The sequence below is a fragment of the Allobosea sp. GW822-FHT03F07 genome, from assembly GCF_058801345.1.
Genome location: NZ_JBXAND010000017.1, coordinates 1 through 52,259, shown reverse-complemented (window position 1 = coordinate 52,259; position 52,259 = coordinate 1). Strand labels below are relative to the sequence as shown.

The following is a 52,259-nucleotide window of genomic DNA, read 5'->3' as shown; positions in this document are numbered from 1 at the left end:
CTGCCGTCGTCCCCGCTGGCACAACCGGCGGTCGATCGGTGCCGCCTCTTGACTTAAACCGCGATAGAGAAGCGGACTTTCATCGCGACGCGATCCGGCAGGTGCGTCACCTCCGATCGGCATTCAAAGCCGAGGTGAACTCGCGCGCGAGGCTGATGAATTCCTTGAACGCGGCAGACGGGTTCTTCCGACCAGGATAGTAGAGGCACAGCGGCGCGACCGGCTTCATCCAGTCGTCGAGGACTTTGACCAGGCGACCCGTCTCGATCTCCTCACGAACATCCGACTCCATGAAGAGCCCCAAGCCGGTCCCTCGGAGGACGGCCGTCCGCGAGAGGCTTGCCTCATCGAGGGTGATTGGCCCTTTGACATCAACCTGGACCGGTTGGCCGTCTTTCTCGAAGTGCCATTTGTAGATTCCGCCATCGGGCAGCCGGATGCGAATGCAGGCATGATTGAGCAGGTCGAGCGGAACTCGCGGTCGACCATGCTTCTCAAGATAGATTGGCGACGCGACCACGACATAGGTTCGGGCGTGGCCGAGCGGAACAGCGATCATGTCGCTGGGCACGAAGTCGGCGCTCCGGACGCCGAGATCGAAGCCATCGGCAACGATATCGAGCAGACGACCTTCCGTCACGAGGTCGATATGAACCTGCGGATAGCGACGCAGATATTCCAGGATCACCGGCTCCAGAATCTCCCGCGCCGCGGTTGGGAAGGCATTGATCCTGATCGTCCCGGACGGCACCTCTTGCTGTGACATCGCGCTGTCCATGGCGCTGTGGATCTCGACGAGAGCGGGCCCGATCTGTTCGACGAAGTTTCGCCCGGCATCGGTGAGGGAGACGCTCCGCGTCGTGCGGTTGAAGAGGCGGATGCCGAGCTGCCTCTCGAACTTCGCGATGAGATTGCTCAGCGCCGTCGTCGAGATCTGCAGTTCCACCGCCGCTGCCCGGAACGATTTCCGCCGCGCGACCGCCATGACGGCATCGAGCTCAATGAGGTTATGGCCGATCATTGTCCCGGATTTCGAAACGTTTCATCCCGCTTTATCCCGATTATCGATCGAGCTGTCCAACGCTAAGTGAAAGGCCGTAGGAGCAGCCGCTGAGGCAAGATCTGAACAGATCAGCCGGTGGTCAGGTCCGCAGAATTCAACGCTGAGGATGACAACAATGTCTCTGGAACTACATTCGCCAATCGCACGGTACTTCACCGCTGACCTCGATCCAAACCCTCAAGTGATGGCCGATTGCTTTTCGGACAACGCTACTGTTCGGGATGAGAACCATGTCCACACCGGCCGGGACGCGATCCGTCAGTGGAAGGTTGATTACTCGAAAAAATACACCGCAACGTCGACGCCGATTGCAGTCGCCGATGAACGAGGCCGCACCGTTGTGACCTGCAAGGTCGAAGGTAATTTCCCGGGCAGCCCGATCGACCTGCGTTACTTCTTTCGCCTGGAAGGCGATAAGATCGGCGAACTGGAGATCACCCTGTGAACCCGTTCATCAGTCTCGAAGGCAAGCGGGCGCTCGTGACGTCCGGCACACGTGGCGCAGGTGCCGCGACCGTCAAGCTCTTCCGCGAGCTGGGCGCCAAGGTCCTGAGCAACGCCAGGTCGAAACCTAATGACCTGCCGGCGGAGATGTTCGTCGGCGCCGATCTTACGACGCGAGAGGGCTGTGCGCGGTTGGCTCAGGCCGTTCGAGAGCGCCTCGGCGGCGTCGACATCATCGTTCACATGCTGGGTGGGTCGTCGGCTCCTGCAGGCGGCTATGAGGCCCTTTCCGATGAGGCGTGGCGCAAAGAGCTCGACCTCAATCTGATGCCGGCCGTTCGCCTCGATCGCGAGCTGGTGCCGGGGATGACGGCTCAAGGCAGCGGCGCCGTGGTGCACGTTACCTCCATCCAGCGCGTCATGCCCTTGCCTGAATCGACGATCGGCTATGCCGCTGCAAAGGCCGCGCTCTCCTCCTATAGTAAAAGCCTGTCCAAGCTGGTCTCGCCGAAAGGGGTCAGGGTCGTCCGCGTCTCTCCGGGATGGATTGCGACGGAGGGGTCGATCGCTTTCGCCGAGCGTCTTTCCGGCGACCAAGGCGTCGATGTCGAGGCTGCCAAGCAGATGATCATGGCTGCGCTCGGCGGCATTCCGATCGGTCGGCCGGCCGAGCCCGAGGAAGTCGCAAGCCTGATCGCCTTCGTCTCCTCGGATCGCGCAGGTAGCATCACGGGGACCGAATATGTCATCGACGGCGGGACTGTCCCCACTGTCTAGGCGAGTTCGCGACCGCTCGACTTGGCTCTGGACGCGGGCGCAGGTTCCGCGGCGTCTGTGGCAGCGGTGTGAGCATAGATCGCGTCGCGCAGCTGCAGGACCAGGCGGTTGAGCTCCGCAAGGCTGCCGGGAGATTGCCCGGACGCCGTGAGCAGGCTGTCGTTCACGCAGCCTGCCCTGAAGCGCAGGTGATCGCCCTCGGGCGTCAGGGCGACGATCACCTGGCGCTCATCCTCGGGATTGCGGGCCCTTCGCACCAGGCCGGCCGCGTCCATGCGCTTCAGCAGCGGCGTCAGCGTGCTGGGTTCGAGCGCAAGCCGCTGAGCGATGCCTCCCACGGTCTGGGCATCGTCGCGCCAGAGCACATTGAGCACGAGATACTGCGGATAGGTCAGTCCGAGTGCATCGAGATAAGGCTTGTAGGTCCGCTGGATCGCCATCTCGGCGGAATAGATCGAGAAACAGAGCTGGTCTTCCAACGGCACCGGGGGGCCTGGGGCCTTCTTCGTCATCATCGGCTCTCCGTCGCCGCTCACGCAGCCGTGATCGTCGAAACATATATCGCGATAACAAACACGATTGACAAGATCCAGCTCATCTCCCAAGTTAATTATCGCAATAACAGTTATCTCAATATCAAATGAAGGAGCAGGTTCATGATCAAGCCGTTTCGCAACGCTCTCGTCGCCGCAGCCGCCCTCGGCTCCGTTTCGCAAGCCGCCCTGGCCCAGACACCGAAGTCCGCCCAGCCTGCCGCGGCCAGGAATGTCGTCCTCGTCCACGGCGCTTTCGCCGATGGCTCGGGATGGCGAGGCGTCTACGACCTGCTCACGGCTCGCGGCTATCGCGTGACGATCGTCCAGAACCCGCTGACCTCGCTCGAGGACGACGTCGCCGCCACCAAGCGGGCTCTCGACCGGCAGGACGGCCCGACCATCCTGGTCGGCCATTCCTGGGGCGGCACAGTGATCACCGAAGCCGGCGTGGATCCGAAGGTCAGCGGCCTTGTCTACGTCTCGGCCCTCTCTCCCGACGCCGGCGAGACGACGGCCCAGCAATATGAGGGCTTCGCGCCTGCGACCGAGTTCGTCCTCGACAAGGCGCAGGACGGCTTCGCCTTCGTGGATCGCGACAAGTTCAAGGCCGGCTTCGCCCACGACGCCAGCGACGCCGATGTCGCCTTCATGCGGGACTCGCAGGTGCCGATCAATCTTTCGGCCTTCGGGACCAAGCTGAAAGCCGCCGCCTGGCGCACCAAGCCGAGCTGGGCCTTGATCGCCAGCGAGGACAAGGCCTTCGATCAGGCCATGCTGGACCATATGGCCAAGCGCATCGGCGCCAAGGTCACGAAGGTTTCGGCCAGTCATGCGCTCTTCATCACGCAGGCCACGGTCGTCGCCGACGTGATCGACCAGGCCGCCAAGCAGGCCGCCGCCGCGGCGAAATAACCCGCCAGCTGTCCTTGCTGCTCTTGGGGCAGCCCCTGCAAATCAGAGAGACCGAAAGATGACTGACAATCACGCCCCCGGCGATGCCGGGGGCCTCGAACGACGCGCGCGCGAAAACCAGGCGGAGCGCAAAGCCAATCTGCAATCGACATACGACTTCATCATCTGCGGAGCCGGCTCGGCAGGATCCGTGATCGCGCGTCGCCTCGCCGACAACCCAGCCTGCAGCGTTCTGCTGATCGAGGCCGGACCGGATGACGAGGCTGAGTCCGTGCTCAACCCTTCTCTGTGGCCCACCAATCTCGGCTCGAACCGCGACTGGGGGTTTCAGGCGGAGCCGAATCCTCATCTCGACGGCCGGGCGCTTTCCATGTCGATGGGCAAGGGCCTTGGCGGCGGATCCAGCGTGAACGTCATGGTCTGGGCCCGCGGCCATCGCAGCGACTGGGATCACTTCGCGGCCGAAACGGGCGATGCCGGCTGGAACTACAACTCGGTTCTCGACATCTATCGTCGGATCGAGAACTGGCAGGGTCGGCCGGATCCCAAATATCGCGGCACGAGCGGGCCGGTATGGGTTCAGGCGGCGAAAGATCCGAGCCCCATCGCCGGCGCTCTGCTGGAAGCAGCGGAAGGCCTCGGCATCCCTCGTTTCGATCATCCCAACGGTGAGATGATGGAAGGCGTCGGCGGGGTTGCCTATGCCGATATGCTGGTTCGCGAGGGAAGACGACACTCCCTATACCGGGCCTATGTCTTGCCGATCGCCGATCGTCCCAACATCACGATCCTGACCGAGACGGTCGTTCGGCGTGTGCTGTTCGACAGGCGCCGCGCAATCGGTGTGGAGATCGAAAGAGCAGGCTCGATCTCGTCGATCAAGGCAAGCACCGAGATCGTGATCTCGACGGGCGCGATCAGCACGCCCCAGTTGCTCATGCTGTCTGGCGTCGGCGATCGTGACGAACTGGCTTGGCTCGGCATTCCCGTCGTCCAGCACCTCCCTGGTGTCGGCCGCAATCTGCAGGATCACGTCTCGTTCGGCTGCACATGGGAGTACCGGAAGCCGATTGCGCCACGCAACAGTGGCAGCGAAGCGACCCTCTACTGGAAGAGCCGGCCCGACCTGACCGCGCCGGATCTGCTCTTCTGCCAGGTGGAGTTCCCGGTTCCGAGTGAGCGGACGGCTCTTCTAGGGGTGCCTAACCATGGCTGGACGATGTTTGCGGGGCTCGCCCAGCCCTACAGTCGTGGTCGGATACGCCTCAAGTCTGCCGATCCGAGCGAGAGGCCTGTCGTCGACGCCAACATGCTGTCGGATCCGCGCGACCTGGAAGCGGCTCGGGCTTGTGTAAAGCTTTGCCGCGAGATCGGCAGCAGCGACGCATTTAAGCCGCTGGTCAGCACCGAACGTATCCCTGGAACTGGTCGTCAGGTCGACGATGCCTTCATCCGAGATGCTGCGGTGACCTACTGGCATCAGAGCGGCACCGCGAAAATGGGCTCGGATGACATGTCGGTGGTCAATGCCAAGCTCGCGGTGCATGGGATCGCCGGCCTGCGGATCGCCGATGGCTCGGTGATGCCGCGTGTCACCACCGGCAACACCCAGGCTCCTTGCGCCATCGTTGGCGAGCGAGCTGCCGATCTCATACGACGGCAGTACCGGCTGTAAGCCAAGCCTTTTAACCCATATATGCTGAAGCGCGCTGACCGCGCTTCAGCAATCACTGCATGGCGGTGAGGCACATATCCTTTCCCAGTCCGTTCCGTTCGATGCACCCGCTGCGTTGCGCCCGGAAGCGCGGAACAGAGGTCCGGGCGAGACGCGCCAGGTCCGGACATCGGGAGGCTGCCCGCAAGCGGACAGTAAGCGCGGCGATTTCACCGCGCTTCTTGTTGCACCATTGGCGGATGTTCAAGCAAACCGCACGAGATTGAGTGCCGGGAGCGGACCACCGGGAAACTGGACGAGGCGGGCGCCGATGGCGAGCGGCCCGAGGTCAATCCCGAAGAAACCTAGCAGGTCGATCAGCCCGCCGATCTCCGCCTTGGCCTGCGCGTCGTCGCCCGAATAGAACAGCACGCGCCGGCCGCCTTCCGCCCCGGGGTTGCCGGCGAGAAGCGGCGGCTGGAGATGGTTGAAGGCCTTCACCACCCGAGCCCCCGGCACGAGCCCGACGAAGACCTCCGAGGAGGCACGCCCGTTGAGTTCGGCCGGCTTGAACAGCGGGGCCTCGATCGGATTGTTCGCATCGATGACAATGCGCCCGCCGAAGTCAGGCAGCCCCCCGAGTGCCGCTGGCAGCTTCGACCAGTTCACCGCGACGAGGACGATGTCCTTCGACGCCGCGTCCTCGCGGGTGCTCGCCTCGATGGTCGGGCCGATGGCGGCAACGATCTCCTTCAGGCTTTCCGGGCCGCGGCTGTTGGACAGAGTGGCCGCGATGCCGTTGCGGGCGAGCGCGGTGGCGAAGGCCTGGCCGATCTGGCCGGCGCCGATGATGCCGATGCTGGGCATTGGATTTCTCCTTTGATGTAGGTCTGGTCGGACGTCAGGCGGTGAGCCCGCCATCGGCGACGATGTCGGCGCCGGTGACGAAGGCCGCCTCCGGGCTTGCGAGGAAGGCGACGACGCTCGCGATCTCATGCGGCTGGCCATAGCGGCCGATCGCCATGCCGGGGCCGACAATCGCGGCGACCGGCCCGTCCGCCGGGTTCATCTCGGTGTCGGTCGGGCCGGGATGCACGGTATTCACCGTGATGCCCTTCGGTCCGAGGTCTCGCACCAGCGAGCGGTTGAAGCCGGTGATCGCGCCCTTTGTCAGGGTGTAGAGCGAAGCGGTCGGGAAGGCGGCGTAGCGCGTCATCGACGAGCCGATCTGGATGATGCGTCCGCCCGCCTTCATATGCCGCGCCGCTTCCTGCGTCGCGACGAAGACGCCGGTGACGTTGACCGCGATCATCCGCTCATAGGTCTCGAACGGGATCTCCTCGATGGGGCCTCCCAGGCCGAGGCCGGCATTGTTGACGAGGATGTCGAGCCCGCCGAATGCCTGGATCGTCTGGGCCACCGCGGCGCGCACGGCCTCCGGCTTGCCGGCGTCGGCCTCGATGGCAAGCGCCTTGCCACCGTCCGCCTCGATCTCAGCGACAACCTGACGCGCCCTGTCCGGCGAGGCGCTGTAGGTGATAGCGACGGCGGCGCCGTCGGCGGCCAGCCTACGGGCGATTGCCGCGCCGATGGAGCGCGAGCCGCCGGTGACGAGGGCGGCCTTGCCTTTGAGGGGAAGAGAATACGACATGATCTGGTCCTTTCTTGACTTGGGCCTGGGTAGCCGGCGGTCGCGCCGACCGGCTGGTTGATGGAAGAGGCGCAACTCAGCCCTGAAGCTGCGCGAGAAGCCCGGCACCGTCCGCGACGGTCCAATGGTCGGTGATGCGGCCATCCCGGATGCGCATCACATCCATCACCGCGAAGCGGGTGGCACGGCCGGTCGGCGCAATGCCGAGGAAGGCGCCGCAATGCGTGCCGTGATAGGTCTTGTAGGTCGAGACGAGATCGCCTTCGGCGACCTGGAGATGGACCTCCGCCCGCCAGTCCGGGAAAGCCTCGCGGAACGTCCTATAAATCTCGCGGGTGCCGTCGCGGTCCGGACGGAAACCGCCGAAGGGCGTGTGGTCGACATAATCCGCGGCGAAGAGCTGCTCGAACACCGCGAAATCGCCGTCGCGTTGCACCTCGTCGAGCAGGCGGCGGATCACCGCCTTGTTCGCCTCCTCGCGGTTTCCGTTCCCTGCCGCCGCGGGTAGCGGCAGGAGCGCGCTGACGAGCCCGGCAATGGCCGTACGGCGGCCGAAAGAAGCGGCAAGGGTCGGAGACGTCATGGTCTTCACTCCGGTCGGTTTCGATGGAGCGAAGATGGCGGGTTTATTCCGGAGTGATTAGGCGGTATTGGTTTGATTGATTTTCAATCATCTCTTGAAAGACGAGATGGAGACACTCGCCAACCTTGAGAGCTTCGCGCGCAGCGCCGAGCTCGGCAGCTTCTCGGAAGCTGCGCGCCGGCTGTCCCTGACGCCCGCCGCCGTCAGCCGCAACGTCGCGATGCTGGAGCGCAATCTGGGTGTGCGCCTGTTCCAGCGCTCGACGCGCAAGCTGACCTTGACGGAAGAGGGGGAGCGTTTTCGACAAGCGATCGGCGGCAATCTCGAAGCCTTGCAGGCCGCCATTGCCGAAGCCGCCTCCGGCGCCGCAGAACCTGCCGGCACGCTTAAGGTGAGCCTGAGCCCCACCTTCGGCACGACGCATATCCTGCCATTGTTGCCGGATTTCCTGGCGCGCTATCCCCGCCTGCGCCCCGAATGGCATTTCGAGAACCGCCAGGTCGACCTCGTCGCCGAGGGCTACGACGCGGCGATCGGCGGCGGCTTCGACCTCGCGCCGGGCATCATCGCGCGTGCCCTCGCTCCGGCACACATCGTCGCTGTCGCTTCCCCCGCCTATATGGTGGGGCGGATGGCGCCAGTGGACCCAGCTGGTCTCGGCCAAGTCGACGGGATCGTCATGCGCTCGCTCAATTCCGGCCGGATTCGCCACTGGGCTATGCGTGATGCTGCCGGCACCGAGATGACGGCAATTCAGCCGGAAAGTCTCGTCGTCAACGATCCCATGGCGATGCGCGAGGCGGCCCGGCTTGGCCTCGGCGTCGCGATGCTGGCGGTGCCCGACGTCCTGCCCGATCTCGAAAGCGGTGCACTGATCCGGCTGCTGCCGCGTTGGTATGCCGATGCCGGCGCGATCTCACTTTACTACGCCTCCCGCACCCTGTTGCCGGCCAAGACCCGTGTCTTCGTGGAATGCGTCGTCGAGGCATTCCGGAAAAAGAAATTCGCCGAGCGCTTCGCCGGAAGCTTGGGTTAATCGCGAGATATGGAAAACCAGAGAACCATAAGACCATGGGCTGAAGCATCACCTTGCCGGGTCCCAGGCACTCGAACGGGATGGGAGCAGCGTCCGTTTGGCCCGCAGTCGGTTCTGTGGAGCGCCAACTCCTGACATAGGGGCACCACCCAAAGCCCGACATTCGCGTTCGCTCGGATTTACCACCGGGGCGTAGCTAGTCAGCAAATCGACCCATTTGTCCTGATCAGGCGCGCGCCGAGAACCGCTCCAGCACGGCCGTCAAGTTATGGCTTTCGCCCTGAGCCTCGTCGAGCACGAGCCGGCTTTCGAGATCGTCGAGATGCTCGCTCATGAGCGCGATCGCGCCCAGCTTGTCGCCGCGCGCAACGGCTCCGATGATCTGGCGGTGATGGTCGGCGCCGCACTGATCGCCATTTTTCCGTCGGTATAGGGCATCGACAAGCGAAATCCTGGCGAGAACCTTTTCCAGAAGTTCGAGCATCACCGGATTACCGCTGAGCCGCGCCAATTCGACGTGGAAGCGGCCCGCAAGCCTGGACTTCGCAGCGGCGTCGGGAGCGGCGTGAATGCGCTCCTCCTCGATCGTGAGTTCCTCGAGGGCGGCAATGCGGTCCGGCGTAGCGCGCTCGCAGACGCGCTCCAGCATGAGCAGTTCGAGGCTGCGACGGGCTTCCAGCAGGGCGCGCGCTTCCTCGATCCCGGGCTCCGCGACGAAGGCGCCGCGATTGCGCTTGCGTTCGACGATATGGTCGCGCTGGAGGACCGCGATCGCGCCGCGAACGACGGTACGGCTGACGCCGAAATGCGCGCCGATGACGTCCTCGGGTAGCTTCATGCCCGGGCGGAGCGCGCCCTCGGCGATCGCTTCCGAGAGCGTGTCGCAAATGCGTACGACGACGTCGTCCCCGGATATGTCGCTGACACGCTCGTTCATTGGGTATTCCGGCTGCCGTTTTTTGTGCCGATACCGATAGCCGCTACCGCCTTTCGGATACAGCCTATTCTAAGGGCAGTGCGTTGAAGTTTGTGCAAACAGTTTTGGTTTCAATTATGAAAGCGAAAATAGATTCTTTTATAAAATCGAGATTGAAATCAAAAATATATATAATATATCAATGCCTTAGTGTCATCATCAAAGCGCACCGTTGGCGCTTGGCATGCGCTTTGCCAGACGTTTCCCATCAATCGTAGAGAGGCGAGCGCTGGCGGCGTCGTTGGCGGCCGAAGCATTCGCTCTCGAACGCCCGGATGGTGCAGCATGTCGATGGCGGCTGAAATGAACCCGGAGCTTTCCGCGCCACGTCTTGGCCAGCGCCTCTCCGTGACCGGAGTGAGCCACGCCTATGCCGGGGCGGCCGCCATCGAGGATGTCGGCTTCGAGGTTCCGGCCGGCACGATCGCCGCGATCCTGGGTCCAAGCGGCTGCGGCAAGTCGACCATGCTGCGCGTCATCGCCGGGCTGCTGCGCCCTAACGCCGGCTCCGTGCGAATCGGCGAGCGCGACGTCACCGAGATCCCTGCGCGCGAGCGCAGCGTCGGCATGGTCTTCCAGAACTATGCGCTGTTCCCGCATCTCACCGTCGCGGATAATGTCGCCTACGGCCTGTCGCGCCTTCCGCGCGCGGAGCGCCGCGAGCGTGTCGACGAGCTGCTCAGGCTGGTGCGGCTCACAGCCTTTGCGGACCGCCTGCCGCGGCAGATGTCGGGGGGCCAGCAGCAGCGCGTCGCGGTTGCGCGCGCTCTGGCGCCGAGCCCGGCGATCATGCTGCTCGACGAGCCCTTCGCGGCGCTCGATCGCGGCCTGCGCGCCGATCTCCAGTTCGAGTTCGTCCGGCTCCAGCGCAGCCTCGGCATCACCGCGATCATCGTCACGCACGACCAGGACGAGGCCCAGTCGGTCGCTGACAGGCTGATCGTGATGAATCGCGGCCGCGTCGAGCAGTCAGGCCGACCGGCCGAACTCTACGATTCGCCTGCGAGCCTCTTCGTCAACGGCTTCGTCGGCCATGCATCGCTGCTGGAGGCCAAGGTCGAGGCGGATGCAAACGGCGCGGGCCTGCGGCTGAGTTCGGGCGCCATGCTCCCAATGCCCGCTCCTGTTGGGTTCGTGCCGGGTTCGCCTGTCGTCCTCGCGGTCAGGCCCGAACATGTGATGCTCCAGGCCGGCCCGTCCGCCGGAGCACTGCCCGCAAAGCGGCTGCTCTCCGTTCCGCAGGGGCCGCTGATGATGCACGACCTTCTGGTCGCCGGAACGCACCCCGTCCGCGCTGCGGAAAACCGCGTGCCCGGCTCGTCGACCGACGACCTGCCGGAGGACGTCTTCGTGACCTTCGCTCTCGATCGCTGCCGCCTGTTCCCCGCTCCCTGACCCTCATCGGAAGGATCGCCGCCATGACCAGCCATCCGCTCAGCCGCCGCCAGTTCACCGGCGCCCTCGCCAGCCTCGCAGGCCTGGGCCTGATGTCGCCGCAGTCCGCTCGCGCCGCGGGCTCCGTCGTCGCCGCTTCGTTTCCCAACGCCTGGGAGGACGCCTATCGCAGGGTCGTCGCGCCGCTCGTCAAGGCACAGGGCACGGAGCTGGTCGTCGCGCCGGCGCTTGCCCAGGACCAACTCGCCAAGCTGCTTGCCAACCCGTCGAAGCCGCCCTTTGACGCACTCCTGATGTCGCCCGGCCAGACCGCGGAAGCGGCATCGCGCGGGCTGATCGAGAAGATCGACCCGTCGAAGCTGAAGAACTGGTCCAAGCTCGACGCGGCTGCCCGCACCGAATACGGGCCCAACGTCACCGTCGAGATCAACGGCATCGCCTACAACCCGAGCCTGGTGCCCAAGCCCGCCGGCTACAAGGACCTGTTCGAGAACAAGGCCTATGACGGCAAGGTCGCCTGGATCGGCTTCGGCTCAAACACCGCGACCATGGCCTGGGTCGAGATCGCCAAGCTCTATGGCGGCGGCGAGGACGACATGACCCCCGTCTTCAAACTGCTCGCCTCGCATCTGCCGAAGATCGGCGCGATCGCCAACAATGGCAGCCAGCAGATGACGATGTTCCAGCAGGGCGAGATCGGCGTCTTCATGGCCAGCACCGGCAATGTCGCGCGTCTCAAGTCGCTCGGCGTGCCCTGCGAATTCGTGCATCCCGCCAGCGGCTCGCCCAGCGTTCCGGTGACGATCCATCTCGCCAAGGGCGCCGCCAATCCCGAGGGCGTCTACCAGTACATGGACGCGGCGATCTCGGCGGATGCCCAGTCCAAGCTCGCTTTGCCGCCGACAGAGATGATCCCGACCAACACCGATGTGCCGCTGCCGCCCGGTATCAAGGCCTTCGTCTCGGACGAGCAGATGAAGACGCTGGTCTATCCCGACTGGGCGAAGATCAACGCCAAGCGCGCCGCCTGGACGGCCGAGTTCGACCGCGTCCGCAAGTGAGCGAAGGCTAGGCAACGAAGGGCGAGCGCAGGATGAACCGCAACGCAATGCCATTCCTTCTGCCCATGCTGGCGTTGTCGCTGGCAGGCTTCCTCGTGCCACTCGCTTTGCTCGGGGTCTTCAGCCTCGTCGATACGGCCGGCGCGCCGACGCTGGAGAACTATCGCCGCCTGTTCGCCGACCCATTCATCCTCAGCGTCCTCGTCGATACGCTGGGGCTCGGCGCGAAGGTGGTCGCGCTGACGACGCTGATCGCCCTGCCGATCGTGCTACTCTACTGGCATGCCGGCCCAAAGCTGCGCCGCGTCATCATCTTCCTGACGTTGCTGCCGATGCTGACCAGCAACGTCGTGCGCACCTTCGCCTGGATCGTCATCCTCGGGCGGCTCGGCCCGGTCAGCCAGGCGATGGTCGAGCTGGGCTTCTTTCCGGCCCCCCGGAGCCTGCTCTTCAACGAAACCGCGCTCGTCGTCGTGCTCGCCCAGATCGAGCTGCCGCTGCTCGTGCTGCCGGTGATCGCGGTGATGACCCGCAGCGACGGCAGCCTGGCGGCCGCCGCGGCCACGCTCGGGGCCGGCCCTTGGCGCGTTCTATCGACGATCCTGCTGCCGATGATGGCGCCCGGCATCCTCGCCGGCTGGGTGCTGGTCTTTGCGGGGGCAACCACATCCTACGTCACGCAGTCCGTCATCGGCGGCGCGCGGCTGATCTACCTGCCGCAGTTCGTCTATCGCGAGGTCGGCGTGCTGTTCAATTGGCCGTCGGCTGCCGCAGCCGCCTTCGTGCTGCTGGCCGCGACCAGCCTCGTGATGTTGGCGATGACGGCCGCCTCTCGCCATCCGAGGCTCGCCGGCCATGCTTGACGGACATCGCCCCTCCGACTGGGCCTACCGGCTCTTCGTCTACGGCCTCGGCGGCCTCGCCATCACCTTCATGATCGCGCCCGTGGCGGTCGGCCTGGCGATGTCGTTCACCGCCGGGCAGACGCTGAAATTTCCACCCGACGGGCTGTCGCTACGCTGGTACAGCGCCTTGCTCGACCCGGCACAGTCGGCCCCGATCCATACGGCGATCCTTCACTCCGTGCAAATCGCCGTCCTGACGGTCCTCGGCGCGGTGCTGGTCGCGGCGCCGGCCGCCTACGGCGTTACGCGCCTCAAGCCCGCGGCGTCGGCGGCGGTCGAGCCGCTGATGCTCGCGCCGCTCGTGCTGCCGAGCCTCGTCTATGGCCTGGCGGCGCTGATCGCCTCGGGCCGCGTGGGCCTCAGCCCCTCTTTCGGCCTCGTCGTCTTCGGCCATATCGTCGTCTTCGGCCCGCTGATGTACCGCTCCTGCGCCGCGATCACGCAGCGGTTGGACCCGAGCCTGGAGGAGGCCTCGGCCCTGCTCGGGGTCGGGCCATTCCGGACATTCCTGCGCGTGACCCTGCCGCTGATGCTGCCGGGGATCCTGGCGGGCATGTTCCTCGTCTTCATGCAGTCGCTCGACAACGTCTCGGTGACGCTCTTCCTCGCCGATGCGCGCACCACGGTGCTGCCGCTGCGGATGTTCCAGATGATCGAGGAATCGCTCGACGTCCGGGTCGCGGCGATCTCAGGCGTGCTGATCGGGGCGGTGCTGCTGTGCCTGATCGTTTCCTGGCGGGCACTCGAGCCCAAGCGCCAAGCCTAGCCCTTCGTTTGAATCCCCATCTCTCGCAAGGATCACTCTCGTGACATCAATGCCGCCCGCTGGCCGCCGCATCGAAGCCCTGCTGGCCGATTTCGAACCCGATTTCCAATTCGACGCGCCGTTGCCGCTGCCGCTCGAGGAGTTCGAGGAACGCCTGCGCAAGGTGCGCCGCGAATGCGTCGTGGCCGGGCATGACGTGCTGATCGTCCACACCGACATGATCGGCTGGTTCCACACCTCCAACGCCTATCTGCGCTATCTCTGCGACTGGATGCGCGAGGGAGTGCTGATCGTCCCGATGGACGAGGACAAGCCGCTGACGCTGCTCTCCTTCTTCACCCAGGCGGTCATCCTTCCCCCCGGCGGCGAGCCCGTCCTGGTCGAGGACATCTGGCAGATCGGCGCGATCGGGCGCGAATATGCCGACAGGCCAGGCTCGTCCGTGGTCAAGACGGCGGAAGCCTGCGCCAAGTTGCTGGCGGACATCGTTCCCGCCCGCCCGCAGATCGGCTGGATGGGCGACAGCCGCTCGGGAGAGTTCTTCGGCGTGCTGAAGGAGCTGATCCCGGGCGCTGCCTTCTCCGACGAAAGCGCCATCATCGACCGGATGCAGCGGGTGCGTTCGCCGCGCGAGGTCGGCATGTTCCGGGCCGCCTGCCAGCTGATCGATGTCGGCATCCAGGCGGCCTATCACGTCGCCAAACCGGGCGTGACCGATCACGAGATCTTCGCGGCCTTCACCTATGCGCAGCTCGCGCGCGGCGGTGAATCCGCCGATGGCTACCAAATCGGCGCCAACGCCTTCGGCACCCATTGCGGCAAGCCCTATGGCCACGTCATGCGGGCCGGCGACATCGCCAATCTCTACATCTCCAACGTGACCTTCCGCGGCTACAACGCCCAGACCTCCCGCATGATCGCCTTCGGCGACATCACCGCCCGGCAGGAGCTCGTGCTGTCGGCCTGCGAGGAGGGCGTGAAGCGCGCCGAAAAGCTGATCCGTCCTGGCGCCCTGATGCGCGACATCAACAACGCCGCCTTTGAGCCGATGATCGAGAAGGGCATGCTGACCTCGCCGGAAACCCGCACCATGCCCTACAACTGGAGCACAGCCGAGGATGGCGGCCCGCGCCTGATCAAGCGCCAGCAGGTCAGCGCCCCGGACTGGGAGGCGCAGGGTCGCAAGCTGATGCATGTCTATCCGGCAACGCATGGGCCCCATAATCCCAATATCGGCCATGCGGTCGGCATGGCCGGGGCCGGCAACGCCTTCAACCTCGCCTCCCACAACTACGACCGGCTGGAAGAGGGCATGGTCTTCGTGCTGCATGCGCAATGGCTGGAGCCACTCTCGGCCGGGGCCAATCTCGGCGACTTCTATGTCGTCACGCGAGACGGCTTCGAGAATCTGAGCTGCCATACGCCGCTGGCGACGCACCGCGTTCCGGCCTGACACGCGACATCGGCGCGGTCGTGCGCCCCGCGCCATCAGCGAAAGATCGATCGTGACCGACGCGACAGCAACAGCCTCGCCCGCCGGTGACATCGTCACCTTCGATTTCGCCAGGCTGACGCCGCGCGAGCGCTACAAGCTGCTGATCGGAGCGGTGGTACCGCGCCCGATCGCGCTCGTCACCACGGTCGACAAGGCCGGCATCGTCAATGCCGCGCCGTTCAGCTTCTTCAACTGCCTCTCGGCTGATCCTGCTGTCCTTGCGCTCGGGGTCGAATATCGCCCGACCGGTGCGCAGAAGGACACCGGTCGCAATGTCCGCGAGATGTTGGCCTTCACCGTCAACATCGTCTCGGACGCGCTGGTCGAGGGCATGAATGTCTGCGCCGTGCCATTCGAGCCCGGCATCGACGAATTGGCGCAGGCGGGCCTGACCGCGATGCCCGGCGTCAAGGTCCCCTGTCCCTGGATCAGCCAGGCCCCGGCCGCCTTCGAATGCCGCCACCACACCACGCTCGGCATCGGCAATTCGCGCGAGATCATCCTGGGCGAGGTCGTCTACGCGCATTTCCGGGCCGATACGATCGACCTCGCCAAACTCTATATCGATCCCGTTGCGCTCGACGCCGTCGGCCGCATGGGCGGGCAGGGCTACGCGACGACGCGGGACTATTTCGACCTGCCGACGCTATCCGTCGACGATTGGAAGGCTGATCCGGCACGGGCAAATGCGCGCAAACGGCCGTAGGGTTCGCGTTGAATGCGCGACGTATCGCTTTTGAACGATGATCTTCATATCGGCACTGCGGATTCTTCAGTCGCTCGTGCGGTCTTGCTGAACGCGCTCAGAACCAAGGGCAATCGAACGGACGCGGTGTTAGACCTCCCGTTGTCGAGCCCGGAATCGGACGTTCCCAACGTCTGCTAGGGGCCATTAGCAGTCTGACGGCCTAAAATGAGCGGCTACGCCCTCAAAAATCTCATTCGGATGGTACTGAAAACTCGCGAATTTATCGCGCGAGAATTGGCCTAGAATCGTTATTTTTTGACCGTGTCACATGGTATCGAATTGACGTCAATCTCGGTAACGCATTGTAAATCCATAATTTTTTGATATGCGCTGGCTGCATATCGGTCTCATTTCTGTGAGATTCGAGCCAACCTCAGTCTCATCGGGAGCGAGACAGTCTCATCGGGAATGAGATCCGACAATGAGATCCGACAACGGCGCCGCAGCCTTTTCACTGCAGCTTCATGACCTGGATCACCGCCGGCATCATGATGACGATGAACAGAACCGGCAGGAAAAAAAGGATCATCGGCACCGTCAGCTTCGGCGGCAGGGCGGCTGCCTTCTTCTCCGCCTCCATCATGCGCTGGTCGCGGCTTTCCTGCGCAAGCGTCCGCAGCGCCGTGCCGACCGGCGTACCGTAGCGCTCGGCCTGGATCAGAGCGGTCGAAACCGATTTGACGCCTTCGAGTCCGGTTCGAGCGGTCAGATTCTCGTAGGCCTGGCGACGTTCCGAGAGATAGGACAACTCGGCCGTACAGAGCGCGAACTCCTCGGCCAGCGGCACGGACTGACCGCCGATCTCGGTCGAAACCTTGCGAAAGGCATGCTCGATCGACATGCCGGATTCAACGCAGATCAGCAGCAGGTCGAGGGCGTCGGGAAACGCCGTCCGCATCGAAGCCTGGCGCTTGGCAATCTGGTTCGAGAGGAAGAGTTCTGGCGCCTTGATGCCGAGATAGGCGCCGCCGATCGCCATCGCGATCCTGATCAGGACCGACTTGCCGAAGTCATTGACGACGAAGACATAGAAGAGAGTGAACAGAAACAGGCCGACCGGCATCACCAGGCGGAAGAACAGGAAGGTGACCTCCGCCTGCTGTCCGCGATAGCCGGCCATGGCGAGCTGCTTCTTGGCCGTTTCGGTGCCGAGCCAGTCGCCCAGCTTGAACTGATGGACGATACGCCGCATGTACTCCTTCGGCTCCTGGCGCAGCGAGACCCGGTCGCTCTGGCGGTGCAGCCGGTCGCGCTCGCGCGCACGGATCTTCTCACGCTCGGTCGCGACATTCTTCATCCGCTTCTGAAGATTCGAGCCTTCCGTCAGCGGGATCGCGATGGTGAGCACCGTCGCCGCGGCGGCGATCGCGACGAACAGCGCCAACATGAACTGACTGTCGACAGCCTTTTCCGCGATCAGGGAAATCATCGATGCCGCCTCAGATGTTGAAGTTGATCATCTTGCGCATGATCAAGACGCCGATCAGCATCCAGACGGCGCAGCCGACAAGCGCGAACTTGCCCGCCTGGGTGATCCACAGCAGTTCAATGTAGCGAGGACTCGTCAAATAAACCATTCCCGCCACGGCCGGCGGCATACAGGCGATGATGGCCGCCGAGGCCTTGGCTTCCATCGAGACCGCGTTGATCTTGTCGCGCATCTTGCGGCGTTCGCGGATGACCTTCGAAAGATTCCCGAGCGTCTCCGAAAGATTGCCGCCGGTCTTCTGCTGGATCGCCAGCACGATCCCGAAGAAGTTCGATTCCGCGCAGGGCATGCGCTCATAGAGCTTGGCGACGGCATCGCTCAACGGCAGGCCGAGCGTCTGGCTCTCGATGATCAGACGAAACTCGGTCCTCACAGGCTCGGCCGCCTCGGTCGCGACGATGCGAATGCAGTCGTTCAGCGGCAGGCCGGCCTTGATGCCCCGGGTGATGACATCGATCGCATTGGGAAACTCGTTGCCGAACCTCTTGAGCCGGCGGTTCCGGCAGTGCTGCAGGAACCACAGCGGCATGCCGAAGGCACCGATGAACAGGCCGACCAAACCGACGACCGGGCTGCCGCTCAACGTGAGCAGGACGAGGCCGGTGCCGACGGACATCACCGCACTGACGATGTAGAATTTCTTGCGGTCCCAGTTCAAGCCGGCCTGCGAGATGCGCTGTTCCAGCGTCAGCTTGTTGCGCGCGTTCTCGCGATTCTCGATGTCCTTCAGGCTCTGGGCGATCTGGCCGCGCTTGGCTCTCGCCTGCGCCTCGCGGTCAAGGCCGCGGACGGCGACGGGAGCTGCGAACTCCTTGCGGCGCTTCTCGGCGCGGGCTTGGCCGCTCAGCATCGGATAGAACAGCGCATAGGTGACGCCGCCCGCAGCCAGCGTCGCCAGAACGATGACCGCGACGAAACTCAGATCCATGGCCGGCGCTCCGGCTTGCCGACGTCGTCATGCCGCATTGGCTTCGCCCTGCTCGAGCTCGTCGATCGCGGCGGCGAGCCGCTGCTCTTCCCCGTAATAACGCGCGCGCTCCCAGAAGCGCGGCCGGCCGATGCCGCTCGCGCGATGGCGGCCGATCAGCTTGCCGTTGGCGTCCTCGCCGAGGATGTCGTAATTGACGATGTCCTGGGTGATGATGACGTCGCCTTCCATGCCCATCACTTCGGTGATGTGGGTGATGCGGCGCGAACCATCGCGCAGGCGCTGCGCCTGGATGATCACGTCGATCGAGGAACAGATCATTTCGCGCAATGTCTTCGAGGGCAGCGAGAAGCCGCCCATCGTGATCATCGATTCGATACGGCTGAGGCACTCGCGCGGGGTGTTGGCATGGAGCGTGCCCATCGAGCCGTCATGGCCCGTGTTCATCGCCTGCAACAGGTCGAAGGCCTCTGGTCCGCGCACCTCGCCCACGATGATGCGCTCAGGGCGCATACGCAGGCAGTTCTTCACGAGATCGCGCATGGTGACCGCGCCAGTGCCCTCGAGATTGGGCGGGCGGGTTTCGAGACGCACGACATGGGGTTGCTGAAGCTGAAGTTCGGCCGCGTCCTCGCAGGTGATGACGCGCTCGTCGAGGTCGATGTAGTTGGTCAGGCAGTTGAGCAGCGTGGTCTTGCCGGAGCCCGTGCCGCCGGAAATGACGATGTTGCAGCGGACCCGCCCGATGATCTTCAGGATCTCAGCGCCCGGCGGCGAGATCGCGCCGAACTTGACGAGCTGGTCGAGCGTCAGCTTGTCTTTCTTGAACTTGCGGATGGTGAGCGCGGGGCCGTCAATCGCCAGAGGCGGCGCGATGACGTTGACGCGCGAGCCGTCGGCGAGGCGCGCGTCGCAGATCGGCGAACTCTCGTCGACGCGGCGGCCGACCTGGCTCACGATCCGCTGGCAGATGTTCATCAGCTGCGCGTTGTCGCGGAAGCGGATGTTCGTCAGCGTGATCTTGCCGCCGGTTTCGATAAAGGTCCGGGTCGCGCCATTGACCATGATGTCGGCGATGTCGTCGCGGGCGAGCAACGGCTCAAGCGGCCCGTAGCCGAGCACGTCGTTGCAGATGTCGTCGAGCAGTTCCTCCTGCTCGGCGATGGAGAGCACCACGTTCTTCAGCGAGATGATCTCGTTGATGATGTCGCGGATTTCCTCGCGCGCCGACTCACCGTCGAGCTTGGCGAGTTGCGACAGATCGATCGCTTCGATGAGAGCACCGAAGATCATGCTCTTCATCTGGTAGTATTCGTCCGAGCGATGCTGCTCGGGCGCAGCTGGCGGTGGAGCGCGACGGGTTTCGGTCGCGAGCGCCTGCGGCTCCGGCTGACGCGCCGAAGGACTGGCAGCGGCTGGCGTCTTCAGTGCCAGGGCCGGCGCGACTGCTCCGCCTGGGGATCGCTTTCCGAACATCTCAACCCTCTTCCGAGCCCGCTAACGCGGCGGCGTATTCCATAGCCCGACCCTGGTCCGGAGGCGCGGCATCACTCAAGCCTTGCGGCGCAGCTTGGCGACGAGCGGTTCGAACAGACTGCGCTTGCCGCGCTTGGCCTCGCCACGGCCGGTGAGGCTGCTCGCGATCTGCACGAAGGCCTCGGCGACCTTGCCGCTGGCCTGCACCTCGGCGATCATCTGCCCGTTGTTCGCGGCCGTGCCGAAGAGCTGCGCGTCGAAGGGAATCGATGTCAGCACGTCGACGCCCAGCGCCTTGGAGAATTCGGCTGCATCGATTTCCGGGCGCTTGGGCATGCCGACCTGGTTCAGCACCAGCCTCGCCCCCGAGTCGTTGGGTCGGTTCGCGCGAGCGAGGTCGATCAGGTTCTTGGCATTCCGGAGCGAAGCGAGCTCCGGCTCCGCGACCACGACAATCTCGTCGGCATTGATCAGGACACGCCGGACCCAGCCGCTCCAGACATGCGGCACATCAAGGACGACGCAGGGCACGGTGGCGCGCAACAGGTCGAAGAGCTGCTCGAAAGCGTCCTCCGGCAGGTCCAGAGTGCGATCGAGCACGGCGGGTGCCGCCAGCAGGGCCAGATTGTCGCTGCAGCGGGAGAGCAGCCGATCGAGCATGTTGGCATCGAGACGCTCGGGCGCGAAGACGGCCTCGGCGATGCCCTGCGGCGGATCCTGATTGAAGTCGAGCCCGGCCGTGCCGTAGGCGATGTCGAGATCGACGATCACGGTGGAGGCATCGAGATTGCGCGCGATCGCCCAGGCGACGTTGTGCGCGACGGTCGAGGCACCGACGCCACCCTTGGCGCCCATCACCGCGATGATGCGGCCGAGATTGCGGGCGCCAGGCGCGACATAGAGCTCCGAGAGCGTGCGCAGCACGTCGAGGGTGCTCAGCGGCGCGATCAGATATTCGCTGACGCCGCGGCGGATCAGGTCGCGGTAGAGCTGGACGTCGTTGACATGTCCGATGACGACGACCTTGGTGCCGGGGTCGCAGCTCTCGGAGAGCATGTCGAGATGGGCGATCAGGCTGGCCGGATCGGAAACCGTCTCTAGCACGATGATGTTGGGCGTCGGGGCGGCGCGGAACGCCTCGACGGCCGCGGCAGGGCCGCCCATCTGGACGCGCGCATGCGCCTTTTCCATGCGCCGGTCGGCGATGGCGGCCTGCATGGTAGCGGCAACGGCCGGCGTCTCGCAGAAGGCCTGCAAGGTAATGCGCGGGAGCGGCGCGACGACGTCCTCGGCCGCCGCATCGCCGGGTCGGGTCTCGAAGTCCTGCCCGGCGCTCATCATCGGCCTCCGACGGTCGAGTTGATCTGCGGGGTTTCCTGCCGATACTGGGTCGAGGGATCCTTGCCGTCGCGGATCTTGGCGATGGCGCCCATGCGCTTGGCGATGTCGGGCCGGCCCTCGCTGCGCGAGCGGACGAGATCGATCGGATCGGCGACCTGGGCCGCCAGAGTCGCCTGGCTGGAGCAGCCGAAATTCCAGTATGGCTCGTTCGACATGTCGTCCTTGAAGCTCGACACGCCGGTGTCGGCCGGCCATTGCCCGCAATCATGCGGCACGCTCGCCTGCAGCGAGGCGAAGGTCAGGCGGATCGGCGAGGCAAGGTTCGGATCGGCGACGGGATAGGTCCTGACCGACAGCGCATGACTCGAGACCCCGCCGCGCGCCAGGGCCGAGCGGATGCCGTTGAGGGTGTCGTGCGCGGCCATTTCGCGCCGCGCTCCCGTGGGCACCTGGGCAACCAGGCCGCCCTTGCCGGAACGACGGTATTCCCTGGCGAAATCCGCGACATCCTCCGATTGGCGGGCGTCGAGGCCGCCACCCGAACGGCCGACGAAGACATCCAGCGATCGCGGCGCGTCGCGCAGCACGATCGGGTGGCGCTCGCGCACATCGACCGGCACACCGGACTCGGCGAGGTCCCGCTTCTGCGCGCAGGCACCGAGCAGCGCCGCCGCGACAAGGGCGATACCGAGGCCCGCGGGCCGGACCTGAGTCTTCTGCTTCGATCGAGCGATCATGGTCTCGCCATCCCTTGCGTCAAAGCCCCGGCCATCAGTCGGCGATGAAGCCGACGCGGCCCTTGTAGGCCTGCGGTACCGGCCCGCCGCTGGTTCCGTAGATCTTGTTCAGGCGCCCGAGCAGGATAGCCTGCGCGTCATGGGCATCGACGAAGCCGTCATCGGGTCGCTGGACCTGGTTGGGCTCCATCGGCTTGGCGATATAGGGCGTCGCCGTGATCATCAGCTCGGTCTCCTCGCGCTGATAGTCGCGCGAGCGGAAGAGCACGCCGATGATCGGCAGGTTCATCAGGCCCGGAAAACCGTTCAGCGAGGATTTGGAGACGCGCTGGATCAGGCCGGCGGTCGCCAGGGTTCCGCCCGAAGGCAATTCGACCGTCGTGTCCGACTTGCGGACGCGGAAGGCCGGGGCGTTGACGACCTGCTGGCTGCTGTTGCGGGTGTCGCTGAGGCGCAGCTGATTCTCGAAGTCGAGTTCCGTCACCTCGGTGGCGATACGCATGCTGATCTTGTTGTCGGACAGCACGATGGGCGTGAAATTCAGCGCGACACCGATCGGACGATACTGGATGCCGAGCGTGCAGAGGCCGGTGCCGTCGCAGGAATAGCCGCTGGGGACGGGAACCTCGCCACCCGCAGTGAACTTGGCGCTCTCGCCCGAGATCGCGGTGACGGTCGGCTCGGCGAGCACGCGGGACAGGCCCGCGCGTTCGAGTGCGCGAAGCGTGAAGTTGGTGGAATTGCCGATGCCGGCGGTGATCGCGGTCGCGGACAGCGCCTGCGGCTGCAAAGGCAGCGGGTTATCGATCGTGGGCGTGATCGAGAAATTGCCGAGCTTCCATTCGCCGGTCGAATTGATGCCGAGCTGCTTGATCGCCTTGCGCGAAACCTCGGAGACCACGACCTTGACCATGACCTGGTCGCGACCGCGGATCGTCAGCGAATTGATGACTGCGCCCTTGCTCGAGGTGAACAGGCCAGACGACACGCCAACGAAGGCGTTGGCGATGTCGACGGCCTGGGTCGCCTCGGAAGCGTTGGCGACGTTGCCGACGAGGAGGATCGAGTTACCGGCCGGCTTGACCTCGATCTGGGCCTTGGGCATTGCGGTCCGCAGCGTCTGGCGCAGCACGTTCAGGTCACGCCCGACCTCGATCTCCAGCGCTGTGATCTGGCGGCCCTCGCCGTCGATGACGAACATCGAGGTCGAGCCGTCGGCGATGCCGATGATGAAGAGCTTGCGGGCCGAGCGGACGACCGCATTGGCGACCTTCGGGTTGGCGACGAAGACCTCCTTGGCGTCGCGCGGCAGCTCGACGATCAGCGAGCGGCCGATCGAGAGGTCGAGCTTGCGGGCGATGGCGTGCTCGCTGGTGCCGACGTTCAGGACCGGGGCCGGAGCGCTGGTCTGGGCCGCTGCGGGGCCCGACAGGGCCAAAGCGAGAATGGCGCAGAGGACGAGACGTTCCCGGCTCACTGGTTCGCACTCCTCATGGTGACGCCGTATTTGACGATCGTCATGGCCCCTTCGGCCGTGGGGCCCGCCGCGACCTGCCCCGCATCCTTGAGGCTGCGCAGCGAGAGCGACAGCGTGCCCATCTTCTGGGCCCGGAACAGCGTCTCGGCCTGGCCCGGTTCGACTTCAAGCGTCGCGGTCTCGCCGATCACGACCTTCTCGCCGTTGCGCTCCTGGACGTTCTGGCCGATCGCCAGCACGCGCAGGTTCCGCAGGATCGTCTCGCTCAGGAACGCATCGCCCTCGCCCTCGACGGCGGGGCCCTTCACAGTCACGATCACGTCGACGCGGTCATTCGGCAGGATGAAACCGCCGGCCGTATTGGCGCCGCGGCTGTCGGTCGAGATCGCGACGGCGCGCATGCCCGATGGCAGCACCGCCGACAGGAAGCCCGTCCCATCGGTCTTGATCAGCTTTTCGCGCCTGATCGGCTCGGAGGCGAGCATGCCGTAGCGGACGACTTGGCCGGTGAGTTCCTGCTCGGCCTGCGCCGCCTCGTCCTTGCGGACCACGCCAGCGGGCACGCTGGCCAGCGGCCAGTCGAGCCAGCGAAGGTCGGCCGCGGCGACGACGTTGCCGACCGGGAGGTCGGCGGCGGCCACCAGAACCGGCACCGTCGGTGCCGCCTCGATCCGCGCGACCGGCGCGGGGGCCTTTGAAGGCCTGCTGATCAGCATGGCCGCGCCGACACCGGCTACCAGCGCAACCAGGAGAATGATGATGCGGGCGGGACTCATTGCGACTGACCCTCAGCCAAACCGAGTTGGCTCTCGACGAGGATCGTGCTGCCGGAATCGTCAACTTATGGTTAATCGGACGTATCTTTTTTTTTGCGTCCGAGGCGGTCCGAGACCTTGTCGTCCCGCGATCAGAGCCCCATTGCGGCGCGCCAGAGCGCGCTGTCGGGCAGGACGAGCAGGGCGGCGAAAGCGAGCGCAATGCCATATGGCACACCCTCCTTCGGCGAATGCAGGCGGCGCGCCCAGGACCAGCCGGTCGCCACGGCAGGCAATGGCCCGGAGCGCAGCTTGAGCAGGACGAAAGTCAGAACGCCGCCGCCGAGCGCGGCCAATGTCAGATAGGGCATGAGCTGATCGAAGCCGAACCAGAGAGCCGTCACAGCCGCCAACTTGGCGTCTCCGCCGCCGATCCAACCTGCTGCGAACATGCCGAAGCAGATCACGAGCACAAGACCGCCCGCTGCGAGATGCCAGCCGAGTTGAACCCAGCCGAGGCCAAGGGTCGCGGCGCAGACCACGAATGTCGCGAGCAGGACGAGGCAGAGCCGGTTGGAGATCGTCATCGAGACGAGGTCGCTTGCCGCCGCATAGGCCATGGCAGCCGGAAAGACGACGAGCAGGGCAATCAGCGGAAGCGACATGGACAGCCCCTTGGGGATTGCGGCGTGATGGGTGATCCTCGCGCAGGCGCCTCACCAAAGCCTTACCGCAAATGGAAGATTCCGGTGTGCAGAGCGCGTCACTGGAATCAAAACGCCCCGGACTAACCGGGGCGTTTCGTTGGCAAGGTGCGGCGCGCCTGCGGCGTCTGGCACCGAAATCTCACTGGAGGGCAGTGTTGATCTCGGTGAACCGGGCGATGAGGCTGTTGCCGACGGTCGTCCAGATGGTGATACAAGCGACGGCGATCAGGGCGGCGATCAGGCCGTATTCGATGGCGGTCGCGCCGGATTCATCCTTGGCGAAGCGAGCGAACATCTTGGTCATGTGAAACTCCTTTTGAACCACGGTTTGACGGCTGCCTTTGCTCTGAAGCGGCTTCGGTCAGCGACAAATGCACGTTACAACGCCCCCCTTGCCGATCAGTTAAGGCGATCAAAGAATTCATTCGATCTCGCAGACATCGATTCGATGGTTAACGTCAAATTTACATCATCATCTAAAGCAGAAATCACAAAACACGAGTTTCAGTAAAAGTAAATCTCAATATTTTTAGCACCTAATCTCACAATTGATCCGTTACTTCATAGCGACTGGACGTCCGGCCAGCGTCCTGCGATCGAAACCTGTCTCTGCGTCACCGCTTGCGAGCCACGCTCAAACCCATCGGCGCGATCAGATTAGGATTTGATTCATCATTTTGCGCTTTCCTGCCGATGTCGGAAATCTTGAGGCATCGCCATGTCCACTCTCTCGGCCGCGGCACGGCTCGCCGGCCCACGCTCGTCCTGGACGGAAGCGGCGCTTGCCGCGGTGGCATGCGCACTGATCCTGGCCGCGAGCCCGATGCCGGCCGGTGCCGCGCCGCAGGCGACCAAGATCGACAGCGTCATCGTCATGGTCGACCATGCCAAGGTCGTCCGGCTGCCGGAAAAGGCGCAGACCGTGATTGTCGGCAACCCAGCCATCGCGGATGTGGCCGTCCAGAAGAACGGCGTCATGGTGGTGACCGGCAAGAGCTTCGGCGTCACCAACCTGATCGCGCTCGACGCGGGCGGCGCGCTGCTCGCGGAATCTCTCGTACGCGTGGGCGCGGATTCCGACTCCGTCCTGACAGTGCAGCGCGGACTCGAACGGGAAAGCTATTCCTGCACCCCGGTCTGCCAACCCTCCGCGCAACTCGGCGACGCCCAGAAGTATTTCGGCGAGGTCGGCTCCCAGGCCACGACCCGCAGCGCCAACGCATTGGGCGCCACGAAGCGCTGAAGCGCAGCCTTGCAAGGTAAATCATCGCCTAACGGCCCCTCGACCGGATCCGGTGAGCCCCTAACGGATCGGAAATTGTTTGGCACTATGACTCAAGCCGTCATCGGGACCGATGCCGTGCCCGACGACAGCCAAGGTGAGAGCCGGCTCGACGCCCAGCGGCATGGACCTGCGAAGCGACAACCGGACCCCAGACTGCATGACTGATCCCTCTCCGATGGATGTTGCAGACGGGACGGTGGCCAGCACGCCCCGCGCACTCCCCGCGCGGCTTCGGCTGCTGTCGCGATTCAGACGCGCGCAGGAAGGCGCGACGGCCGTCGAATTCGCCTTCATCTCGATCCCATTCTTCATGCTGCTCGCCGCCATCCTCGAGACGGCGATGCTGTTCTGGACCAGCCAGGTTCTCGAAGAGGCGGTTTCGCAGACGTCGCGCCGACTGCTGACCGGCGAAGCGCTGACGCGGTACACCGGGAGCAGCGCAGCCAATACCGTCGCGTTCCGCAATGACGTCTGCGCCAACTCGCCGGCGCTCGTCGATTGCTCGAAGCTCGTCATCGACGTTCGGACATATTCTTCCTTCGCCGGCGCCAAAGCCGGCGTCGATGGTAGCAATCCGATCACGGCCGGGGGCCTGAACACGACCGGGTTCGGCTACAATGCCCCTCAGCCGCAGCAAATCGTCGTGGTACGCGCCGTACTCGAATATCCGCTTTATTTTACCGCCTGGAGCGCCAGCCTCGTCAATATCGGCTCCGGCCGGCGCGGGATCGTCGCCACGATGGCGTTCCGAGCCGAGCCGTTCAACGCGCCCGCGACATGAGGTTCATGATGACGCGTGCCTTCTCACCGAGCCGCAACCGGGCGGTCCTGCGCCGCCTGGTCCGGCGACTGTGCAGTAACACGCGCGGCGTCGCGGCCGTCGAGTTCGCGATGATCCTGCCGGCGATGCTGGCGATCTATTTCGGCATCGTCGAGACCGGCCAGGGCGTCATGATCGACCGCAAGGTTACGCAGCTGACGCGAGCGCTGGCAGACCTGACGGCCCAGGCAAGCACGATTTCCAACACCGAGATGAGCAACATCTTCGACGCCGCGCAGACCGTGATGATGCCGTACACGCAAGTGGCGCCGAAGATGTCGGTCCATCATATCGTCATCGACAGCGCCGGCGTCGCCAAGGTCTGCTGGAGCGAGCAGCGCAATTCGACCAAGCTCGCCCGCGGAACGACCGTTTCGCTGCCGGCGGATGTACGCATTCCCAACAGCTCGATCATGATGGCGCAGGCGAGCTACGACTTCACGCCCGTCGTCGGCTGGATCATCAAGGGCGGCGCGATCACGATCGGCGGCGATCCGATCTATATGCGCCCGCGCCTCGGCAAGGCCGGCGGATCCGCCAGCATCGAGCAGGTCGAGCGTTCCAGCGTATCGATGTGCCCGGGCTTCAGTTGAGAACGCCCGGGCCCGCTCGGACGTTTCAACAAGCTCTGCCGGTTCAGCAGGATTTGCCCTGTCAGATGGTCTGATTGTAGGCGCCGACTTCGGGGTTTCGGCGCAGCAAACCGTCGATGGCGGCGAACATCTCACGCATCCGCGCCTCCGAAACCGGGCTCTCACAGACCACGACGAGTTCCGGCTTGTTGGAGGAGGCCCTGACCAGACCCCAGGTGCCGTCGGCATTGACGACGCGTACGCCATTGACCGTGATGACGTCACGGATGGGCTGACCGGCGATCAGGCCTCCGCTGGCCTGGAGCGCCTCGATCGCTCCGGTGAAACGCTCGCTGACCTGATACTTGATCTCGTCGGCGCATTTCGCCGCCATGGTCGGCGTGCCCCAGGTCTTCGGCACGGCGGCATAGAGTTCGGCCATCGACTTGCCGGGGTTGCGATCGAGCATGTCGATGACGGCGATCGCGGTCACGACGCCGTCGTCATAGCCGCGGCCGACCGGCGCGTTGAAGAAGAAATGGCCGGACTTCTCGAAGCCGGCGAGCGCGTTCAGATCGCGCACGCGCCGCTTGATATAGGAGTGACCGGTCTTCCAGTAGTCGGTCTTGACGCCGAGAGCCTGCAGTTCCGGGTCCGTGTCGAAAAGGCCCGTCGATTTCACGTCCACGACGAACTGCGCGCCCGGATGCAGCTTGCCGAGATCGCGGGCCAGCATGACCCCGATCTTGTCGGCGAAGATCTCCTCGCCATGGTTGTCGACGACGCCGCAACGGTCGCCATCGCCGTCGAAGCCGAGCGCGACATCGGCGCCGTGCTCCTTCACGGCGTCGGCCATGGCGTGAAGCATCTTCATGTCTTCGGGGTTCGGGTTGTAGCGCGGGAAGGTGTGGTCGAGCTCGGCATCCATGGGGATGACCTCGCAGCCGAGCGCCTCCAGGATCTGCGGCGCGAAGGCCCCCGCCGTGCCGTTGCCGCAGGCGGCGATAACCTTGAGCTTGCGCGTGATCTTCGGCCGGTCGGTCAGGTCCTTGATATAGACCGCCGGGAAATCGGGCACGAAGATATAGGAGCCGCCGCCGACGAGATCGAATTCGCCGGCGAGCACGATCTCCTTGAGCGCGCTCATCTCCTCCGGGCCGAAGGTGACGGGCCGCTGCGCGCCCATCTTGATCCCGGTCCAGCCATTGTCGTTGTGGGAGGCGGTGACCATCGCGACGCAGGGCACGTCGAGCTCGAACTGGGCGAAATAGGCCATCGGCGACATCGCCAGCCCGATATCGTGGACCTTGCAGCCCGCCGCCATCAGGCCGGTGACCAGCGCCATCTTGATGGAGGAGGAATAGCCGCGGAAATCATGCCCGGTGACGATCTCGGGCTTGATGCCCATGCGCCGGATCAGCGTGCCGAGTCCCATGCCGACCGCCTGGACGCCCATCAGGTTGAGCTCCTGGCCGAAGAACCAGCGCGCATCATATTCCCGGAAGCCGGTCGGCTTCACCATCGGCAGGGACTCGTAGGCGAAGGTGTTGGGAAATAGCTCTGGCAGCGGCTTGGGGAACATCGGGTCATCCATGGCGGAAGAACAGCGCGACTCCGCATAGCGATCGCGCAGCGAAGACAAAAGAGGCATCCCCAGCGGCGTGTTCAGCCGCGAAGGACCATGCGGCCGGTCTGGACTTCGTAGCCCTTGAGCTTGCCGAGGAAGGAGGTGCCGAGCAGGCTCATGGAGAGTGCACCTTCAGGCAGGACGACGGCCTCGACATTGCGGACGAGAATCGAGCCGAGCCGGACCTCGCGCAAATTGACGCGCGCGCCCCTGACCGTGCCGTTGGCCGTGCTGAGCGCCATCTTGTAGTCCGCCGAGGAAAGCTGGATGCCGAGCGCCCGAGCATCCTTCGCCGTCAACGCGACAAGGCTCGCCCCGGTATCGACCAGCATTTGGATCCGGAAATTGTCGATCGAGGGATGAACGACGTAATGGCCGCGGTAGTCGGCGGCGATGGTGAGCGTCGGAGGCTCGCTCGGCCGCACTTCGGCAGGCTGCGCCTCGGCGGCGCGGGCCGGGGTGGGTCGACCCGTAGCAGTGACGGACGCTGCACTCGGCGCCTCATCCATACCGACGAACCCGGCGAGCTTCGAGCCGTAGCCGACCCCGCCCAACGATGCGATCGCCGCGATACCGAGCGCCCAGATGATCGGCCTTTGGGCCATCGCCAGCATGTCTCCCTCACTGACCTTGCGGCAAGGATGCCGCTCCAGTCCCTGCGGAAGCGTGAAGAGCGATCCTTGGATTGGCCGGTATCCGGGCGCTGCCGGCGGCTGCAAGAGAACAGGCTTAACATCGGCTTGCCGCATTCGACGGCCGGGGATCGCGAGAGGCCCTAGATGAAGGATTGCCCGACCAAAGCCTCGATCGCCTCGCGCCGCGGCACGCTGGGCTGTGCGCCAGCGACCGTACAGGCGAGCGAGCCCGCCGCCAGACCGCGCTGGAGCGCGCCGGAGAAGCCGAAGCCGGCCGACAGCGCGGCGGCGAAGGCTCCCGTGAAACTGTCCCCGGCCGCGACCGTGTCGACGACGGTCACGGCGGGCGCAGCGAGCCGGCGACGGACCCCGCCATGCCAGCCGACAACGCCTTCGGCCCCCAGCGTGACGATGCAGGCGATGCCGCGCTCGGCATCGCAGCGCCGGGCGATGTCGTCGGGCTCACGCTCCGGCCAGCCGAGCGACTCCGCCAGCACCAGAGCTTCGTGCTCGTTCACGACGAGTATATCGATGCAAGCGAGCAGTTCCTCGTCGGGTGGCCCGGCCGGGGCAAGGTTGAGCACGACGCGACCGCCGGCCTGCTTCATCAAACGCGACGCCATCCGGCATTCGGGTTCCGGCACCTCGCGCTGCAGCAGCAGGATGTCGCCCTCGCCGAGCGCCATGCCGGCCAACGCATCCGCCCGTGCCAGGGCGTTGGCGCCCGCTGCGACGACGATCTGGTTCGAGCCGGCAGCATCGACGGCGATGAAGGCCGCACCCGTCGGCGCCTCGGCCCGCGCGACATGGGAAAGGTCCACGCCATCCGTGACGAGCAGCGACAAAGCGATGTCCGCAAAGGCATCGCGGCCGACCGCGCCGACGAGCACGACCTCGGCTCCCGCGCGGCAGGCTGCAAGCGCCTGATTCGCCCCTTTGCCGCCGGCGTGAAGCGCATAGCCTGGACCGATCACGGTCTCGCCTGCTCCGGGCAGGCGTTCGACCGGCGTTACCAGATCGACATTGAGCGAGCCGAAGACGACGATCATGCCGAAACGCGCTCCGAAAGACGGCGAACGCCGGCGACGAAGGCGGCCTCCGGCGTCGTCATCCTGACCTCGATGCCGAGGGACGCCAGCGCCGCGCCATAGCTTTCGGCGAGAACGCCGTCGGCGACGAGATGAACGACGCCGCTCCACCCAAGAAGCGCCTGCGCGCCGGCGATCTCGTGCCCGACCAGCAAGGCGGAGAGATAGGGTCCGACGGCACCACCTGGCATCCGCCCCGCCAGCACCTCCGACCGGGATGCGAAGACCGTGTTGAGCAGCCCGCCGGGGCGGGCGGAGGCGGCAAGGCCCTCGGCGGCACCGCGAGCAGCGTCCTCGGCGGTGGGCTCCTCCGCGAGCCGAGAGAGAATCGAGTGCTGCCGCAGCAAGCCGTAGATCTCGCCGGTCATGAAGCTGGCAAAGCGGGTGATCCGGCCGCCCTTGATCAAGGCCCATTTCGAATGGGTGCCGGGCAGGCAGGCGATGCCGTCGTCGAGACCCAAGCCCACGATCAGCGTCTCCTCGCCGCGCATGACGTCGAAAGCGCCCTCGTCGCAGGAGAGGCCGGGCAGGATGGTCGCGGGCGAACCATCGGCGAGCGTGACCTTCATGCCGGCAGCGGCGATCTCGTCGGGCGAGGCCGGGCAGGCGACATAATGCGCCTCGATCCAGCCATTGCGGCTGCCGACCATCCCGGCGAGCACGATGTCCGCCTCGGGCGCGGACTTGCGCAGATCGCCGGCAATCGCCTCGAAAGCGGCCGGAAAGCCGCCGGGCGGGACCGACTGGATGCCCTGATCGGCGCTGCGGCGCTCCAGCACCTCGCCCGCCCCGGAAATCAGGAAAGCACGGGCGCGTGTCGTGCCCCAGTCCAGCGCGATCAGGAGTTTGGGCATGGGCGAAGCTCCGGCGAGATGCTTCGTCATTCCCGGGCGGAGCGAAGCGGGCCGCGAGACTCATCTGCGGGCGATGCCCGGGTCAAGCCCGGGCATCGCGGATTTCGTTGCTCACGCCTCGAAGAAGACCGTCTCGCCTTCGCCCTGCAGGCGAATGTCGAAGCGGAAGATGCCCTGCCCCGCCCGCTTCGCGATCAGCGTGTCGCGCCGATCGGCGGGAACGAGCGCCAGCACGGGGTCGTCCGCATTGCCCGGCTCGCCTTCGAAATAGATCCGCGTGGCGAGCCTGACCAGCAGCCCGCGCGCGAAGACCGAAACCGAGAGATGCGGCGCCTGCGTGCGGCCATCCGGCCCCGGCAGCGCCCCCGGGCGTATCGTATCGAAATGAAAGCCGCCCTCGGCCGTGGTCTCGGCGCGGCCGAAGCCGGTGAAGCCGGCATTGCCCGAGGCGTTGAAACGGCCCTGCGCATCGGCCTGCCAGATCTCTAGCATGGCGTCGCCGACGACCACGCCGTCGCCGTCATAGACGATGCCCTCGATGCGGATGCGCTCTCCCGCCACGCCATCGGTGGCGACCTGCTCGGTCGCGAGTCCGGTGCCGCCATAGGCGCGAGGTGTCAGCGCATAGGCGAAGAAGGGGCCGATGGTCTGCGAGGGTGTGATGCCGAGAGGCGCTTGCGGCTCAGTGGTCATGAGGCTCCTCCACCGGCGTCGCGTTGCGGCCGCGCAGAACGATGTCGAACTGATAGCCCAGCGCCCATTCGGGTTCGGTCGTCGCCAGGTCAAAGCGCGAGATCAGGCGCTCGCGCACATGCGCGTCGGTGATCGACTGGAAGATCGGATCGTATCTGAACAGCGGATCGCCCGGGAAATACATCTGCGTGATCACACGCGACAGGAAGCTCGGCCCGAACAGCGAGAAATGGATATGGGCCGGCCGCCAGGCATTGTGGTGGTTGCGCCAGGGATAGGCGCCGGGCTTGATCGTGACGAAGCGATAGCGGCCTTCGGCATCGGTCATCGCCCGGCCCGCCCCGGTGAAGTTCGGATCGAGCGGGGCGGGATGCTGGTCGCGGACATGGACATAACGGCCGCCGGCATTGGCCTGCCAGATCTCGATCAGCGTATGCGGCACCGGCCGTCCGTCCTCGTCCAGGACGCGGCCCGTGACGATGATGCGCTCGCCAAGAGGCTCGCCCGGATGCTGGCGCGTCAGGTCGGAATCACCGGCCGTCACCGCGGCATGGCCGAAGACCGGGCCGGTCGTCTCCGACAGCGTATGCGGCAGCAGGATCAGCGGCTTCGCGGGGGCCCGCTTGATCGTGGAGCCATAATCGGGCGACGCATTCAGCGGATGCGACTTCAGGCTGTCGCGGGAATAGATCAGGCTCATGCGGCCACTCCGTGGGCTTGCCTGGTGCGGGCGTGGAGATCGCGCAGGATGGAAAGCTCCTCAGCGGTGGCCGCAGGCGTCTCGGCCAGATCGGCCGCGAAGCGCAGCGGCCAGGCGCATCCTGCCTGGACCTGCTCGGGCGTGACGCCGGGGTGCAGCGAGACGACCGTGAGTTCGGCTGTCTCCGGATCCGGCTCCATCACGCACAGATCGGTCATGACCTTGGTCGGCCCCTTCGTCTTCAGGCCGAGCGCGGCCCGGTCGCCCTTGCCGGCGCCATGGCCGAAAGAGGTGACGAAAGGCAACTTCTCGACGAAGGCGCGCGTGCCCATCGCCATGGTGATGAAGATCTGGCCGCAATTGCTGGCGATCTCGGGAGCGCCGCCGCCGCCGGGCAAGCGAACCTTCGGCTGATCGTAGGGCCCGACGACCGTGGTGTTGAGATTGGCGAAGCGGTCGATCTGGGCACCGCCGAGGAAGCCGATGGTGATGCGCCCGCCCTGCAGCCAGTAGCGGAACATCTCGGGCACCGCGACCGTGGTCAGCGCAGTATCGCAAAGCTCACCATCGCCAATCGAAAGCGGCAGCACGCTCGGACGCGTCGAAAGCGTGCCGGACTCGTAGATCAGCGTGATCCTGGGGGCGTGGGTCAGCCGCGCCAGGTTGCACGCGGCCGAGGGCGCGCCGATGCCGACGAAGCAGACATCGGTATTGGTCAGCAGGCGCGCCGCCGCGATCGTCATCATTTCGGTCGGGGTCGCGGTCATCAGGCTGCCTCCCTCTGCGACAGCGCGTAGCGCGCGAAGGCATCAGGCCCCTTGTCGAGCACGTTTTCCTTGATCCAGGACAAGAACGTATCGCGCTCGCGGGCGATCTTGTCCCAGGCGATATAGAAATCGTTGGCGCGCTTGTAGTACCCATGCGCATAGGACGGATAGGCGCCGCCGGGGACATGGGCGATCGCGGTGACGGCCCAGGACGGCAGGATGACGGCATTGGCGTTACGCGGGCCGAAGTCGTCGACGATCTCCTCGACCGTGACGAGTGAGCGCTTCGCGGCCAGCACCGCCTCCTTCTGCACGCCGACGATGCCCTCGAGCAGGACATTGCCCTCGCGATCGGCCTTCAAGGCGTGGATGATGGCGGCATCCGGCCGGATCGCCGGCACCGTCGCCAGGACCTCGCCGGTATAGGGGCAGGTGACGGAGCGGATCTGCGGATTGACGCTCGGCAGATCGACGCCCTTGTAGCCCCGGAACACAGCAAAAGGCAGGTTAGCCGCGCCGGCCTCATAGGCATTGGCCATGGCGGCGTGGCTGTGCTCCTCGATCTCGAGCCGGTGCGGCCAGCCATTCTCGACCGCGTCGCGGAAGCGGTGCAGCGAGCCGACGCCGGGATTGCCGCCCCAGGAAAAGATCAGCTTTTCAGCGCAGCCGGTGCCGATCAGCTGATCGTAGATCAGGTCGGGCGTCATCCGGATCAGCGTCAGGCGACGCTTGCCCTGCCTGATCGTTTCATGTCCCGCCGCATGCGGGATCAGATGGGTGAAGCCCTCCATGGCGACGGAGCAGCCATCGCTCACCACCGCCTCGATCCCCTGGGCCAGGGAGACGAATTCCGCCACCTTGACATCTCCTCAATATGTGCGTTTATCGCACAATGTTCTGATAATCGAACTTTATGCCGCGGGGAGCAGGCGGTCAAGGATGGCAGGCGAAGCGCCCGACCGCGACCACATGGCGGCCCTCGAGAAGGGGCTGGCGGTGATCGAATGCTTCGACGCAGCTCATGACAGGCTCACCATCGCCGACGTCGCCCGCGCGACGGACCTCTCTCGCGCCGCAGCCCGTCGCTGTCTGCTGACGCTCACCCGGATCGGCTATGCCGAGTTCGACGGCAAGTTCTTCCGCCTGACGCCGCGCGTGCTGCGGCTGGGCCATGCCTGGCTCGCCTCTACCGCCCTGCCGCAACTGGTGCAGCCCTTCCTCGAACGGCTTTCCGAGGAAACCCACGAATCCTCCTCGGCCTCGCTGCTCGATGGGCATGAGATCGTCTACATCGCGCGTTCGGCACAGAGGCGGATCATGTCGGTCGGCCTCTCCGTCGGCACCCGCCTGCCGGCCTTCTGCACCTCGATGGGCCGCGTGCTGCTGGCCTGGCGCGATCCCGCGGATGCTCAGGCGCGAATCCTCGCCGGCAAGCCGAGGGCCCTGACGCCATATACGGTCACCGATCCGGCTCAGCTGGCCGAAATTCTTGCAAAGGTTCGCGAGCAAGGCCACTCCATCGTCGACCAGGAACTCGAACTCGGCCTGATCTCGCTGGCCGTGCCGCTGTTCAATGCGCGCGGCGAGGTCATCGCCGCCTTCAACATCTCCGGCCAGGTCCAGCGCAGCTCGGCCCAGGAGATGGTCGAGCAGTTCCTGCCGCGCCTGCGCGCGCTGCAGACGATGCTGCGCCCGCTGATCACCTGAAGGACAAGGCCATATGCTCGAACTCCAGGCGGGAAACCTGCGCGCACGCATCCATCCGGAAGCCGGCGGCGTCGTTGCCGCGCTGGAGTGGCGCGGGCCGGATGGGCGCCTGCACAAGCTGCTGCATTCCCCCGATGGCGCCGTGCCCTCGACCGCCGCGCCGAACAAGATGGGAAGCTGGGCGATGGCGCCCTTCGCCAACCGCGCCTTCGACGGCATCGTCGATGACGGCGTGGCGCGCTTCCTCGTCCCGAACAACAATCCGAACGGGGGCGGCAACATCCACGGCTTCGGCTGGCAGTCAGCCTGGGACATACTCGGTCAGACCGAGGGTCATGTGGCGCTGGAACATCGCCGCACCGCAGGTCCGGACCCCTATCGCTACCGGGTCAGACAGGAGATCCGCCTCGACGAGGCCGGCATGACCGTCGCACTCGCGATCACCAATGAGGCGGACCGGGCCCTGCCTTATGGCTTCGGCCATCATCCCTGGTTTCCCTGCGCAGCCGATACGCGGCTCGGTATGACCGCCAGCGGCGCGCTCGTTCTTGGCGACGCCTACCGCGCGACGGGGTCCGAAAGGCTTGCCGGAGGCGGGCCTTATGCCGACAAGCCGGTCTTCGCCACCGGCAGCGAGACGGCCTGGAGCTTCCTCGGCTGGGACGGCACGGCGCGGATCGAGACGCCCTCGGCCAGCCTCGCGATCACGCTGAGCGCCAGCGAGACGCTGCGCTGTCCAGTTGTCTGGGCGCCGGCCGGAGCGGATTTCCTCTGCGTCGAACCGCAAAGCCATGCCATAGGATCGCCGAGCGAAAAGGCCGCGCGAGAGGCCGCGCCGCTGACGCGGCTCGAACTGGGCGAGACGCTGTCAGGCTGGCTGAGAATCGCGCCAGAGGCGATCTAGCGAGAACTTGCAGGCGATGCTCGGGCCACGCCGGAGCAGGACGGCACCCGGCCTCAGCGCCAGCGCGGGCCAGGCTCGTAATAGCGCTGCAGATTATAGGGCTGGTAGCCATAGGCTCCGGCCGGCAGGGCCGGGCGCAGCAGGATCTGCTCGCGCGCCGCATCCCAGTTCGGGGCCCTGCGCTGCTGGGCGACCATCGTGTCCTGCTTGGCCTTGGCCTTCGCGATCTTGGCCTTGGCGCCACTCGACGATTTGGCGAATTGCGAGAGATTGTCGGACACGGCCCCATTCAGCGCGATCCGGGTCTGGCCGGCGCCGTGCTTCTTGACCAGCGCGAAGAGCTTGGCGGCATTGCTCGGATGCAGGCGGATGCAGCCATGCGATGCGGGCCGACCAAGGGCGCCGACCGCGGTCGTGCCGTGGATGGCGTAGCCGCCGCGGAAGAACACGGCATTGGGCATCGCGCCGCCATATTTGCGCGAGTACCAGCTCTTCTCCAGCCGCGTCGGGCGATAGACGCCATTGGGGGTGCGGTAACCCTGGCGGCCGGAGGAGATCGCCCAATTATAGGCCTCGCCATCGGTCGTCGTGACCTGGATGCGCTGGGTGGCGATGTTGACGCGGACGTCGACGCCGGCCTGGGCTGAAGCCGCACCGACAAGCGACAGGACAAGGGCGGCCAGCAGGCCGAGCACGCGACGCATCACACCACTCCGCAAAGACGCAACTGTTGAACGATGTGGCGTTGTCAGGCCCGCGGCCGCCGCCGTTCCTTTCAGGAAACGCCCGCGGCGGGCGCTTGTAAAGCGCCAAGGCGAAATGTGGTTTCCGGGCATGCGGCGACCGGTCTTTGCCGACGGCCGCGCCGGGTGTAGCAGCAGGAAACAGCCTCTCTTCGCCAGCACGGCTCCCCGGACACATGCTCGATACGCTCCTGCCGGCCGGCGTCGCGCCAGCCATCGCCCTGCTGCTGATCGCCGTCAGCTTCCTGACCTCGGCCTTTACCGCCGCCTTCGGCATCGGCGGCGGGGTGGCGATGCTGGGGGCGCTGGCCGGCACCGTGCCGCCCTCGGTCATCATCGCCGTGCATGGGCTGGTGCAGGTCGGCTCCAATGTGGGGCGCACCTTCGTGCAGCGGGCCCATGCCGTCTGGCCGCTGGTCGCGCGCTTCACGGCCGGCTCGGTCGTCGGCGTCCTGATCGGCGCCTTCCTCGTGATTGAATTGCCCGAGCGCATGCTGCTCGGTCTGCTCGGCGCCTTCATCCTCGTCATGGCCTGGCTGCCGAAGCCCCGCATTCCCGGCCTCGCCTCGAGCGGCCTCGTCATCGGCGGCGGTCTTTCGACCATCATCACCATGTTCGTCGGCGCCACCGGCCCCTTCGTTCAGGCGCTGCTGTTGCCGCTCGGCCTCGATAAGCGCCAGCTCATCGCGACGCACGCGGCCTGCACCATGGTCCAGCACCTGCTCAAGGTCTTCGCCTTCGGCGCGCTCGGCTTCGCCTTCGCCGACTGGCTGCCGCTGATCGCGGCGATGATCGTCTCGGGCTTCGCCGGGACGATGCTCGGGACAAGGTTGCTGGAGCGCCTGCCCGAGCGTTGGTTCCTGGTGGCGATCAAAACGATCCTGACGATCGTCGGGATCGATCTGCTCCGACGTGCCGCGGGCTACTGAGCCCGCCGGCAACGCTCAGCCAAGAGCGGCCTCACTTCACGAACTGGCCGTAGATCGTCGCGAATTCGCCGCTCGCCTTGGCAAGGTGAAGCCACTGGTCGACGAAGGCCTTGAAGGTCGCGTCGCCGCGCGGAAGCATGTAGCCCATCTCGCCATATTGCAGCGGCTCGTCGGGATTGACCGCGCAAAGGCCGGGCCTCGCCTTCTCCTGCACCTTGGTCTCGATCGATTCCGAGATCATCAGATCGGCGCGACCGGCCAGAATCTCGTCGAAGATCGTGACGTTGTCGGGATAGACGCGGATATCGGCCTTCTTGAAGTTGGCCCGCACGAAGCGCTCATTGGTGCCGCCGGGATTGACCACGACGCGGGTCTCCGGCTTGTCGATGTCGGCGACGGTCTGGAACTTCGCCTTGTCGGCGCAGCGCACGATCGGAGCCTTTCCGTTGACCAGATAGGGCGCGGAGAAGAACACCTTCTTCTGCCGATCGAGGGTCACGGAGATGCCTCCCATCGCGACGTCGCATTTGCCGGAGCCCATATCGGTCAGCAGGTCGGACCATTTGGTCTGAACGAATTTCGCCTCGACGCCGAGCGCCTTGGCGAGCGACTTCGCCAATTCGATGTCGATGCCTTCATAGCTGCCATCCTTCGCCAGCGTGAACGGCTTGTAGTCGCCGGTCGTGCAGACCTGCAGGGCGCCGCGGCTCGGGATCGCGTCGAGCGCGCTCTGCGACGCCTGCGCCAGGACGGCATGGGAGAGACCCGCGAAGAGCACAGTCGCGCTGGCGCGCAGCAAAAGGGACTTGGTGGCGCAGAGACGGGAGAAGATCGACATGGCGGCCTCGGGCTTCAGGAAGACGTGCCGGCAGCAAAGCAAGGAATGGGCCTGCCGGCAACGATCCGGGCCGCGCATTCCGCTTTCGCCAGCAATGTTCTAAGAGTAGCGCCGCCATTCGCCCGACAGCTTCGATCGATCCCCGTCATGACCCTGAAGACCCGCATCATTCCCTGCCTCGACGTCAAGGACGGCCGTGTCGTCAAGGGCGTGAAGTTCCTCGATCTCGTCGATGCCGGCGACCCGGTCGAGGCCGCCAAGGCCTATGACGCCGCCGGCGCCGACGAACTGTGCTTCCTCGACATCACGGCGAGCCATGAAGATCGCGGCATCCTGTTCGACGTCGTGACCCGCACTGCCGAGGCCTGCTTCATGCCGCTGACGGTCGGCGGCGGCGTGCGCAAGGTCGAGGACATCCGAGCCCTCTTGCTGGCGGGCGCCGACAAGGTCTCGATCAATACGGCCGCCGTGACCAACCGGCAATTCGTCAAGGAGGCCGCCGAGAAGTTCGGCGACCAGTGTATCGTCGTCGCCATCGACGCCAAGCAGGTCGCGCCCGGGCGCTGGGAGATCTTCACCCATGGCGGCCGCAACGCCACCGGGCTCGAGGCCGTCGCCTTCGCGCGCGAGGTCGTCTCGCTCGGCGCGGGCGAGTTGCTGGTCACCTCGATGGACCGCGACGGCACCAAGGTCGGCTATGATCTGGGGCTCACCGCTGCGATCGCGGACGCAGTCACGGTCCCGGTGATCGCCTCGGGCGGCGTCGGCGATCTCGACGATCTCGTCAACGGCGTGAAGCAGGGCCACGCCTCGGCCGTGCTCGCCGCCTCGATCTTCCATTTCGGCACCTACACGATCGGGCAGGCCAAGGCGCATATGGCGCAGGCCGGCCTCGCGATGCGGCTGGATTGAGACGTGACGAGGCTCCTTCGGACTGTCATTCCGGGGCTTCGCATAGCGAAGAACCCGGCACCCACGATCGGGCGAGCTGCTCGCAACTGGGTATCGGCTGTCTCACCAAGTCGTGGGTTCCGGGCTCGCGCCTGCAGCGCGCCCCGGAATGACAAGGGTTTGTCATGACCTTCACCCTGTCCGATCTCGAAGCGCGCATCGCCGAGCGCGCAGCCGCTTCCCCCGACGAATCCTGGACGGCGAAGCTGCTGGCCGCCGGGCCAGAGCGCTGCGCCAAGAAGTTCGGCGAGGAGGCGGTCGAGGCCGTCATTGCCGCGGTGAAGGGGGATCGCGACGAGTTGATCGCCGAAAGCGCGGATGTGCTCTATCATCTCTTGGTTGTACTCAGGGCGCGAAATGTTGCATTGCAAGACGTCTTGAGCCAGCTTGAGGCCCGTACCGTGCGCTCCGGTCTGGCGGAGAAGGCCGCACGGCCCCGTTGAGATCGAGGCTAGTGCTGCGTTGAACCTCGAAGCCTGGAATGCGGGTCGTCTCATGGACCAGCGTGTGATCCCCGCCCCGCATGATCCCGAGCTCGGCTCTCCCTATCGCTCGTTCTCGCGCGACGAGTGGGCGCATCTGCGCGCCGATACGCCGCTGACCCTGTCGGTCGACGATCTGACCAAGCTGCAATCGATCAACGACCCGATCTCGCTCGACGAGATCGTGGCGATCTACCTGCCGCTGTCGCGCCTGCTTTCACTCTATGTCGCGGCGACGCAGGGGCTGTTCAAGGCGACGCAGCGCTTCCTACTGGCCGAGGCCGAGGTCAAGGTTCCCTACATCATCGGCGTCGCCGGCTCGGTCGCCGTCGGCAAGTCGACCACGGCGCGCGTGCTCAAGGCGCTGTTGTCGCGCTGGCCGAACACGCCCAAGGTCGAGCTCGTCACCACCGACGGCTTCCTGCTGCCCAATGCCGAATTGGAGCGGCGCGGGCTGATGCAGCGCAAGGGCTTCCCCGAAAGCTATGACGGGGCTGCGATCCTGCGCTTCCTCTCGGACGTCAAGGCCGGCAAGCCGCAGGTGACCGCACCGGTCTATTCGCATCTCGTCTACGACGTGGTGCCGGGTGAAACGGTGACGGTCGAACGGCCGGACATCCTGATTCTGGAGGGGCTCAATGTTCTCCAGCCGAGCCGTATGCCCAAGGACGGCACGGTCATCCCCTTCGTCTCGGATTACTTCGACTTCTCGGTCTATCTCGACGCCGACGAGAACGATTTGCATCGCTGGTACGTCAACCGCTTCATGACGCTGCGCCAGACGGCCTTCCGCGATCCGCGCTCCTTCTTCCGCAAATATGCCGAGATCGGCGAGGAGGAGGCGCTTTCGATCGCTGAGAGCCTGTGGACCGGCATCAACCTGCCGAACCTGCAGGAGAACATCCTGCCGACCCGCCAGCGCGCCAGCCTGATCCTGACCAAGGGCGCGAGCCATCGCATCCAGCAGGTCGCGCTGCGGCGGCTTTAGACGATATGCCGCTCTGATGGAGGCGTTCTGGTCGCTCGCCGGCATGGCGGGCGCGGCCTTCGTCGCGGCTACACTGCTGCCGGCCCAGTCCGAGGCTGTCTTCGTCGGGCTGCTCGCCGCGCGAACGGTCGATCCGTTGGCGTTATTCCTGGTGGCATGTCTCGCCAACACGGCGGGATCGGTGGTGAACTGGTGGCTGGGGCGGCTGATCGCACTGCATGGTGTCGAGAAGCTGCCGCAGCGCCTGCGTCCTGATCCGCACCGGCTCGACCAAGCGCAGAGCTGGTTCGCGCGCTTCGGCTGGCCCTCGCTGCTCTTCGCCTGGCTGCCGATCGCCGGCGATCCGTTGACCTTCGTCGCCGGTACGCTGAATTATCCGCTCGGCCGCTTCGTTCTGCTGGTGTTCATCGGGAAGGCCGCACGCTACGCGGCGCTTTGGGCAGGCTGGACGGCGATGGCCTGATCGCTTGTCTTTGCGTTTGCGAAAGGTCGCGGCACGGGCTACCAGCTAGCGCCCTTTTGCAGGAGATTAGATCATGAGCATTCAGCGCATCGGCGTCGGTCCGCGCATGTCCAAGGCCGTCGTCCATGGCGATACCGTTTATCTGGCCGGCCAAGTCGCGGACAAGGCCGCAGGCAAGAGCGTCGCCGAGCAGACCGCCGAGATCCTTGGCATCATCGACGGGCTTCTGGCCGAAGCCGGCACCGACAAGAGCAAGCTTCTGATGGTCAATATCTGGCTGTCCGACATGTCGACCTTCGCCGAAATGAACGGCGTCTGGGACAAGTGGGTCATCGCCGGGCAGACGCCGGGCCGCGCCACGGTCGAGGCCAAGCTCGCCGCCCCGCAGTTCACGGTCGAGATCGCGGTTATCGCCGCCAAGTGAGCGGGGCCAAGTAAGCGACGCGCAGTGTGTCGCGCCGGTGTGACACACTGCCATCCTGTCCCGGCCGGGTGATCTTGACGGGCCTACGCATAAGAACTGTTCAATCGGCGGGGTAGGGGAACGGTCATCTCGTGAAGCAGCCGGACGATATTGCGGCTCTCATCGCGCGGGTCGCGGGGCGCCACGGCCTGCCGCCGGTGGCTCTGGCGGCCATGATCGCCGATTGGCTGCGCCGTCCCGGCGCAGCCGCACCCGGCGAGGCCCTGCTCGACCGCAAGGCGCTCGATCTCCTCGCCTTGACCACACGTCTTGCGATGCCACTCGACGACGCGACAATCCGCGGGCTTCGCAGCGCGGCTGCCACTGCAATTGCCGAAGGCCGTCTCGCCGATGCCGACAAGGCGCTGGCTCAGGCGGAACTGCATGCGATCGGCGGATCCACCGACCTCCCGGCGCTGCCGCTCGAGCGCCGGCTGCTGATTGGCGAGAATCGCGCCGACCGAGGGGCGCTCAGCTTCCTGCGCACGACGTCCGAGGCCTATCGCGAGGCTGCCGCGCGCTATGGCGAGGCCTCTGCCCTGATCGGCCTCGCCGATATCGAGCGCAGCCGGGCGGCCGCGCTCGACCAGGCCAGGACGCTGGCGCGGATCAGCGAGGATTTCGGCGGGCGCGAAGGCTATGACGCCGCCATGGCCGCGCTGCGCCGCCTGCTCCAGGGCCTCGACAGCGTGGCGGATACGGTTGCCTTCGCCGGCACCCAGGAAGCTCTGGCCGCCGCGTTGGAAGGCATAGCGGACATCACCGGGATGGCGGACCTGCGCGCCGAGGCGCTCGCTCATTGCGAAGCCGGGCTGGAGGATCTGCGCCGCGACGAGGCGCCCCAACTCTGGCAGGCGCTGAAGCTGCGTTTCGGGCGGCTCGCTGTGACCCTCGGGCTGGCGCGCGCCGATGATGGGCTGCTCGAGGATGCGATCGCCGCATTCGCCACGGTGTTCGCCGTTTGGGATCGCGGCACCGACGAGGCGCGCTGGCTCCAGGCCGAGCATCTGATCTCGCGCGCCCGGGCGGCGCTCGGCGGACGCCGGAACGACCTCGCCTTGCTGGAGCGCGCCTTCAACGGCCTCAACCGTGTCGCGAAGACGGTCGATCGCGCCCGCGACCCGCTGCGCTGGGCCGAACTCCAGGACCAGATGGGTGGCGTGCTCGCCGCCATGGGCAACCGCTATAGCGAGCCGGTCGTGCTGGAGGAGGCGATCGTCGCCTTCGCCGCCGCCCTCGAAGAGCGCCGGCGCGAGAGCGTACCCCTGCTCTGGGCGCAGACGCTCGGCAATCAGGCGGAGGCGATGCTCCGGCTCGCAGAGCGTAGCAAGGACAAGGCTCTGGCGCAGCGCGCTTTGGCACAGCTGGTCACGGCGGCGGACACGGCCCGGCGAGCGGCGGAGCGCAGCCCGATCGCCGTGGAGCTGCAGAAGCGGCTCGTCGCCGCCGGCGAGCAGGCGACCCGGCTGCTCGCGGGGTAAGCAGTGCTTCAGCGCGGGCGGCGACTCGCGAGTCGCTCCAGTGCCGCATCGAGCGTGGCGTCGCGCTTGGCGAAACAGAAGCGGACGACACTGCTGACCGCGCCCTCGGCGTAGAAGGCGCTGACCGGAATCGCCGCGACCCCGGTCTCCATTACGAGCCGCTTGCAGAAATCGACATCGTCGCTTTCTCCCAGTGAGGTGATGTCGACATTGAGGAAATAGGTCCCGACGCTCGGCAGCACATCGAAGCCGAGGCCGACCAGGCCGGAGGCGAAACGATCGCGCGAGCGCTGGAAATCGGCTCGCATCCCCTCGAAATAGCTGTCGTCCTTGCCGAGCCCATAGGCGACTGCTGCTTGCAGGTTCGGCGGCGTCGTGAAGGTGATGTACTGGTGCGCCTTGGCCAGCACCTTCATCAGCGCGGGCGCCGCCATCACCAGTCCGACCTTCCAACCCGTGAGTGAGAAGATCTTGCCGGCCGAGGAAATCTTGACCGTGCGCTCGCGCATGCCGGGTCGCCCCAGCACCGGGACATGCCGGCGGCCGTCGAAGACGACATGCTCCCAGACCTCGTCGCAGATCGCGACCGCGTCATGGCGGACACAGAAATCGGCGAGAAGGTCGAGATCGGCCGGGCTGAAGATCGTCGCGGTCGGGTTCAGCGGATTGTTGAACAGCACGACCCTGGTCTTCGGCGAGAAGGCCTTGGCCAGGGCCTCCTCACTCAGTCCGAAATACGGCGGCGTCAGCGTGACGAATTTCGGAATGCCGCCGGCGCGGCGCACCAGCGGGACATAGGCGTCGTACATCGGCTCGAACAGTACGACCTCGTCGCCGGGAGAGACGAGCGCCATCAGTGCGCCCGCGATCGCCTCGGTCGCACCCGATGTCACCATGATCTCGCTGTCGGGATCGAGATCGAGGCCCTGCCAGCGCTTGTAATGCGCCGCCGTGGCCTGGCGCAGCTCGGGCAGGCCCATCATCGGCGGATACTGGTTCCAGCCGTTCACGACCGCGTCGGCCGCCTTCTGACGGACGTCGAGCGGGCCCGGATCGTCCGGAAAGCCCTGGCCGAGATTAACGGCGCCCGTCTCGCGCGCGAGTTGCGACATGACTTCAAAGACACTGGTCGGAAGGGCAGAAAAAATCGGATTCATCGCGGTCGGTCGCCTGCGGCTCGAAAACAGGCGGCGCGTTTAGCATGGCGAGCCCCCGGACGCACGCCGTCGGAAGCTGATCAGCGCGCTGCATTTGCCCAATCAAATACGAAGTGATGATTATTGACATTCATCACTGGTCAGTATCTAGTGAGTCGGCCGGTTCACGACGGGCTCCCGCTGCGACTTCGCCCCTTTGGCGTAGCGGGGATTGGCGTGAACCGGTGACCCTCCTCCCCATCCCTGCTCTCTTGCCGCCGCTGCGTTGCCCGTTGCTCGCCGGATGCCCGGCGCCTAAGCAGGCGCATGGCCACGTCCCGCACCCCCGCAATCATGATTCTCGGCACCGGCTCCAATGTCGGCAAGTCGCTGATCGTCGCGGGCCTGTGCCGGCTCTTCGCCGATAGCGGGCTGAAGGTCAGGCCGTTCAAGCCGCAAAACATGTCGAACAATGCCGCCGCCACCGCCGCCGGCGAAATCGGCCGGGCGCAGGCGCTGCAGGCGCGCGCCGCGCGCATCCCGCCGCATGTCGACATGAACCCGGTGCTGCTGAAGCCGGAAAGCGACTCCGGCAGTCAGATCATCCTTCAGGGACAGGTCGCCGGGCATCTCGCCTCGGGCGACTTCGCACGGCGCGGCGACTTCCTGCCGAGGGTTCTGGAGAGCTTCGAGCGGCTGTCGGCCGACGCCGACCTGGTGATCGTCGAGGGCGCGGGCTCGCCGGCCGAGACCAATCTGCGGGCCCGCGACATCGCCAATCTCGGCTTCGCCCGCGCCGTCGGCGTGCCGGCGATCCTGGTCGGAGACATCGACCGGGGCGGCGTCATCGCCAGCCTCGTCGGCACCCATGCCGTGCTGGACGAGGCGGACCGCGGCATTATCCGCGCGTTCGCCGTCAATCGCTTCCGCGGCGAGGTCGCCCTCTTTGCCGACGGTGTCGAAACGATCCGCCAGGCAACGGGCTGGCCCTGCCTCGGCGTCGTGCCCTGGTTTTCGGACGCATCGCGCCTGCCGGCGGAGGACGGGCTCGACATTCGCTCTGGCCGGAAGCCGGGCGCGCGGCTGAAGATCGCGGTTCCCGTCCTGCCCGGCATCGCCAATTTCGACGATCTCGACCCACTCAAGCTGGAGAATGACGTCGACCTCGCTATGGTCAGGCCGGGGCAGGCGCTGCCGGGGGATGCCGACCTCGTCATCCTGGCCGGTTCGAAGACGACCTTGCGTGATCTCGCCGCCTTGCGCGCCCAGGGCTGGGACATCGATATCTTCGCCCATCGCCGGCGCGGTGGACATATCCTGGGCCTCTGCGGCGGCTACCAGATGCTCGGACGGGTGGTCCGCGATCCGCTCGGGCTGGAAGGCCCGGCCGGCGAGGCCGAAGGCCTCGGGCTGCTCGACGTCGAGACCGTGCTGGAGGGGACCAAGACGGTCCGCGAGGTCGATTTCGTCCATGCGACGAGCGCATCGGCGGGCCGCGCCTACGAGATCCATCTCGGCCGGACGGAGGGCGCCGACACGGCGCGCGCGCCGTTCAGGGTCGGCGAGCGGGCGGAGGGCGCCGCGAGTGGCGACGGCCGGGTGATCGGCAGCTATCTGCACGGCGTCTTCTCGGCGGACACGGTGCGGGCCGCCTGTCTCGGGGCTGTCGCGGGTTCGCGTCTGCCATCGAGCCTATCCTATGAAGGCGATGTCGAGGCGACGCTGGACCGGCTCGCCGCCCATCTGCAGGCTCATCTCGATATCGAGGCGATCCTGGCGCTGGCACGCGGGCGCTCGACGCACGGGTGACCTCCCACCGGAGGCGGAACATGGCCGGCGCGCCGCGCGTTGAATGCCTCAAAGCCTCGGCCCCGATCTGATCCAGATCAAGGCATGACGGGACATGGCAGGACATCCTGTTGAAACGCCTTATTCGCCATGATGTTGACGAATGATGAAATTCGTCATAGCGATCAATTCCCGCCGACAGCCGCAGGCCCAGCAAAATAGGCAAGAGCCGTGAGTCTTCCCGAGCGCGATACGAGGCAGAGCATCGTCGATACCGCCGAGCGCTTCTTCCGCGACATCGGCTACCAGAAGACGACTGTTGCCGACATTGCCAAGTCGCTGCGCATGAGCCCGGCGAACGTCTATCGCTTCTTCGATTCCAAGAAGTCGATCAACGAGGCGGTTCTCGCCCGCTTCAAGGGCGAGCTCGAGGAATCGCTGTCGATCATCATCGCGGAATCCCGGCCCGCCAAGAGCCGGCTGCGCGAGATGCTGCTGACCGTGCACAGGGTCAATCAGGCGCGCTTCGCCGACCAGCAGCGCATGCAGGAGATGGTCTGCGCCGCGATGGAGGAAAGCTGGGACGCGATCCTCGGCCATATCGAGCGCTTCGACGCCCTGCTCGCCCGCGTCGTCGCCGAGGGCGTCGCCAATGGCGAGTTCCGCGCGCTCGATCCGATGGCCGCCACGCAATGCATCCGCACGGCGATGCTCCGTTTCCAGCATCCGCTGCTGATGGCCCAGTGCGAGCGGATTCCCGGTCCCTCGGCAGAGGAGTTGATCGACTTCATCATGACCGCGCTGGAACAGCCGAAGCTCGGCGCCTGACCGGCCTGTCGAGTCGCCTGTCGCCGCGGCCGCGTTGACAAGCCGCTGAGGGAGCGGGATACCCCGCCTGTCATGGCCAGCCTCTTCAAGCAGAGTTTCAAGAAACTCGCCGTCATCGTCCACGATCTCGTGGTCACGGCGCTCGCGATCTGGCTCGTCTTCGTCGTGCGGTTCGAGGGCTGGCAGCTCGACGAGCATCTGCGCTACCTGCCGCGTTTCCTCCCCTTTTTCGTGGCCTATGCAGGTCTCGTCTACTGGTTCTTCTCGCTTTACCGCTCAAAGTGGCGGTTCGCGTCGCTGCCGGACCTGTCGAACATCGTCAAGGCGGTCTCGATCCTGACGCTGACGCTGCTCGTCGTCGACTATGTGCTCGTCGCGCCGAATTTCTACGGCGCCTTCTATTTCGGCAAGATCACCATCGCGCTCTACTGGCTGGTCCAAATCTCGCTGCTCGGGGGCCCGCGCCTCGCCTATCGCTATTTCAAGTTTTCGCGCACCCGCCGGCATGCGGCGCGCGAGGCTTCCCTGCCCGCCCTGCTGCTCGGGCGCGGCTTCGAGGTCGAAATGGTGATCCGCGCCATGGAGGCCGGCACCATGCGCAAGCTCAGGCCCGAGGGCATCCTGTCGCCCCGCGCCGACGATCTCGGGCAATCGATCCGGGGCGTGCCCGTCCTTGGCCTGCTCTCGGATATCGAGCGTATCGCGGGCGACGCAGCCGAACGCGGCGAGGGCTTCCGCCGCATCGTCGCGACGCCGAGCGCGCTCCTGCCGGAGGCGGAGCCCGATAAATGGCTCGCCCGCACGCGCAAGCTCTCCCTGCCGATCTCACGCATCGAGACGCTCGGCGAGGGTGTTCGCGACACCGAAATTGCGCCGCTGGAGATCGAGGATCTGCTGGTGCGCTCGACCGTCAAGATCGACCGCGAACGGCTCGGCACCTTCCTGAGGGGCAAGCGCGTCATCGTCACCGGCGGCGGCGGCTCGATCGGCTCGGAGATCTGCCTGCGTTGCGCCGCCTTCGGCGCAGCCGAACTCCTGGTCGTCGAGAGTTCCGAGCCGGCCCTGTTCCAGATCACGGAGCAACTCTCGGTCCATGGCCACGACACAGTCGTCTCCGGCGCGCTGGCGGATGTGCGCGATCGGGCCCGGATCGCGCCGCTCTTCGCGGAATTCCGGCCCGACATCGTGATCCACGCCGCCGCGCTGAAGCATGTGCCCTATCTCGAGGCGGACTGGAGCGAGGGCGTCAAGACCAACATCTTCGGCTCGGTCAACGTCACCGATGCCGCGATCGCCGCCAATGCCAAGATCTTCGTGCTGATCTCGACCGACAAGGCGATCGAGCCCGTCTCAATGCTGGGCGCGACCAAGCGCTTTGCAGAGATGTACGCCCAGTCGCGCGACGCCGAATTCGTCGCGGCCGCGGCCGGGATGCGCCTGGTCGCCGTGCGCTTCGGCAATGTGCTCGGCTCGGTCGGCTCGGTGGTGCCGAAATTCAAGGCGCAGATCGCGCGCGGCGGGCCGCTGACCGTCACCAGCCCGGACATGATCCGCTACTTCATGACGATCCGAGAGGCCTGCGACCTCGTCCTGACGGCAGCCTCGCATGCCCGCTCGGACGGGCCCGAGGCCGAGCGGGCCGCCGTCTACGTCCTCAAGATGGGCCAACCAGTCAAGATCATGGACCTCGCCGAGCGGATGATCCGTCTCGCCGGTTTCGAACCCGGCGAGGACATCGAGATCGCCGTCACCGGCGTCCGGCCGGGCGAGCGCCTGAACGAAATCCTCTTCGCCCATGACGAGCCGATGGCCGAGACCGGCCTCGACGGCGTGATGGCGGCCAAGCCCGTCTTCGCCAACCGCGCCCGACTGCAGGCCTGGCTCGCACGGCTGGAGGCGGCGCTGAAGGCCGATGATCGCACCGCCGCCGACGCCGTGCTCGACGAGGCGATCCCCGATTTCAGCCAGCGCCAGGCGCCGCCGCCAGGCGCTCGAGAGCAATCTGCGTCGCCAGCGGCGGCCGCCAGCCTGCCCTGAGCAGCCCCTCCGGCAGCGCGACGAGGCTGCCGCTCAGCTTGACGAAGGCGCCCTCCTGCCCAACGACGCGTGCCGCCAGCCGCAAAAAGCCGGGCGGCACGGCGATCAGGCCCGGCCCGCGCCCCATGCCGGCCCGCAGCGCCGTCAGGATAGCGGCGATGCTGATCGGCTCCGGATCGGCGACGGTGAAGACGCGGCGCGCCGGGCAGGCCGGCGTCAGCGCAAACAGCACGGCATCGGCCAGGTTCTCGACCGCTAGCAGCGAGCGTGGTGCGGTCAACCCACCGAGAGGCAAGGGAACGGGCAGACGCGCGAGCTTCAGCAGCGCCGCCATATTGGCCTTCACGCCCGGCCCGTAGACCAGGACCGGCCGCAGCGCGACCCAGTCGAAATCGAGCCGGGCCAGGCCCTGCTCCGCGGCCAGTTTCGAGCGGCCATAGGCGTCGTCGGGCGCGGGCGCGTCGTCCTCGCGCAAGGGCGGCCCGTCGAAGGCGCCGGTCTGCGCCTTGATCGAGGAGATGCAGACGAAACGCGAGACGCCGGCGCGATAGGCCGCCTCGGCCAGCTCCAGCGTCGCCTGCGTGTTGACGCGCCGATAGAGCTCTTCGTCGAGGCCTGGGCCGGCATGGGCAAGGCCGGCGAGATGGACGACATGCTGGACGTCTTGGAGCGCCCGGTTCCAGTCGACCGGCGAAGCGAGGTCACCGGTCACGACCGTTTCGATCCCGGCAGGGGCCGGTGCCGGAGAGCGCTGCGTGACACGCACGCGGTAGCCGGCCGTCCTCAGCGCGGCGACGACATGCGGCCCGACGAAGCCGCCGGCGCCCGTGACGAGGACCCGCTCGCCGTTCATGCGATGGGGGCCGGCCGCGAGAAGCGCCGCAGCAGCAGTCCGGTCAGGAGGATCGCAGCAGCAAGGCAAGCCCATTGCGCCAGCGAGGAGCGGATCAGGATGCTTGCTGCCGCCAACCCGATCAACGCGAGGTTGAGCAGCGCGATCTGTGTGACAATACTCAAGACGCTATGCCCGTTCGTCGTCGCCTGCTGGTAGAAGTGCGAGCGATGCGCCTCCCAGACCTTCTCGCGGCGCGCCAGCCGGCGCAGCAGCGTGATCGTGGCGTCCATGACGTGGTAGAGGGGCAGGATCAGCGCCGCCGCCAGCGCATCTGAGCCCGCGAGCCGGTAGAGCAGATAGGCCGTGACGAGCCCGATCGGCAGCGAGCCCACATCCCCCAGGAACAGCCGTGCCGTCGGCTTGTTGAAGGGTGCAAACCCGATCAGCCCGCCGCACAGGGCGGCCGCCAACAGCCCCGTCGCCGGGTCGATCAGCCCCAGATTGCCGGCGAGCGCAAGGGCACCGGCCAGCGGCAGAAAGCCGACGACGGTGATCCAGTCGATCCCATCCATGAAATTCGTCAGGTTGACGAACCAGATGCCCGCGAGCAGCGCGAGGCAACGTTCGACGGCCAGCGGCATCAGATCCGGAAACAGCCGCACATCCGGCGCGGCGTAAACGATCACCACCGCGACACAGAGCGCCTGCAGGCCAAGCCGCATCCCGGCCGAAAGCGGCCGGATGTCGTCCCAGGCACCGACCACAGCCAGCACAAGGGCCGCCGCCATGACGAAAGCGCCGCTGTCGGCAGCCGGCAACGGCGGCAGGAGCTGCAAAGCCAGCCCCTGAGCGAGGAAGGCGCCGGCCAGAACGGCGATGCCACCGCCTTGCGGCGTCGGCACGCGATGGCTCGAGCGGGCATTGGGCCGAGCCAGCGCATAGCGGACCAGCAGCGGGCGCAGCAGCACGCAGAGCGCCGCCGAGACGACAGCCGAGACGAGCAGGGTCAGGATGGGGGCGAGAGCGATTTCCAAGGCGGGCGGGGACCAGAACGTGATTGCGAACTCCCTAGAGCCGGATCCGATCAGGTTGAGTCAACCTGATCGGTGAATCCGTTTCAAAACTCAAGTGGAGAGCCCGTTTTCACCCATCGGCGACACATCCTTGCCTTGACGCGGACAAAGAGAGAACATGCGGCATGCCCTTGCCCGATTCCGTCCTCAATCCGCCGCCCGCGCGGCCCGACATCACCCGTGCCGTCTGCCGCGGCGCCGGGCGGCATCTGCGCGAGCGCGGCTATGCGATCGTCAAGGAGATGACCTTCGCCAATGGCCGGCGCGGCGACATCGTCGCCCTCGCGCCGTCCGGCGAATTGCTAGTGGTCGAGGTCAAGTCGGGGATCGAAGACTATCGCGTCGACGGCAAATGGCCGGATTACCGCGATTATTGCGACGGTTTCCTCTTCGCCGTCGCGCCCGAGTTCCCGCAGGAGATCCTGCCCGAGGATGTCGGATTGATCGTCGCCGACGCCTATGGCGGCGCGCTGATCCGCGAGGCTCCGCGCCATCCGTTGGCACCGGCGCGGCGCAAGGCCCTGACCATCGCCTTCGCCAAGCTCGCAGCCGGCCGCTTGGCGCTGATCGAGGACCCGGGTGTCTAGGTGACCGACTCATAACTTCGCAACCAGATGCGGATTGAAGCGAGCTGGACTGATGCGAGGAAGTTGTCGTCCC

General features: G+C 65.9%; 55 protein-coding genes. 27 read left to right on the top strand and 28 right to left on the bottom strand.

All coding sequences use genetic code 11. From position 1 onward, the window contains the following. Positions 1-106 precede the first annotated feature (106 nt). Positions 107-1,021 carry a LysR family transcriptional regulator gene (locus AC1RMY_RS25420; protein WP_492869365.1) on the bottom strand — a complete coding sequence of 305 codons (915 nt, stop codon included), beginning with the start codon at positions 1,019-1,021 and terminating at the stop codon, positions 107-109. 157 nt (positions 1,022-1,178) lie between these two features. Between AC1RMY_RS25420 and AC1RMY_RS25415 the strand changes: the two genes are divergently transcribed. Further along, positions 1,179-1,508: a nuclear transport factor 2 family protein gene (locus AC1RMY_RS25415; RefSeq protein ID WP_492869364.1), complete on the top strand. Its 330-nt coding sequence runs from the start codon at positions 1,179-1,181 to the stop codon at positions 1,506-1,508. Next, the gene (locus AC1RMY_RS25410) at positions 1,505-2,284 is read left to right on the top strand and encodes an SDR family oxidoreductase (protein WP_492869362.1); all 780 of its coding nucleotides are present in this window, start codon (positions 1,505-1,507) and stop codon (positions 2,282-2,284) included. Before AC1RMY_RS25415 ends, AC1RMY_RS25410 begins: the two co-directional genes overlap by 4 nt. On the opposite strand, the gene AC1RMY_RS25405 is transcribed toward AC1RMY_RS25410, so the two are convergent. After that, the gene (locus AC1RMY_RS25405; protein WP_492869360.1) at positions 2,281-2,796 is read right to left on the bottom strand and encodes a MarR family winged helix-turn-helix transcriptional regulator; all 516 of its coding nucleotides are present in this window, start codon (positions 2,794-2,796) and stop codon (positions 2,281-2,283) included. The genes AC1RMY_RS25410 and AC1RMY_RS25405 overlap by 4 nt on opposite strands. Positions 2,797-2,940: 144 nt before the next feature. Here AC1RMY_RS25405 and AC1RMY_RS25400 point away from each other — a divergent pair, with 144 nt between their 5' ends. Both AC1RMY_RS25400 and AC1RMY_RS25395 read left to right on the top strand, forming a co-directional pair. After that, positions 2,941-3,732, top strand: coding sequence for an alpha/beta fold hydrolase (locus AC1RMY_RS25400; RefSeq protein WP_492869358.1), 792 nt, complete (start codon positions 2,941-2,943; stop codon positions 3,730-3,732). Positions 3,733-3,790: 58 nt separating this feature from the next. Then, the gene (locus tag AC1RMY_RS25395) at positions 3,791-5,407 is read left to right on the top strand and encodes a GMC family oxidoreductase (protein ID WP_492869356.1); all 1,617 of its coding nucleotides are present in this window, start codon (positions 3,791-3,793) and stop codon (positions 5,405-5,407) included. 243 nt (positions 5,408-5,650) lie between these two features. Here AC1RMY_RS25395 and AC1RMY_RS25390 read toward each other — a convergent pair whose 3' ends face one another. The 3 genes from AC1RMY_RS25390 to AC1RMY_RS25380 all read right to left on the bottom strand — a co-directional run bounded on the left by AC1RMY_RS25390 (position 5,651) and on the right by AC1RMY_RS25380 (position 7,620). Then, on the bottom strand, positions 5,651-6,253 hold the full coding sequence (locus tag AC1RMY_RS25390) for an NADPH-dependent F420 reductase (RefSeq protein ID WP_492869354.1): 603 nt from the start codon (positions 6,251-6,253) through the stop codon (positions 5,651-5,653). Between the two features lie 34 nt (positions 6,254-6,287). Beyond that, entirely contained in the window at positions 6,288-7,037 is a 750-nt protein-coding gene (locus tag AC1RMY_RS25385; RefSeq protein ID WP_492869352.1) for a 3-oxoacyl-ACP reductase family protein, read from the bottom strand. Positions 7,038-7,113: 76 nt separating this feature from the next. Further along, the gene (locus AC1RMY_RS25380; protein WP_492869350.1) at positions 7,114-7,620 is read right to left on the bottom strand and encodes an ester cyclase; all 507 of its coding nucleotides are present in this window, start codon (positions 7,618-7,620) and stop codon (positions 7,114-7,116) included. 106 nt (positions 7,621-7,726) lie between these two features. Here AC1RMY_RS25380 and AC1RMY_RS25375 point away from each other — a divergent pair, with 106 nt between their 5' ends. After that, on the top strand, positions 7,727-8,656 hold the full coding sequence (locus AC1RMY_RS25375) for a LysR family transcriptional regulator (protein WP_492869348.1): 930 nt from the start codon (positions 7,727-7,729) through the stop codon (positions 8,654-8,656). 226 nt (positions 8,657-8,882) lie between these two features. Here AC1RMY_RS25375 and AC1RMY_RS25370 read toward each other — a convergent pair whose 3' ends face one another. Next, a complete protein-coding gene (locus AC1RMY_RS25370; RefSeq protein WP_492869346.1) occupies positions 8,883-9,593 on the bottom strand; it encodes a GntR family transcriptional regulator in 711 nt (236 codons plus the stop codon). Positions 9,594-9,917: 324 nt separating this feature from the next. Here AC1RMY_RS25370 and AC1RMY_RS25365 point away from each other — a divergent pair, with 324 nt between their 5' ends. Genes AC1RMY_RS25365 through AC1RMY_RS25340 form a run of 6 tightly spaced genes read left to right on the top strand, consistent with a single transcriptional unit; the run spans position 9,918 to position 15,960 of the window. Continuing rightward, a complete protein-coding gene (locus AC1RMY_RS25365; protein WP_492869344.1) occupies positions 9,918-11,027 on the top strand; it encodes an ABC transporter ATP-binding protein in 1,110 nt (369 codons plus the stop codon). Positions 11,028-11,050: 23 nt separating this feature from the next. Further along, positions 11,051-12,088 carry an extracellular solute-binding protein gene (locus AC1RMY_RS25360; protein ID WP_492869342.1) on the top strand — a complete coding sequence of 346 codons (1,038 nt, stop codon included), beginning with the start codon at positions 11,051-11,053 and terminating at the stop codon, positions 12,086-12,088. Positions 12,089-12,120: 32 nt separating this feature from the next. Continuing rightward, complete coding sequence (locus AC1RMY_RS25355; RefSeq protein WP_492869340.1) at positions 12,121-12,951, top strand: ABC transporter permease; 831 nt, start codon at positions 12,121-12,123, stop codon at positions 12,949-12,951. After that, positions 12,944-13,759, top strand: a complete 816-nt coding sequence (locus AC1RMY_RS25350; protein ID WP_492869338.1) for an ABC transporter permease — start codon at positions 12,944-12,946, stop codon at positions 13,757-13,759. Before AC1RMY_RS25355 ends, AC1RMY_RS25350 begins: the two co-directional genes overlap by 8 nt. Positions 13,760-13,808: 49 nt before the next feature. Further along, the gene (locus tag AC1RMY_RS25345; protein ID WP_492869369.1) at positions 13,809-15,212 is read left to right on the top strand and encodes a M24 family metallopeptidase; all 1,404 of its coding nucleotides are present in this window, start codon (positions 13,809-13,811) and stop codon (positions 15,210-15,212) included. A gap of 52 nt (positions 15,213-15,264) precedes the next feature. After that, a complete protein-coding gene (locus tag AC1RMY_RS25340; RefSeq protein ID WP_492869336.1) occupies positions 15,265-15,960 on the top strand; it encodes a flavin reductase family protein in 696 nt (231 codons plus the stop codon). Between the two features lie 493 nt (positions 15,961-16,453). Here the strand turns inward: AC1RMY_RS25340 and AC1RMY_RS25335 are convergent, their stop codons facing one another. The 9 genes from AC1RMY_RS25335 to AC1RMY_RS25295 all read right to left on the bottom strand — a co-directional run bounded on the left by AC1RMY_RS25335 (position 16,454) and on the right by AC1RMY_RS25295 (position 25,216). Next, positions 16,454-17,431, bottom strand: coding sequence for a type II secretion system F family protein (locus AC1RMY_RS25335; RefSeq protein WP_492869334.1), 978 nt, complete (start codon positions 17,429-17,431; stop codon positions 16,454-16,456). A 10-nt stretch (positions 17,432-17,441) separates the two neighbouring features. Next, positions 17,442-18,419: a type II secretion system F family protein gene (locus AC1RMY_RS25330; RefSeq protein WP_492869332.1), complete on the bottom strand. Its 978-nt coding sequence runs from the start codon at positions 18,417-18,419 to the stop codon at positions 17,442-17,444. A gap of 27 nt (positions 18,420-18,446) precedes the next feature. After that, on the bottom strand, positions 18,447-19,895 hold the full coding sequence (locus AC1RMY_RS25325) for a TadA family conjugal transfer-associated ATPase (RefSeq protein WP_492869330.1): 1,449 nt from the start codon (positions 19,893-19,895) through the stop codon (positions 18,447-18,449). A 75-nt stretch (positions 19,896-19,970) separates the two neighbouring features. Beyond that, positions 19,971-21,236 (bottom strand): CpaE/TadZ family protein, encoded by a 1,266-nt coding sequence (locus AC1RMY_RS25320; protein ID WP_492869328.1) that lies wholly within the window; start codon positions 21,234-21,236, stop codon positions 19,971-19,973. Then, the gene (locus AC1RMY_RS25315; RefSeq protein WP_492869326.1) at positions 21,233-21,973 is read right to left on the bottom strand and encodes a CpaD family pilus assembly protein; all 741 of its coding nucleotides are present in this window, start codon (positions 21,971-21,973) and stop codon (positions 21,233-21,235) included. The genes AC1RMY_RS25320 and AC1RMY_RS25315 overlap by 4 nt, the downstream gene beginning before the upstream one ends. A 34-nt stretch (positions 21,974-22,007) precedes the next feature. Then, positions 22,008-23,450 (bottom strand): type II and III secretion system protein family protein, encoded by a 1,443-nt coding sequence (locus tag AC1RMY_RS25310; protein ID WP_492869324.1) that lies wholly within the window; start codon positions 23,448-23,450, stop codon positions 22,008-22,010. Further along, entirely contained in the window at positions 23,447-24,226 is a 780-nt protein-coding gene (cpaB, locus tag AC1RMY_RS25305) for a Flp pilus assembly protein CpaB (RefSeq protein WP_492869322.1), read from the bottom strand. Before cpaB ends, AC1RMY_RS25310 begins: the two co-directional genes overlap by 4 nt. A 131-nt stretch (positions 24,227-24,357) precedes the next feature. Beyond that, on the bottom strand, positions 24,358-24,870 hold the full coding sequence (locus AC1RMY_RS25300) for an A24 family peptidase (RefSeq protein ID WP_492869321.1): 513 nt from the start codon (positions 24,868-24,870) through the stop codon (positions 24,358-24,360). 181 nt (positions 24,871-25,051) lie between these two features. Then, positions 25,052-25,216 carry a Flp family type IVb pilin gene (locus AC1RMY_RS25295; RefSeq protein ID WP_492869319.1) on the bottom strand — a complete coding sequence of 55 codons (165 nt, stop codon included), beginning with the start codon at positions 25,214-25,216 and terminating at the stop codon, positions 25,052-25,054. Between the two features lie 414 nt (positions 25,217-25,630). Here AC1RMY_RS25295 and AC1RMY_RS25290 point away from each other — a divergent pair, with 414 nt between their 5' ends. From AC1RMY_RS25290 to AC1RMY_RS25280, 3 genes are all read left to right on the top strand, one after another. After that, entirely contained in the window at positions 25,631-26,155 is a 525-nt protein-coding gene (locus AC1RMY_RS25290; protein WP_492869317.1) for a pilus assembly protein N-terminal domain-containing protein, read from the top strand. 238 nt (positions 26,156-26,393) lie between these two features. After that, positions 26,394-26,978, top strand: coding sequence for a TadE/TadG family type IV pilus assembly protein (locus AC1RMY_RS25285; protein WP_492869316.1), 585 nt, complete (start codon positions 26,394-26,396; stop codon positions 26,976-26,978). Between the two features lie 5 nt (positions 26,979-26,983). After that, a complete protein-coding gene (locus AC1RMY_RS25280) occupies positions 26,984-27,610 on the top strand; it encodes a TadE/TadG family type IV pilus assembly protein (protein WP_492869314.1) in 627 nt (208 codons plus the stop codon). 61 nt (positions 27,611-27,671) lie between these two features. Here the strand turns inward: AC1RMY_RS25280 and AC1RMY_RS25275 are convergent, their stop codons facing one another. From AC1RMY_RS25275 to AC1RMY_RS25240, 8 genes are all read right to left on the bottom strand, one after another. After that, a complete protein-coding gene (locus AC1RMY_RS25275) occupies positions 27,672-29,171 on the bottom strand; it encodes a phosphomannomutase/phosphoglucomutase (protein WP_492869312.1) in 1,500 nt (499 codons plus the stop codon). 83 nt (positions 29,172-29,254) lie between these two features. Next, positions 29,255-29,821, bottom strand: coding sequence for a retropepsin-like aspartic protease family protein (locus AC1RMY_RS25270; RefSeq protein ID WP_492869310.1), 567 nt, complete (start codon positions 29,819-29,821; stop codon positions 29,255-29,257). Between the two features lie 170 nt (positions 29,822-29,991). Beyond that, entirely contained in the window at positions 29,992-30,900 is a 909-nt protein-coding gene (locus AC1RMY_RS25265) for a ribokinase (protein WP_492869308.1), read from the bottom strand. Beyond that, positions 30,897-31,793 (bottom strand): 2-dehydro-3-deoxygalactonokinase, encoded by an 897-nt coding sequence (locus AC1RMY_RS25260; protein ID WP_492869307.1) that lies wholly within the window; start codon positions 31,791-31,793, stop codon positions 30,897-30,899. Before AC1RMY_RS25260 ends, AC1RMY_RS25265 begins: the two co-directional genes overlap by 4 nt. A gap of 111 nt (positions 31,794-31,904) precedes the next feature. Then, on the bottom strand, positions 31,905-32,486 hold the full coding sequence (pcaG, locus tag AC1RMY_RS25255) for a protocatechuate 3,4-dioxygenase subunit alpha (RefSeq protein WP_492869306.1): 582 nt from the start codon (positions 32,484-32,486) through the stop codon (positions 31,905-31,907). Beyond that, positions 32,476-33,186, bottom strand: a complete 711-nt coding sequence (pcaH, locus tag AC1RMY_RS25250) for a protocatechuate 3,4-dioxygenase subunit beta (protein ID WP_492869305.1) — start codon at positions 33,184-33,186, stop codon at positions 32,476-32,478. The genes pcaG and pcaH overlap by 11 nt, the downstream gene beginning before the upstream one ends. After that, positions 33,183-33,956 (bottom strand): CoA-transferase subunit beta, encoded by a 774-nt coding sequence (locus AC1RMY_RS25245; protein WP_492869367.1) that lies wholly within the window; start codon positions 33,954-33,956, stop codon positions 33,183-33,185. The genes pcaH and AC1RMY_RS25245 overlap by 4 nt, the downstream gene beginning before the upstream one ends. Further along, a complete protein-coding gene (locus tag AC1RMY_RS25240) occupies positions 33,953-34,810 on the bottom strand; it encodes a CoA transferase subunit A (protein WP_492869304.1) in 858 nt (285 codons plus the stop codon). Before AC1RMY_RS25240 ends, AC1RMY_RS25245 begins: the two co-directional genes overlap by 4 nt. Positions 34,811-34,892: 82 nt before the next feature. Between AC1RMY_RS25240 and AC1RMY_RS25235 the strand changes: the two genes are divergently transcribed. Together AC1RMY_RS25235 and AC1RMY_RS25230 are read left to right on the top strand one after the other, a co-directional pair. Further along, positions 34,893-35,660 carry an IclR family transcriptional regulator gene (locus tag AC1RMY_RS25235; RefSeq protein WP_492869303.1) on the top strand — a complete coding sequence of 256 codons (768 nt, stop codon included), beginning with the start codon at positions 34,893-34,895 and terminating at the stop codon, positions 35,658-35,660. A 13-nt stretch (positions 35,661-35,673) separates the two neighbouring features. After that, on the top strand, positions 35,674-36,564 hold the full coding sequence (locus AC1RMY_RS25230; protein WP_492869301.1) for an aldose epimerase family protein: 891 nt from the start codon (positions 35,674-35,676) through the stop codon (positions 36,562-36,564). 53 nt (positions 36,565-36,617) lie between these two features. Here the strand turns inward: AC1RMY_RS25230 and AC1RMY_RS25225 are convergent, their stop codons facing one another. Continuing rightward, positions 36,618-37,268, bottom strand: a complete 651-nt coding sequence (locus tag AC1RMY_RS25225; protein ID WP_492869300.1) for a L,D-transpeptidase — start codon at positions 37,266-37,268, stop codon at positions 36,618-36,620. Between the two features lie 215 nt (positions 37,269-37,483). On the opposite strand from AC1RMY_RS25225, the gene AC1RMY_RS25220 reads away from it, so the two are divergent. Next, complete coding sequence (locus AC1RMY_RS25220; RefSeq protein WP_492869298.1) at positions 37,484-38,236, top strand: sulfite exporter TauE/SafE family protein; 753 nt, start codon at positions 37,484-37,486, stop codon at positions 38,234-38,236. A gap of 31 nt (positions 38,237-38,267) precedes the next feature. Here the strand turns inward: AC1RMY_RS25220 and AC1RMY_RS25215 are convergent, their stop codons facing one another. Beyond that, on the bottom strand, positions 38,268-39,074 hold the full coding sequence (locus AC1RMY_RS25215) for a transporter substrate-binding domain-containing protein (RefSeq protein WP_492869297.1): 807 nt from the start codon (positions 39,072-39,074) through the stop codon (positions 38,268-38,270). 147 nt (positions 39,075-39,221) lie between these two features. On the opposite strand from AC1RMY_RS25215, the gene hisF reads away from it, so the two are divergent. The 6 genes from hisF to AC1RMY_RS25185 all read left to right on the top strand — a co-directional run bounded on the left by hisF (position 39,222) and on the right by AC1RMY_RS25185 (position 43,902). Further along, a complete protein-coding gene (hisF, locus tag AC1RMY_RS25210; RefSeq protein ID WP_492869295.1) occupies positions 39,222-39,986 on the top strand; it encodes an imidazole glycerol phosphate synthase subunit HisF in 765 nt (254 codons plus the stop codon). A gap of 164 nt (positions 39,987-40,150) precedes the next feature. Beyond that, positions 40,151-40,468: a phosphoribosyl-ATP diphosphatase gene (locus AC1RMY_RS25205; RefSeq protein WP_492869293.1), complete on the top strand. Its 318-nt coding sequence runs from the start codon at positions 40,151-40,153 to the stop codon at positions 40,466-40,468. Between the two features lie 52 nt (positions 40,469-40,520). Then, positions 40,521-41,495, top strand: coding sequence for a type I pantothenate kinase (coaA, locus tag AC1RMY_RS25200; protein ID WP_492869291.1), 975 nt, complete (start codon positions 40,521-40,523; stop codon positions 41,493-41,495). A 16-nt stretch (positions 41,496-41,511) separates the two neighbouring features. Next, a complete protein-coding gene (locus AC1RMY_RS25195) occupies positions 41,512-41,958 on the top strand; it encodes a YqaA family protein (protein WP_492869290.1) in 447 nt (148 codons plus the stop codon). A gap of 73 nt (positions 41,959-42,031) precedes the next feature. Next, the gene (locus AC1RMY_RS25190; protein WP_492869288.1) at positions 42,032-42,382 is read left to right on the top strand and encodes a RidA family protein; all 351 of its coding nucleotides are present in this window, start codon (positions 42,032-42,034) and stop codon (positions 42,380-42,382) included. A gap of 131 nt (positions 42,383-42,513) precedes the next feature. Beyond that, positions 42,514-43,902, top strand: coding sequence for a hypothetical protein (locus AC1RMY_RS25185; protein ID WP_492869286.1), 1,389 nt, complete (start codon positions 42,514-42,516; stop codon positions 43,900-43,902). 8 nt (positions 43,903-43,910) lie between these two features. Here AC1RMY_RS25185 and AC1RMY_RS25180 read toward each other — a convergent pair whose 3' ends face one another. Then, the gene (locus AC1RMY_RS25180; RefSeq protein WP_492869284.1) at positions 43,911-45,059 is read right to left on the bottom strand and encodes an aminotransferase; all 1,149 of its coding nucleotides are present in this window, start codon (positions 45,057-45,059) and stop codon (positions 43,911-43,913) included. 306 nt (positions 45,060-45,365) lie between these two features. Here AC1RMY_RS25180 and AC1RMY_RS25175 point away from each other — a divergent pair, with 306 nt between their 5' ends. From AC1RMY_RS25175 to AC1RMY_RS25165, 3 genes are all read left to right on the top strand, one after another. Further along, entirely contained in the window at positions 45,366-46,847 is a 1,482-nt protein-coding gene (locus AC1RMY_RS25175) for a cobyric acid synthase (protein WP_492869282.1), read from the top strand. 210 nt (positions 46,848-47,057) lie between these two features. After that, complete coding sequence (locus AC1RMY_RS25170) at positions 47,058-47,654, top strand: TetR/AcrR family transcriptional regulator (protein ID WP_492869280.1); 597 nt, start codon at positions 47,058-47,060, stop codon at positions 47,652-47,654. A 72-nt stretch (positions 47,655-47,726) separates the two neighbouring features. After that, positions 47,727-49,691, top strand: coding sequence for an SDR family NAD(P)-dependent oxidoreductase (locus AC1RMY_RS25165; protein WP_492869278.1), 1,965 nt, complete (start codon positions 47,727-47,729; stop codon positions 49,689-49,691). On the opposite strand, the gene AC1RMY_RS25160 is transcribed toward AC1RMY_RS25165, so the two are convergent. Both AC1RMY_RS25160 and AC1RMY_RS25155 read right to left on the bottom strand, forming a co-directional pair. After that, positions 49,615-50,544 carry an NAD-dependent epimerase/dehydratase family protein gene (locus AC1RMY_RS25160; protein WP_492869276.1) on the bottom strand — a complete coding sequence of 310 codons (930 nt, stop codon included), beginning with the start codon at positions 50,542-50,544 and terminating at the stop codon, positions 49,615-49,617. The two genes, AC1RMY_RS25165 and AC1RMY_RS25160, sit on opposite strands and share 77 nt — an antisense overlap. After that, positions 50,541-51,560 carry an MraY family glycosyltransferase gene (locus AC1RMY_RS25155; RefSeq protein ID WP_492869274.1) on the bottom strand — a complete coding sequence of 340 codons (1,020 nt, stop codon included), beginning with the start codon at positions 51,558-51,560 and terminating at the stop codon, positions 50,541-50,543. The genes AC1RMY_RS25160 and AC1RMY_RS25155 overlap by 4 nt, the downstream gene beginning before the upstream one ends. Before the next feature lie 164 nt (positions 51,561-51,724). Between AC1RMY_RS25155 and mmcB the strand changes: the two genes are divergently transcribed. Next, positions 51,725-52,186, top strand: coding sequence for a DNA repair putative endonuclease MmcB (mmcB, locus tag AC1RMY_RS25150; protein ID WP_492869273.1), 462 nt, complete (start codon positions 51,725-51,727; stop codon positions 52,184-52,186). Positions 52,187-52,259: the final 73 nt, after the last annotated feature.

Coding starts and splice junctions, on each gene's coding strand:
- AC1RMY_RS25420 (WP_492869365.1), bottom strand. CDS start 1,021: ATGATCGGCCATAACCTCATTGAGCTCGATGCCGTCATGGCGGTCGCG.
- AC1RMY_RS25415 (WP_492869364.1), top strand. CDS start 1,179: ATGTCTCTGGAACTACATTCGCCAATCGCACGGTACTTCACCGCTGAC.
- AC1RMY_RS25405 (WP_492869360.1), bottom strand. CDS start 2,796: ATGACGAAGAAGGCCCCAGGCCCCCCGGTGCCGTTGGAAGACCAGCTC.
- AC1RMY_RS25400 (WP_492869358.1), top strand. CDS start 2,941: ATGATCAAGCCGTTTCGCAACGCTCTCGTCGCCGCAGCCGCCCTCGGC.
- AC1RMY_RS25395 (WP_492869356.1), top strand. CDS start 3,791: ATGACTGACAATCACGCCCCCGGCGATGCCGGGGGCCTCGAACGACGC.
- AC1RMY_RS25390 (WP_492869354.1), bottom strand. CDS start 6,253: ATGCCCAGCATCGGCATCATCGGCGCCGGCCAGATCGGCCAGGCCTTC.
- AC1RMY_RS25385 (WP_492869352.1), bottom strand. CDS start 7,037: ATGTCGTATTCTCTTCCCCTCAAAGGCAAGGCCGCCCTCGTCACCGGC.
- AC1RMY_RS25380 (WP_492869350.1), bottom strand. CDS start 7,620: ATGACGTCTCCGACCCTTGCCGCTTCTTTCGGCCGCCGTACGGCCATT.
- AC1RMY_RS25375 (WP_492869348.1), top strand. CDS start 7,727: ATGGAGACACTCGCCAACCTTGAGAGCTTCGCGCGCAGCGCCGAGCTC.
- AC1RMY_RS25370 (WP_492869346.1), bottom strand. CDS start 9,593: ATGAACGAGCGTGTCAGCGACATATCCGGGGACGACGTCGTCGTACGC.
- AC1RMY_RS25365 (WP_492869344.1), top strand. CDS start 9,918: ATGTCGATGGCGGCTGAAATGAACCCGGAGCTTTCCGCGCCACGTCTT.
- AC1RMY_RS25360 (WP_492869342.1), top strand. CDS start 11,051: ATGACCAGCCATCCGCTCAGCCGCCGCCAGTTCACCGGCGCCCTCGCC.
- AC1RMY_RS25355 (WP_492869340.1), top strand. CDS start 12,121: ATGAACCGCAACGCAATGCCATTCCTTCTGCCCATGCTGGCGTTGTCG.
- AC1RMY_RS25350 (WP_492869338.1), top strand. CDS start 12,944: ATGCTTGACGGACATCGCCCCTCCGACTGGGCCTACCGGCTCTTCGTC.
- AC1RMY_RS25345 (WP_492869369.1), top strand. CDS start 13,809: ATGCCGCCCGCTGGCCGCCGCATCGAAGCCCTGCTGGCCGATTTCGAA.
- AC1RMY_RS25335 (WP_492869334.1), bottom strand. CDS start 17,431: ATGATTTCCCTGATCGCGGAAAAGGCTGTCGACAGTCAGTTCATGTTG.
- AC1RMY_RS25330 (WP_492869332.1), bottom strand. CDS start 18,419: ATGGATCTGAGTTTCGTCGCGGTCATCGTTCTGGCGACGCTGGCTGCG.
- AC1RMY_RS25325 (WP_492869330.1), bottom strand. CDS start 19,895: ATGTTCGGAAAGCGATCCCCAGGCGGAGCAGTCGCGCCGGCCCTGGCA.
- AC1RMY_RS25320 (WP_492869328.1), bottom strand. CDS start 21,236: ATGATGAGCGCCGGGCAGGACTTCGAGACCCGACCCGGCGATGCGGCG.
- AC1RMY_RS25315 (WP_492869326.1), bottom strand. CDS start 21,973: ATGATCGCTCGATCGAAGCAGAAGACTCAGGTCCGGCCCGCGGGCCTC.
- cpaB (WP_492869322.1), bottom strand. CDS start 24,226: ATGAGTCCCGCCCGCATCATCATTCTCCTGGTTGCGCTGGTAGCCGGT.
- AC1RMY_RS25300 (WP_492869321.1), bottom strand. CDS start 24,870: ATGTCGCTTCCGCTGATTGCCCTGCTCGTCGTCTTTCCGGCTGCCATG.
- AC1RMY_RS25295 (WP_492869319.1), bottom strand. CDS start 25,216: ATGACCAAGATGTTCGCTCGCTTCGCCAAGGATGAATCCGGCGCGACC.
- AC1RMY_RS25290 (WP_492869317.1), top strand. CDS start 25,631: ATGTCCACTCTCTCGGCCGCGGCACGGCTCGCCGGCCCACGCTCGTCC.
- AC1RMY_RS25280 (WP_492869314.1), top strand. CDS start 26,984: ATGATGACGCGTGCCTTCTCACCGAGCCGCAACCGGGCGGTCCTGCGC.
- AC1RMY_RS25275 (WP_492869312.1), bottom strand. CDS start 29,171: ATGTTCCCCAAGCCGCTGCCAGAGCTATTTCCCAACACCTTCGCCTAC.
- AC1RMY_RS25270 (WP_492869310.1), bottom strand. CDS start 29,821: ATGGCCCAAAGGCCGATCATCTGGGCGCTCGGTATCGCGGCGATCGCA.
- AC1RMY_RS25265 (WP_492869308.1), bottom strand. CDS start 30,900: ATGATCGTCGTCTTCGGCTCGCTCAATGTCGATCTGGTAACGCCGGTC.
- AC1RMY_RS25260 (WP_492869307.1), bottom strand. CDS start 31,793: ATGCCCAAACTCCTGATCGCGCTGGACTGGGGCACGACACGCGCCCGT.
- pcaG (WP_492869306.1), bottom strand. CDS start 32,486: ATGACCACTGAGCCGCAAGCGCCTCTCGGCATCACACCCTCGCAGACC.
- pcaH (WP_492869305.1), bottom strand. CDS start 33,186: ATGAGCCTGATCTATTCCCGCGACAGCCTGAAGTCGCATCCGCTGAAT.
- AC1RMY_RS25235 (WP_492869303.1), top strand. CDS start 34,893: ATGGCAGGCGAAGCGCCCGACCGCGACCACATGGCGGCCCTCGAGAAG.
- AC1RMY_RS25230 (WP_492869301.1), top strand. CDS start 35,674: ATGCTCGAACTCCAGGCGGGAAACCTGCGCGCACGCATCCATCCGGAA.
- AC1RMY_RS25225 (WP_492869300.1), bottom strand. CDS start 37,268: ATGCGTCGCGTGCTCGGCCTGCTGGCCGCCCTTGTCCTGTCGCTTGTC.
- AC1RMY_RS25220 (WP_492869298.1), top strand. CDS start 37,484: ATGCTCGATACGCTCCTGCCGGCCGGCGTCGCGCCAGCCATCGCCCTG.
- AC1RMY_RS25215 (WP_492869297.1), bottom strand. CDS start 39,074: ATGTCGATCTTCTCCCGTCTCTGCGCCACCAAGTCCCTTTTGCTGCGC.
- hisF (WP_492869295.1), top strand. CDS start 39,222: ATGACCCTGAAGACCCGCATCATTCCCTGCCTCGACGTCAAGGACGGC.
- AC1RMY_RS25205 (WP_492869293.1), top strand. CDS start 40,151: ATGACCTTCACCCTGTCCGATCTCGAAGCGCGCATCGCCGAGCGCGCA.
- coaA (WP_492869291.1), top strand. CDS start 40,521: ATGGACCAGCGTGTGATCCCCGCCCCGCATGATCCCGAGCTCGGCTCT.
- AC1RMY_RS25195 (WP_492869290.1), top strand. CDS start 41,512: ATGGAGGCGTTCTGGTCGCTCGCCGGCATGGCGGGCGCGGCCTTCGTC.
- AC1RMY_RS25190 (WP_492869288.1), top strand. CDS start 42,032: ATGAGCATTCAGCGCATCGGCGTCGGTCCGCGCATGTCCAAGGCCGTC.
- AC1RMY_RS25180 (WP_492869284.1), bottom strand. CDS start 45,059: ATGAATCCGATTTTTTCTGCCCTTCCGACCAGTGTCTTTGAAGTCATG.
- AC1RMY_RS25175 (WP_492869282.1), top strand. CDS start 45,366: ATGGCCACGTCCCGCACCCCCGCAATCATGATTCTCGGCACCGGCTCC.
- AC1RMY_RS25165 (WP_492869278.1), top strand. CDS start 47,727: ATGGCCAGCCTCTTCAAGCAGAGTTTCAAGAAACTCGCCGTCATCGTC.
- AC1RMY_RS25160 (WP_492869276.1), bottom strand. CDS start 50,544: ATGAACGGCGAGCGGGTCCTCGTCACGGGCGCCGGCGGCTTCGTCGGG.
- mmcB (WP_492869273.1), top strand. CDS start 51,725: ATGCCCTTGCCCGATTCCGTCCTCAATCCGCCGCCCGCGCGGCCCGAC.